The organism is Emticicia fontis, assembly GCF_054779675.1.
Genome location: NZ_BAAGXU010000037.1, coordinates 173,015 through 230,685, shown reverse-complemented (window position 1 = coordinate 230,685; position 57,671 = coordinate 173,015). Strand labels below are relative to the sequence as shown.

41 protein-coding genes, 2 tRNA genes and 1 pseudogene (2 of these 44 running past the window's edge) are annotated in these 57,671 nt (G+C 38.2%); 15 read left to right on the top strand and 29 right to left on the bottom strand.

Annotated elements, in window-relative coordinates; genetic code table 11:
* From ACYVFA_RS16760 to ACYVFA_RS16745, 4 genes are all read right to left on the bottom strand, one after another.
* Positions 1-904, bottom strand: the 5' portion of a protein-coding gene (locus ACYVFA_RS16760) for a phytase (RefSeq protein ID WP_460472996.1). Its footprint begins 194 nt before the window's first position; only the first 904 of its 1,098 coding nucleotides appear in the window; the start codon lies at positions 902-904; the stop codon falls past the left edge of the window.
* 172 nt (positions 905-1,076) lie between these two features.
* Positions 1,077-2,330, bottom strand: a complete 1,254-nt coding sequence (locus ACYVFA_RS16755; RefSeq protein ID WP_460472995.1) for a right-handed parallel beta-helix repeat-containing protein — start codon at positions 2,328-2,330, stop codon at positions 1,077-1,079.
* Positions 2,331-2,354: 24 nt separating this feature from the next.
* Positions 2,355-5,093, bottom strand: a complete 2,739-nt coding sequence (locus ACYVFA_RS16750) for a TonB-dependent receptor (protein ID WP_460472994.1) — start codon at positions 5,091-5,093, stop codon at positions 2,355-2,357.
* A 229-nt stretch (positions 5,094-5,322) separates the two neighbouring features.
* Positions 5,323-5,850: a YMGG-like glycine zipper-containing protein gene (locus ACYVFA_RS16745; protein WP_460472993.1), complete on the bottom strand. Its 528-nt coding sequence runs from the start codon at positions 5,848-5,850 to the stop codon at positions 5,323-5,325.
* Positions 5,851-6,323: 473 nt separating this feature from the next.
* On the opposite strand from ACYVFA_RS16745, the gene ACYVFA_RS16740 reads away from it, so the two are divergent.
* Both ACYVFA_RS16740 and ACYVFA_RS16735 read left to right on the top strand, forming a co-directional pair.
* Entirely contained in the window at positions 6,324-7,064 is a 741-nt protein-coding gene (locus ACYVFA_RS16740) for an HAD family hydrolase (RefSeq protein WP_460472992.1), read from the top strand.
* Positions 7,065-8,207, top strand: a complete 1,143-nt coding sequence (locus ACYVFA_RS16735) for a TIGR03364 family FAD-dependent oxidoreductase (RefSeq protein ID WP_460472991.1) — start codon at positions 7,065-7,067, stop codon at positions 8,205-8,207.
* Positions 8,208-8,235: 28 nt separating this feature from the next.
* Here ACYVFA_RS16735 and ACYVFA_RS16730 read toward each other — a convergent pair whose 3' ends face one another.
* On the bottom strand, positions 8,236-8,973 hold the full coding sequence (locus ACYVFA_RS16730) for a nucleoside-specific channel-forming Tsx family protein (protein ID WP_460472990.1): 738 nt from the start codon (positions 8,971-8,973) through the stop codon (positions 8,236-8,238).
* Between the two features lie 117 nt (positions 8,974-9,090).
* Between ACYVFA_RS16730 and ACYVFA_RS16725 the strand changes: the two genes are divergently transcribed.
* On the top strand, positions 9,091-10,272 hold the full coding sequence (locus ACYVFA_RS16725) for a hypothetical protein (RefSeq protein ID WP_460472989.1): 1,182 nt from the start codon (positions 9,091-9,093) through the stop codon (positions 10,270-10,272).
* A gap of 103 nt (positions 10,273-10,375) precedes the next feature.
* Positions 10,376-10,858 carry a DUF4494 domain-containing protein gene (locus ACYVFA_RS16720; RefSeq protein ID WP_460472988.1) on the top strand — a complete coding sequence of 161 codons (483 nt, stop codon included), beginning with the start codon at positions 10,376-10,378 and terminating at the stop codon, positions 10,856-10,858.
* A gap of 119 nt (positions 10,859-10,977) precedes the next feature.
* Here the strand turns inward: ACYVFA_RS16720 and ACYVFA_RS16715 are convergent, their stop codons facing one another.
* Positions 10,978-12,276: a DUF5690 family protein gene (locus ACYVFA_RS16715; RefSeq protein WP_460472987.1), complete on the bottom strand. Its 1,299-nt coding sequence runs from the start codon at positions 12,274-12,276 to the stop codon at positions 10,978-10,980.
* A 254-nt stretch (positions 12,277-12,530) separates the two neighbouring features.
* On the opposite strand from ACYVFA_RS16715, the gene ACYVFA_RS16710 reads away from it, so the two are divergent.
* A complete protein-coding gene (locus tag ACYVFA_RS16710; protein ID WP_460472986.1) occupies positions 12,531-13,652 on the top strand; it encodes an AI-2E family transporter in 1,122 nt (373 codons plus the stop codon).
* A gap of 171 nt (positions 13,653-13,823) precedes the next feature.
* On the opposite strand, the gene ACYVFA_RS16705 is transcribed toward ACYVFA_RS16710, so the two are convergent.
* The 3 genes from ACYVFA_RS16705 to ACYVFA_RS16695 all read right to left on the bottom strand — a co-directional run bounded on the left by ACYVFA_RS16705 (position 13,824) and on the right by ACYVFA_RS16695 (position 19,160).
* Positions 13,824-14,372 (bottom strand): hypothetical protein, encoded by a 549-nt coding sequence (locus tag ACYVFA_RS16705; RefSeq protein ID WP_460472985.1) that lies wholly within the window; start codon positions 14,370-14,372, stop codon positions 13,824-13,826.
* Positions 14,373-14,505: 133 nt separating this feature from the next.
* A complete protein-coding gene (locus tag ACYVFA_RS16700) occupies positions 14,506-16,269 on the bottom strand; it encodes an Ig-like domain repeat protein (RefSeq protein WP_460472984.1) in 1,764 nt (587 codons plus the stop codon).
* 77 nt (positions 16,270-16,346) lie between these two features.
* Entirely contained in the window at positions 16,347-19,160 is a 2,814-nt protein-coding gene (locus ACYVFA_RS16695) for a TonB-dependent receptor (RefSeq protein ID WP_460472983.1), read from the bottom strand.
* Positions 19,161-19,391: 231 nt separating this feature from the next.
* On the opposite strand from ACYVFA_RS16695, the gene ACYVFA_RS16690 reads away from it, so the two are divergent.
* On the top strand, positions 19,392-20,099 hold the full coding sequence (locus ACYVFA_RS16690) for a thioredoxin domain-containing protein (protein WP_460472982.1): 708 nt from the start codon (positions 19,392-19,394) through the stop codon (positions 20,097-20,099).
* A gap of 21 nt (positions 20,100-20,120) precedes the next feature.
* Here the strand turns inward: ACYVFA_RS16690 and ACYVFA_RS16685 are convergent, their stop codons facing one another.
* The 9 genes from ACYVFA_RS16685 to ACYVFA_RS16645 form a co-directional block, all read right to left on the bottom strand.
* On the bottom strand, positions 20,121-21,119 hold the full coding sequence (locus ACYVFA_RS16685; protein WP_460472981.1) for a sterol desaturase family protein: 999 nt from the start codon (positions 21,117-21,119) through the stop codon (positions 20,121-20,123).
* 226 nt (positions 21,120-21,345) lie between these two features.
* A complete protein-coding gene (locus tag ACYVFA_RS16680) occupies positions 21,346-23,742 on the bottom strand; it encodes a PA14 domain-containing protein (protein ID WP_460472980.1) in 2,397 nt (798 codons plus the stop codon).
* 15 nt (positions 23,743-23,757) lie between these two features.
* Complete coding sequence (locus tag ACYVFA_RS16675; protein WP_460472979.1) at positions 23,758-25,272, bottom strand: DUF1501 domain-containing protein; 1,515 nt, start codon at positions 25,270-25,272, stop codon at positions 23,758-23,760.
* A 7-nt stretch (positions 25,273-25,279) separates the two neighbouring features.
* Complete coding sequence (locus ACYVFA_RS16670) at positions 25,280-27,211, bottom strand: DUF1800 domain-containing protein (protein WP_460472978.1); 1,932 nt, start codon at positions 27,209-27,211, stop codon at positions 25,280-25,282.
* 595 nt (positions 27,212-27,806) lie between these two features.
* On the bottom strand, positions 27,807-30,203 hold the full coding sequence (locus tag ACYVFA_RS16665) for a PA14 domain-containing protein (RefSeq protein ID WP_460472977.1): 2,397 nt from the start codon (positions 30,201-30,203) through the stop codon (positions 27,807-27,809).
* A 13-nt stretch (positions 30,204-30,216) separates the two neighbouring features.
* Complete coding sequence (locus ACYVFA_RS16660) at positions 30,217-31,737, bottom strand: DUF1501 domain-containing protein (RefSeq protein ID WP_460472976.1); 1,521 nt, start codon at positions 31,735-31,737, stop codon at positions 30,217-30,219.
* Between the two features lie 9 nt (positions 31,738-31,746).
* Complete coding sequence (locus tag ACYVFA_RS16655) at positions 31,747-33,669, bottom strand: DUF1800 domain-containing protein (protein ID WP_460472975.1); 1,923 nt, start codon at positions 33,667-33,669, stop codon at positions 31,747-31,749.
* Positions 33,670-34,075: 406 nt separating this feature from the next.
* Positions 34,076-35,164: a M48 family metallopeptidase gene (locus tag ACYVFA_RS16650; protein ID WP_460472974.1), complete on the bottom strand. Its 1,089-nt coding sequence runs from the start codon at positions 35,162-35,164 to the stop codon at positions 34,076-34,078.
* A gap of 54 nt (positions 35,165-35,218) precedes the next feature.
* Entirely contained in the window at positions 35,219-36,193 is a 975-nt protein-coding gene (locus ACYVFA_RS16645) for a KpsF/GutQ family sugar-phosphate isomerase (protein ID WP_460472973.1), read from the bottom strand.
* Positions 36,194-36,677: 484 nt separating this feature from the next.
* Here ACYVFA_RS16645 and ACYVFA_RS16640 point away from each other — a divergent pair, with 484 nt between their 5' ends.
* Complete coding sequence (locus ACYVFA_RS16640; RefSeq protein ID WP_460472972.1) at positions 36,678-39,056, top strand: RecQ family ATP-dependent DNA helicase; 2,379 nt, start codon at positions 36,678-36,680, stop codon at positions 39,054-39,056.
* A gap of 295 nt (positions 39,057-39,351) precedes the next feature.
* Positions 39,352-39,720: an RNA recognition motif domain-containing protein gene (locus tag ACYVFA_RS16635; RefSeq protein ID WP_460472971.1), complete on the top strand. Its 369-nt coding sequence runs from the start codon at positions 39,352-39,354 to the stop codon at positions 39,718-39,720.
* 158 nt (positions 39,721-39,878) lie between these two features.
* On the opposite strand, the gene ACYVFA_RS16630 is transcribed toward ACYVFA_RS16635, so the two are convergent.
* Both ACYVFA_RS16630 and ACYVFA_RS16625 read right to left on the bottom strand, forming a co-directional pair.
* Positions 39,879-40,508, bottom strand: a complete 630-nt coding sequence (locus ACYVFA_RS16630; RefSeq protein ID WP_460472970.1) for a 3-keto-disaccharide hydrolase — start codon at positions 40,506-40,508, stop codon at positions 39,879-39,881.
* A 162-nt stretch (positions 40,509-40,670) separates the two neighbouring features.
* Positions 40,671-41,741, bottom strand: a complete 1,071-nt coding sequence (locus tag ACYVFA_RS16625) for a M43 family zinc metalloprotease (protein WP_460472969.1) — start codon at positions 41,739-41,741, stop codon at positions 40,671-40,673.
* Positions 41,742-42,327: 586 nt separating this feature from the next.
* On the opposite strand from ACYVFA_RS16625, the pseudogene ACYVFA_RS16620 reads away from it, so the two are divergent.
* A pseudogene (locus tag ACYVFA_RS16620) lies at positions 42,328-42,693 on the top strand (PKD domain-containing protein); the annotation flags it as partial.
* A 325-nt stretch (positions 42,694-43,018) separates the two neighbouring features.
* Here ACYVFA_RS16620 and ACYVFA_RS16615 read toward each other — a convergent pair.
* From ACYVFA_RS16615 to ACYVFA_RS16585, 7 genes are all read right to left on the bottom strand, one after another.
* Entirely contained in the window at positions 43,019-46,051 is a 3,033-nt protein-coding gene (locus tag ACYVFA_RS16615) for a sensor histidine kinase (RefSeq protein ID WP_460472968.1), read from the bottom strand.
* Positions 46,052-46,172: 121 nt separating this feature from the next.
* Positions 46,173-47,546, bottom strand: a complete 1,374-nt coding sequence (locus tag ACYVFA_RS16610) for a serine dehydratase alpha family protein (protein WP_460472967.1) — start codon at positions 47,544-47,546, stop codon at positions 46,173-46,175.
* A 72-nt stretch (positions 47,547-47,618) separates the two neighbouring features.
* Positions 47,619-48,011: a hypothetical protein gene (locus ACYVFA_RS16605; protein WP_460472966.1), complete on the bottom strand. Its 393-nt coding sequence runs from the start codon at positions 48,009-48,011 to the stop codon at positions 47,619-47,621.
* 6 nt (positions 48,012-48,017) lie between these two features.
* The gene (locus ACYVFA_RS16600) at positions 48,018-48,428 is read right to left on the bottom strand and encodes a VOC family protein (RefSeq protein WP_460472965.1); all 411 of its coding nucleotides are present in this window, start codon (positions 48,426-48,428) and stop codon (positions 48,018-48,020) included.
* Positions 48,429-48,471: 43 nt separating this feature from the next.
* Complete coding sequence (locus ACYVFA_RS16595) at positions 48,472-48,921, bottom strand: AraC family transcriptional regulator (protein WP_460472964.1); 450 nt, start codon at positions 48,919-48,921, stop codon at positions 48,472-48,474.
* A 19-nt stretch (positions 48,922-48,940) separates the two neighbouring features.
* Positions 48,941-49,366, bottom strand: a complete 426-nt coding sequence (locus ACYVFA_RS16590) for a DsrE family protein (protein ID WP_460472963.1) — start codon at positions 49,364-49,366, stop codon at positions 48,941-48,943.
* 43 nt (positions 49,367-49,409) lie between these two features.
* A complete protein-coding gene (locus ACYVFA_RS16585) occupies positions 49,410-50,471 on the bottom strand; it encodes a c-type cytochrome (protein ID WP_460472962.1) in 1,062 nt (353 codons plus the stop codon).
* Between the two features lie 67 nt (positions 50,472-50,538).
* Between ACYVFA_RS16585 and ACYVFA_RS16580 the strand changes: the two genes are divergently transcribed.
* Together ACYVFA_RS16580 and ACYVFA_RS16575 are read left to right on the top strand one after the other, a co-directional pair.
* Positions 50,539-53,004 carry a glycoside hydrolase family 9 protein gene (locus ACYVFA_RS16580; RefSeq protein WP_460472961.1) on the top strand — a complete coding sequence of 822 codons (2,466 nt, stop codon included), beginning with the start codon at positions 50,539-50,541 and terminating at the stop codon, positions 53,002-53,004.
* 75 nt (positions 53,005-53,079) lie between these two features.
* A complete protein-coding gene (locus ACYVFA_RS16575; protein ID WP_460472960.1) occupies positions 53,080-53,547 on the top strand; it encodes a thioredoxin domain-containing protein in 468 nt (155 codons plus the stop codon).
* A gap of 62 nt (positions 53,548-53,609) precedes the next feature.
* Here the strand turns inward: ACYVFA_RS16575 and ACYVFA_RS16570 are convergent, their stop codons facing one another.
* A complete protein-coding gene (locus ACYVFA_RS16570) occupies positions 53,610-54,002 on the bottom strand; it encodes a phage holin family protein (protein ID WP_460472959.1) in 393 nt (130 codons plus the stop codon).
* Positions 54,003-54,020: 18 nt separating this feature from the next.
* Entirely contained in the window at positions 54,021-54,641 is a 621-nt protein-coding gene (hisIE, locus tag ACYVFA_RS16565; RefSeq protein ID WP_460473546.1) for a bifunctional phosphoribosyl-AMP cyclohydrolase/phosphoribosyl-ATP diphosphatase HisIE, read from the bottom strand.
* A 266-nt stretch (positions 54,642-54,907) separates the two neighbouring features.
* Between hisIE and ACYVFA_RS16560 the strand changes: the two genes are divergently transcribed.
* The 4 genes from ACYVFA_RS16560 to ACYVFA_RS16545 form a co-directional block, all read left to right on the top strand.
* A tRNA-Gly gene (locus ACYVFA_RS16560) sits at positions 54,908-54,980 on the top strand.
* Between the two features lie 55 nt (positions 54,981-55,035).
* A tRNA-Leu gene (locus ACYVFA_RS16555) sits at positions 55,036-55,121 on the top strand.
* A 438-nt stretch (positions 55,122-55,559) separates the two neighbouring features.
* Positions 55,560-57,284 (top strand): ATP-dependent nuclease, encoded by a 1,725-nt coding sequence (locus ACYVFA_RS16550; RefSeq protein ID WP_460472958.1) that lies wholly within the window; start codon positions 55,560-55,562, stop codon positions 57,282-57,284.
* Positions 57,277-57,671, top strand: the 5' portion of a protein-coding gene (locus ACYVFA_RS16545) for a DEAD/DEAH box helicase family protein (protein WP_460472957.1). It continues 1,024 nt past the right edge of the window; the window shows 395 of its 1,419 coding nt (coding positions 1-395); the start codon lies at positions 57,277-57,279; its stop codon lies beyond the right edge, outside the window. Before ACYVFA_RS16550 ends, ACYVFA_RS16545 begins: the two co-directional genes overlap by 8 nt.

Here is a 57,671-nt window from a genome sequence, read left to right as displayed (position 1 = left end):
CTTTGGTGCCTTGGCGGCTGAAAATATGGAACTTATCTGCGCCCTGATCTGAAACCAAAATGTACCCTTCGGTTGGAGATAAACGATATAATGAAATACCCTCGTGGTCTTCTGAGAATCCGGTTGTAGCAAACAAACTCAACTCCTGATTACCCTTATCAGGGTCGGCAAAATATTGTCTTACACCTACACCTTCGTCAGAATAATATACATAACCTAATTCATCGTCTACGAGAATAGACTCAATTTCTTTTTTTCCACTATACAAACCAAATTTCCTGACAAGTCTAGCTTTTACCTGACCTGTGCCATCATCTTGTAATAGATATTGCCACAAGTATCCTCCCGTAGTTGGACCTGTTTTACGACCTACAATGGCATAAATATCCCCCTTCTTATTTTTGTATAAAGAGATACCCATTAAATCTCTGAAACCATCACCTGTTTCATTTTCAAATACGGCTATCCCGCCCTTATCTACGGGCTTCATATCAGGCAATGAGAAAATACGGAGTTTATGGGTCAACCTTTCTGTAGTGACAGCTATATCTGTCGAAACGCCTTTCAGTTTCAAGCCATACTCAATATCCACATTATTAGGTCTTTTCAACCCTCGCACTACTTTATCTTCCTGTACCTTACCTTCCAGGTTAAATACATACAAAGCGCCATCTTGGTCTTTATCCGTACCTACAATCAGGCTTTTGCCTGGGTCAGTTGGGTTAACCCAAACGGCTGGGTCGTCAGAGTCCTTTTTAACACTATCAGTTACAAACACAGGGCTGATAGCCGGACTAACAACAGCGGCAGTTTGCGTTGAGTTTTTGGTAGAAGAAGTTTCTTTATTTGTACAAGAAAAAGCCAGCGGAAGTAGGCTCAGGCAAGACACTAATCGGATATTCATAAGTAGGTAATAGTAAATTAAAGAGGAGAATATAAGAACCCCATCCTGATCCTCCTCAAAATGAGGAGGAGACTTGAGTTCCTCTCACAAATATAGAAGAGAGAAACTTTAACCCATTCCCACTCCTGGGAAATACTGGGCGAACGTCGCGCGGATGGGGTTTCTTTAAATATTATTTAGTACCAAAAGCACCTGCATAGTTGGCAGGCTCAGGTGACTTATAAGTTACACCGTTTAAAGAAATACCATCAGCAAAATTCCTTTTGAATGTAGTAATGCCTTTACCTAATGCTGGAGAACCTGCTTGTAAATGGAAATCCCATGAGTCAACAAATGCTCCATCTTTCGCTGTACTTACAGGGAAGTTTACGAATTTGGGATCGTTATCTCCGGCAGTTTTACCGATTATGTCGTTAGTACCTGCAATGATTTCTGCACTTGGTTGGAATTGGTTTACACCGTCCTGATAGTTACCAAAGTAGTAGTTATTGCTAAATACCGAACGTTTGTCTTCTGGTTTCTTTGGATCTCTTTTAATACCGAAACGGCAGTTTGCCAAAAGATTGTTATACAATTCAGCATCAGCACTTTCTTCAACCCAGATAGAACCACCTTTTACTGATGGTCTTCTCCAACCGTTGTTTACTAAAGTGTTGTTATAACCAACAATATATAATTGTGGAGTTCTTTCACCTGCGTTCGATAACTTCATGCCGTTGGTATTTACGTTATAAATCAAGTTGAAGGCTATATCTGCTTTTACACCTGATTTCAGGTTGATAGCCTCGCCACCACTTACACCAGTTGTATTGAAAACGTTGTTAGCAAAAATAACGCTACCACCCTCGATATATGTAGCATCTTCGCCAAAGTGACGGATAGTTGAGTTTTGGACTACCAATTTACCAGCCACATTTGAGAACCAAAGCGCAGGTACTCGCTCCCCACTGGCAGCTTTATATAAACCTTGTTTTACAGAAGTTGATGCTTCTGTAGTAGTAGCGCCACCGTATTCAAGAATTGTATTATCTAACAATACTTCAGTAGAAGTTTTAGCGGCCAAGATACCACCCCACAATTGACCGAAATTATATTTAGCAGTTCTTGCTGCTTCCGGTACTGTAAATTTCACTGGTTTTTCTTTAGTACCTATCGAATACAAGTTACCTAATACGATAAACTCAGGCTTAGCAGTGGTATCCATCAATATCGTAACACCCGACTCAATCATCAGGCTTTTGCCTGCAGGCACAATCACATCACCTTTTACAGTAATAATTGCATCTTTTTTCCATATTCCTGATACTTCACCCGATACACTTAGTTCATCTGGTTTAGTAACTGGCGTGTCAGTTCCTGCATCATCTTTGCTACAGCTAACCATTAAAGTTGCGGCAAGCATCATTAAAGAAAGTACTCTTTTCATTTTTCTTTTTGTATTAGTAAAAAATTATATTTTCAATCGTAAACCTATCAAGTAGCTTCTCTGATAATAATCCTCACGAATCAGGGTCTTATTCTTGTTGTTGATATCCTGATAGATGTCTGCATTCTGAGGATTGGTGTTTTTGATGAACACACGCATAGGCGTATCCAGCAAGTTGTTAGCTTTGGCATAAATCACCCATTTTGCTCCAATGGTCTTTTCTACAGAAGCATCCATCTGAATAAAGGCTTCCTGCCATAAATCGTTATTCAGGAATTGAGAGACCGTATTGATACGTTCTCCGGTGTAAGAAGCCGCTAGCTGCGCATCCCAGCCTTTTTTGGTATCTTTAAATAGCAAGGAAATATTGGCCACATGTGCCGCCTGACCGTACAATGGACGTGTCTGCTCTACGTTTTTCGATTGCAGGTTGCCATTCTGGTCTCTTACTCTGATGATTTTCTGGGTGGTAATAGATGATTTGGTGTAAGTGTAGTTTGCCTTGATACCAAATTTATTGAAGTACTTGATTAAATCCAGCTCTAAACCATAGTTGGTGGCATTTCCATAATTACCCGGTGAATAAAATACATCCTGTCCGCGGGTGGCGTCTACACTCAGTGCGTATTCAATAGGATCTTTAATATATTTATAGAATAAGCCTAACATCACCTGGTCTGAGGGGTTAGGGAAAAGCTCGTAGCGAATATCAAAGTTATCGGCAATGGCACGTTTCAAATCCGGGTTTCCTCTTTCCTGAAACTCTTCGTTTACCACTTTGCCCGGCACAATCTCAAAGAAGCCCGGACGGTTGATGGAACGAAAATACGAAGCTCTCACAAATTGCTTAGGCTTTACCTCATATTTCAGGTTCAGACTTGGTAAGAGATCGGTGTAAATCTGTGCGCCTGATGGTCTTAACTCACCCAAAGGGAAAAGCATATCATAGCTCTGATTGGTATGTTCTACACGAAGTCCACCTATTAATTGCAGGCATTGCAATTGCCATTTTGCCATTGCATACTCGGCAATCGTTTGTTCTGATGCTTTGTAAGAAAGCGCATTGGCTACTGCCCCTCTTGGATTCTGGATACTCCACGTAATCTGATCATAGTTGGTATAATCTTTTCCGTAAAGTGCAAAAGGATTTGTAGGCTTGAAAACGTAGTTATTATAGAAATTTTCACGATGTTTATTTCTATACAAACCTCCGGTCGATAATTCCAAACCATTGATTTTATAAATCAGATTCAAATAACCAGTAAGGTCATTATCTGAATTATGCTCCCAACGACGGGTATATTCTTCCGGATAAGTACGCGTATCTACAAAATTCTGTCGGGTACCTAGTAAACCGATATTAGTATTATCCGGCACCTGATTAGTAGCCAATGAATATACCGCCGACCAGTTTAATCTCAGGTCTTTCAACAATTCATGATTTCCTTGTAGTGTACTGTTAAAAATTTGCTGAACCGTGAGGCGAGAACGCGTTGAATAAGACAATCCGGCGTTTCCTGCCACAGGGTCATATCCACCCGAAGAATAACTGGTTTGTTTGGTATCTCTTACTTGTTGGTTTGATAGATACAAATAGGCATTATACCACTGAAACTTATTGCGGCTATTAGCTTTGAAATCTAATTTGGTATGTATTCCATAGCGCCCTTGTTGCTCTGAATACTTTCTTTCTGACAAACTCGTCAAACGAGAGGTAAGTTCGGTATCATAAACTGTTGAAGAATAAAAGAGGCTATTGCTACCGCGATAAGTATTCTGAAAACTCCCTGCTACCATAACGCCGAAACGCTTATTAAAGAAACGATTTCCTAAAGAAAAGCCACCTATCAGATTAGGTAATGGTTTGGAAGATTTATATTGTACAGGTGATTTAGAAAAATCATTAGGCGTGGCATTATAATCTTTTCCTTTTTGCTCGTAAGGAGATTTAAAATTGATGCCTCCTCTGTCGTAAGAGGTAAAATCTCGGTTCAGGAACAATTCATTATAACCCATTGCCAGATTCACTCTTAACTCAGGGTTATCAGGTGCATCTTTCATCACCATATTTACTACCCCTCCTACTGCGTCGCCCTCCAAATCAGGTGTCAAGGTCTTGGTTACTTCCAGACGTCCTAATAATTCAGACGGAAAAATATCTAAAGGCACGTAACGATACTTATTATCAGGGCTGGGGATTTTTACGCCATTTACCAAGGTATAATTATAGCGTTTATCCATTCCTCTCAAAATGGCATATTGCCCATCGCCATTGCTGTTTCTTTCGATTGATACGCCAGATACACGTTGGATAAGGTTCGCCACAGTTAAATCAGGAGAAATCTCAATGGCTTTTCCCGAAACAATATTCATTAACTGATTAGAGTTTCGTTCAATTTGCCTTGCAACCTGTTCGGTCGATTTATCTGCATTAGCAGTTACTACTACTTCACTTAGGGTCTGTTTACTATCTTCTTCTAAAGCAATATTGATAGTAGCCTCTTTTTGCTCAACTTTAATTTTTACAACAGAAGTCTGGTAAGATATATAGCTGATTTGCAGTTGATATTCACCTGCGGGTATGTTTTTTACAAGGAATGAACCGTCTAAGCCTGTAATGGCATAATACGGTTGGTTTAATACTTTCACAGAAGCACCAATCAAAGGTTCACCTGTTGATTTATCAGTAATAATCCCCTTAAGGTTAAGGGCAAATAACTTTGAAGAAAGAAGAAGAAAAATAATTGTAAATATCCTGTTCATTTGACACTTATATGAGAGGGCGGTGTAATAAAAATGCAAAAGTCGACAGGAAGAAAAAACTAAAGATTAAGTCTGTATGAAGTGATTATTAACAATCGAATAAAATATTAAGTAAATATAAACTTTGTTGGCTTTTATAGTTTTATTGAAAATTGCGCATAAGAAAACCCTCCTGAGAAGGGTTGAATAAACTCTTTCAGGAGGGCTAATTTATAGTCAGGCTGTGAAATTAATAATAAATCTGGGGTTGTTGCTGTGCTTTCTTCTTCTGTTGCTTATCGATAATCACCCCACCCAAAGCACCGGCTGCGGCACCGGCTGCGGCACCAATCAAGGCACCTTTACCTTTTTTATCCTTGGCAATAGCTACCCCGGCCAATGCACCTACACCTGTACCAATCAAGGCACCTTTCACAGCAGGATTCATTTTCTTTTTAGCAGGTGCTGTTGAGTTATAAGATACTGGCGTATATCCACTACCATTGGCATTAGAGTATCCACCATCTCTATAAATCACAGTCTCTTTAGTCTTAGTAGACGTATTAGCTGTTTTCGCCTCTGCAATTTGTTGTTCCTGCTCTCTTATAAGATTCATCGAGTCGATAGTTGCTTGTTTCATGCGCTCAATTTCTACTACTCTGTTTACTGAATCAACGGCAGCTTTTTTGGCTGCTTGTATCTGTTTATTAGAATTTGTTCCATTATTACATCCCATCGCAGCTGCTGCAAGTGAGACGAAAATTATTACATTTTTCATAATCTTATCGTGTTTATTTGTGGTTTTGACAATAGCATGTCATATAAAGTTTAAAATTTAAAAAATCAGCCAAAATCAATCAGCTGTTATATAAGTTAAAAAATTAGTTCCTCCATAATGAAAAGATCTTTAAAAACCAAAAGAAAATAAATTAAACAACTTATAATCAACCATTTATAAGCAAACCAATTGATTATTTATTACATTTTAGGTATGTGCTGAAAAGTAGATTTTTATCCTTTTATGGGCAATATTTTCCCCAAATATGTTTTTTTGGTAATAAAAATGTCTTTTAAACACTTCTATGAACCTGCTGAATGGGAAGACGTACTTCTTGAGAATGTAGATGTAAAAACAGCACTTTTCTAAGTGTAATTTTAACACATTTCTGGCCTTTTGGTGGCCAGGCTTAACAAAAATATAATGTGTTTAATCAAAGCTCTTGACTTATTTTTGTCAAAAAACAATATCTTATGTATCCAATCAGATTAGTTGTTTTCGATATGGCCGGAACGACCGTTCAGGACAAAAAGGAAGTTGAAACCTGCTTTGTCAATGCTTGTGATTATGTAGGTTTGAATGTATCGGAAGAACGGATTCTGGCCCTGCAAGGCTATTCTAAAGTAGAGGTTTTCAAGATGCTTTGGGAAGAAAAAATAGGAAGAGAGCATCCTGAATATAATGAAAACGTAGTCTATTCTTATGATTATTTTCGTATGATTCTGGAAGACCACTATCGCAAAAACGAGGTCCGAACTACCGAGGGTTGCCTTGAAATATTTGATTTCCTACGTAAGAATAATATCAAAATTGCATTAACTACGGGTTTCTATCGCACAGTAACCAATATTATTCTTGATAAATTAGGATGGCTAGATGGCCTGGAATATAATTATGTGAATACTTCTGGCAAATCAGTTATTGATGTGTCCATCGCCAGTGATGAAGTACAGAAAGGTCGCCCTGAACCCTACATGATTCAGAAAGCAATGAAATTGATGGGTGTTGCCGATCCTTTTGAAGTAATCAATATTGGCGATACGCCTTCTGATTTGAAATCGGGAGTAAGAGCTGGCTGTCGTATGTCCCTTGGCGTTGTAAATGGTACACATACCCGTCAACAATTAACAATCTTGCGTAATGATGGTTTATTAAATTCTTTGAAGGATTTAAAAGACATTATTATTAACTTAGGGGTTCTTAGCGAAGCATAAATGAAACACTACGATCTTATTATAGTTGGCAGCGGTATTATGGGAGCTTTTCATGCTTTCCATGCTGCAAAAAAAGGCAAAAAGGTATTAATTATCGAAAAAGATAATTTCCCTGTCAGTTCAACTGTCCGAAATTTCGGACAAGCCGTCCCTTCGGGCTCATCCGGCAAATGGTTTGATTTCGGCAGACGAAGCCTTGAAATTTATAAAGATATTCAGCAACAGTTCGATATTTCTGTCAGAAAAAATGGCACTATCTACATTGCTTCTGATGAAACCGAATGGCAACTGGCCAATGAATTGTATGATATTCACCAAAGCAAAGGCTATGAGTGTATTCTCCTCTCAAAAAGACAGTGTCTGGATTTATATCCTGAATTGAAAGAAGATTACGTTCGCGGAGCAATCTACTATCCGAATGAAGTAAGTGTAGAACCAAATTTATTGATTTATAAAGTACTTCGGTATCTGCAAGAGCAATTGCAGGTAACTTATCTCACGAATACCACTGTGATTGATTGCACAGAGGCATCAGGCTTTGTGACGCTTCTGACAGGTGGCATGCAACAATATACTGCTGATAAGGCTATTATTTGTAGCGGCTATGTATTTAATCTGCTTTTCCCGGAAGTATATGCACAAAGCGGTATGATTGTGAGCAAATTGCAGATGTTGCAGACTGTGCCTATGACGAATGTTTCTATTAAAGGAAATATCCTGACAGGGTTATCCATCCGTCGTTATGAATCATTCGAGCAATGCCCTTCTTTCAAAAATATTACCACACCTGACCACTATTCCGAATTAAAGAAATGGGGTATTCATATCCTGTTCAAACAGGCAATTGATGGCTCTATCATTATCGGTGATTCTCATGAATATGCACCGGTAGGCCGCACAGATGAATTAGGTTTCGATACAAAAACCTATATCAACGACCTGATGCTGAAAGAAGCAGAACGCATCATGAGTTTCCCGGTCAGAAAAATTGCCCGTTCATGGGCAGGTTTCTATGCCCAACACCCAGACGAGATTTTCGAACATGATATTAGCCCGAATATCCACATCCGTACTGGAATTGGTGGCAAGGGTATGACTACCAGTGCAGGGTATGCAGAGAGTGTGATTGCGGGGTTGTTGTGAAATATAACAATTAAAAAATGACCATAATCTAGAATTTATACCTAGTCCCAACCGTAGGATATGCCTGCATGACATTCCTATCCGTCAATAGATGATAATACAAACTCACTCTTGAGCCGACAGAAAAACCCTTTTTAATGTTGAACCAGATTTGTGGATCTCCGAAAAAGGCGAATTTCTTTCCTGTTAATCCTTTCGTATATTCAATGCCCTGGTCACGGTTTTCTGTCCATGAGACGATACTGCCTTCTACGAAGATTTTATAGTTCAGAAAACCTCTGCCGAAATAGAAAGTAAACTGTGGGTCGTGGCTACCTTTTGCGAAGGCGTTGTAGCGATACAAGACTGCGGCACTCAACCATGCGCCTTTCCATTGAAAGGGATACGATACTCCTGCCCCAAAAGAATTTCTGATATAATAGCCAAAGGATGGGTCTGCAATGCCTAAGCCACCGCTATAATTCAATGAGAGATAGACTTTTGGCTTCCAGAAGCGCAAAGATTGTGAAACTTGTAAGAATGCCTGATTGGTGTTGTTTTTTTCGCCATCCAGAAAGGTCTGCACTTTAAATAGAAACGAGCCTGTACCAACAGTATCAATTTCTTTAAAATACTGAAAGCTAATCATCGGAAAATTTCTCAGATTCAACTTTGGGTCAACTGTATGACGGAAATCGTAATGTAATTGTAAGTCTTGTGCCTGTACAAGAATTGATGTAAATAAAAGGCTTATAAAAATCAGGCTTGTCTTGATACATGAGTTCATTTGAATCTTTAATTTTGTTTTTTGGTGATTCAAATCTCATCCGAAAAAAAAATATGCTCCGTAATTCAAGCATAAACCTTGCGTAAACGTTAATAACGCATACCAGTAAGCCACTGCATGAGCAATATAGACGAAAAAGCTTTTTTCAGATTATTCCACGAAGCCCACGAAAAGTGCTTCTGGAAGAATTTAACGAACCCTCTTTCAGAGACAGAAAGCAAGCATTTTTCGAATGAGATTCTGGAGCGCACAGGTTTGGTGGTAGGCTGGAAAAGCATCAAAAATTATTCTCTTCATATTCTCAATCCCGGTACCAATAAACAGGAGAATCCAAGCACGGCTACTTTAGATACGCTTGCCCGATATGTTACCAACGCTGCCAAAACTGATGAAGCCACGCGAAAGAAGAATGAAGCGCATTTCAGCTATTGGTACAACTATCGTGATACTTTTGCCAAAGCTAAAAGTACCAAACGCAAGCGTCGCAAACCTATCTTTGTGTTTAACTTCAAATTCTGGGATTTAATAGCCGTGGTAATATTATTGACAACCATAGCTATTTATCTATACCGAAAGAATACAAAACCTATTGATTTCATTGATGATTTTGCCACCGTGAGTGAGAATTCTCTAGCAAAAAATGGCTGGATACTTAAAGAGGAAGACCCTATATATTGGGACAAGCGAGATGAAAAAGTAGGACATTTAACCCTTTATACCTTAGATGGTGATAACTATCCTGATACAGCAGGCAGAATCGGCATTAAGAATTTGCTTTTGAAAGAAATACCAAGCTCCTGTTTTTCAGCTGAGGTTCAATTGAATAATTTCATTCCTCGACAAAACTGGCAACAGGTCGGGCTTTTATTGATGGAGGATACTACTTTTAATAGCAAGAGTGTCAGGTTAACACTTTCGTTCAACAATTTTTTTGGAGGATTCACCAAGCCCGGCGAAATCTTGTTACAAGCCATTAGTGCAACCGATGGCAATTATAGTAAACCTGAAGAAATAGCACATACAGTCATTTTCAGTGCCGATTCTTTGCAATCGGCTATTGTCCACAAAAACCTGAAAAAATCGGCCTTGCGGATTGAGAAACAGAACCATACTTATCGTTTCTTATATGCCACCGGAGAAAGTGATTTATTTGCTTTTAAGGAAATCAAGACCCGAGACTTATTAATTGAGCCGAAATATATAGGCATATTTGCCCTGAAAGGCTTTATGCCCAATACACCAGTTATACCTGCGCACATAGATTTCTTTAGCCTGAAAGCGCAGGATTGTGGAGATTAAGTCCGAATTTTAATTTAATTGATGCGTATATACCTTTAGTTTAGATTAGCCTCTGTATTTTTGCATATAATTGTTTTCCAATCATAAATAATCCATTTACACTATGTCAGCTTGGTATCAAGGGAAAATTCGTTACAATAAGGTAGACGAAAAAGACAGAACTATTAAAATCACCGAAGTATATTTAGTAGACGCCGTATCTTATACTGATGCCGAAGCGAGAATCTACTCAACGGTTGCTTCAAACACACCAGAATTCCACCTATTCGGACTATCACGCATGAAATTGCAGGAAGTATATTTTGTTGAAGATGGCGCAGAAACGTGGTTTAAAGTAAAAGTAAACTTCATAAGTTTCGATGAGAAATCTCAGAAAGAAAAACGCACTCCTTTCAATATGTTAATCAATGCCGAAAATCCTCTGGAGGCATACCAGCTTATTTCGGAAAGATTAGGTACAGTAGAAGACTATCAGATTACAGATATTAATATCACCAATATTCTGGAAGTAATCCCTTATGATGCCGTAGAAGAAAAGCTAAAGAGTGGTAATTTTAAGCCATTGGCAGAGTTGCAGGAGAATTGATTATATCTTGAACTTTGATTTAACTGATTTAATGATTTCTCTGAAATACCTATTTATGCGAAATAAGTTTCATCTAATCATTTTAATCACATAAATCAGTTAAATCAAAGTTCAGACAATTACTCACTCACCAATGATTTCGGAGCTACCTTCCACCATCCTCTTCCTTTTAAATGCTTATTTGTAAAGTAAGCAAGTTGTGTAACCATCAAAACAATACAAACAGCAGAAAGAATATAGCCGAATGTGATCATTACATTAACAAAAGAAATCTTTTTCAAGAAAAACTCACGATAGATTAAAAGCGACACACTGCCCAGATATCCAATTGAATCGCAGATATACACCAGAAACCCTACATTACCATTTGCTTTGAATAAGGCAATCAGGCGTTCAAATACAACGGTTTGTATCAACATATAAGGCAAGAACAAGCCAATACCCAAGCTTACCATCCATAGTTTTGGTGAAATTATCTGATACTGATAAGCCCATGTACTACCCCCGCAAGCTAATACTGCAATGAGCATCATACCCGAAAAGGTAAGGTAAGAGTAAAAATTATTTCTGATAAATGCGATTAAAGCAATCAGGCTTACTACTACCAGACCAATAGTTGTTTCTATTTCAGAAAAAATCGTTTTACTGACTTTTGGGTCAAGTTCTCTCCATAACTCAATACCAAAATTGTCTCTGAAATCCCGTACGGTGGCCATCAACAGATACATACCTATAAAGCAGAAAAGGCCAATACCAAATTCTTTGACAATCTTGCTCCTATCTGCTTTTGTCATAGCAATCCGCTTGTTTCTTAAACGTAAATCTTCTTCATTTGGTGGTGGAATCTGGGCTAGCATCCAGACGAAACAAAAGAAGAAAGGCAGACAGATAAGGCCTATGATATAAGGCATATGAAACTCCTGAATGTGATAGGTTTCTTGCAGATAAAGGTAAATAGTTTTCAATATACCAGACGCTGTTATCAGATTTAAACTTAATCCTAATGACAGAAATTCGGTCAGCTTACGGCCTTCCAAAAAACTAAAGATAACACCCCAAACCATACCTAAAGGTAAACCGTTGAGGAATAAGAACCCGAAATTGTAGGGAAAAGGAACAAATCCAAAGGCAATGAGCGAAAGTTCGGCAAAAGCAATTAAGCCAATAATTAATAAAATACGACTTTTGGCTTTCAATTCAGCAATTACCTTAATACCAATAATTTTAGAAAGCATATAGCCAAACACCTGCGAGATAATCAGAATACTCTTGTAGCCCATGCCCCATAGTTCGTAATTTTCGTACAATCCTGTGGTAAAAGGCTTACGAAAGGCATACATACAAAAGTAAGTACCAAACGCTGCAATGATACACCAGATTATTAATAAGACTTCAGACTTTTCAAGGATTCTCTTCACAGGTTACCAATATTAAATGAAACTGAAAGTTCGCTAAGAAATATAAATTCAATGTTAAGCCAGTATTAAATAAAAGACAGTAAGCTTGTGGAATTAATTCTACAATCTATATACGTATTATTCTACAAAAGCCCTTCCTTGTACGTATAAACACCCTTGTGTTGTTAAAAATCGGTAATAAAACAGGCTGGATAGAGTTTTTAGACTCTTTGGTAAATGCTGATAAATTAAATACCTATTAATTAGACACTCTGATGGATTCAACAACTTTTAAAGTACCTGTTTATCTCAAGCTTGCACAAATCACTATGGGTCTGGTGGGCTTCTTCTTTGTACTTTATATCGGGCAAAATATTATTATTCCGTTTATATTAGCTACTATTGTTGCCATGCTGCTCAATCCAATAGTTAATTTTCTGATGAGCAAAAACGTTAACAAGATATTAGCAATTGTTCTGGCTATTCTGGCAGCAGCTATTCTTATTGGTGGAGTTCTGTTTTTTATTGGTTCACAATTAATGCTGTTTAGTGATTCTGCTCCTCAATTTAAACAAAAATTCGACGAATTCGCACAAAACGCAATTAATTGGATTTCACAGACTTTTAATCTTAGTAAACCAAAGATTCAGGAAGGAATAGAGAAACTCAAGGCTGAAGGTTTGAAAAACGGTACAGCCGTAATCGCTACGACACTAGGTGCTTTAGGCAATTTCTTTACTCTATTTATCTTAATGCCTGTATATATATTCCTCATTCTTTTCTACAAACCTTTGCTATTAGAGTTTATTGCGATGCTTTTTCAGGGACCTAAGAAAAAACTGGTAGAAGAAATATTATACGAAACTAAGGCGCTGATTCAAAGCTATCTGATAGGTTTACTCATAGAGGCAGTTATTGTATCTACCATGATTTCAGCTGGATTATTAATTATGGGTATCCAATATGCCGTATTGATGGGCATCATCGCCGCCTTGTTGAATTTGATTCCTTATATTGGTAATCTGATAGCTATGGTTTTTCCGATTACTATGGCACTTACTACCAAAGAACCAAGTTACGTGCTGTGGGTAATTGCTCTGTTCTCGGTAGTTCAGTTTGTAGATAACAATTTAATTGTACCTAAAATTGTAGCCAGTAAAGTCAATTTAAATGCATTGATTTCTATTGTGGTTGTGCTTATTGGCGGTGCTTTATGTGGTGTAGCTGGCATGTTTCTTTCTATACCGCTTACAGCCATACTTAAGGTGATTTTCGATAGAATAGATGACCTAAAACCATTTGGCTTTCTGATAGGAGATAACCAGCCCAGAGTTGGTAAAGTGGCGTTCAATTTTAAAGGAATGGAGAAAAGATTGAAGAAAAAGGAGGAAAAGTAAGTTGAATCTTTACGAAAAAAATATTGTCAGAGTTAAATTTGCCAGGATATACACAAAAGAAAAAGTCAGAAGCAAGGCTTCTGACTTTTCTGATTTAACACCAATATGAATCTGCTGATTCAATTCTCAACCAAAGGGCTGATAGTCTTCTAGTTGTTAAACTAATATCTTTTATTGTATAGATTCAGGTGTGGGACCTACCCACTCGTTGAGTTTTTTATCGTAAATCAGGTTTGCATCAGGCCATTCTATATAATCTTTCATTGGCAGATATTTATCCAGATTTCCGTTTTTGATGAGTTCAGTAAACAAGAACTTCCCTCTTTCTTTTACCGTTTTCTCGTCTAAATGTGGTGTATTTACTACTTCTTCAAAATCAACCGGCATCAGGTTTTTACCCATTTTATACCGACCTATAACTCCCCTTTTATAAGGCATATTTCCTACCGGACGAATCACAAAAAAATAATGCGTACTATCAGGAGCGATGTAATAATTCTCAAAACTGAATTTTGGTAGAACAGCAACATAGAATTTCCGGAACTGTGGCTGGAATCTCGTTTGATTGCTTGACTGAGGGGCCTTACTATAAATGTAAGTTATGACATTGGTCAGTAAAGAATCTTGTTGTGTTTTATCAAAATAGGCACTCACACTGTATTTGTCTGGCTGACACGATAAGGTAATCAGACAAATACTCATTAAAAAAAACTGTTTCATATTGGTGTTGAGAAAAACAAAAAAGGTCTTTTAAAACCCCACTCCCTAAATCTCTCTCCCCAACAATGGGGAGAGAGACTTTTTTGTCCCCTCCCCATTGTTGGGGAGGGTTAGGGTGGGGTTTCAGAAAATATTATTTAATATAAACTACTGAACTTGGGTTGAACTCTGTCCAAGTTGCAGTCCAGTCTGTATCTTTAAATGCACCTACATAATCAGTAGCTGTAAAGAATGCTGGTAAAGTAACCGCAGTTGTACCTTTAGTTAAAGCATCTGCAGCTGTACCAGTGATAGTAAATGTTGGGCGACCAGTACCAAATACTGAAGTGCTGATTCCTGAAGTTGTCCAAGAAGCAAGAGTTTTGTTACCTGAAAGACCAGCAAACCAAACTGAAGGCTTTGCAGTACCAATCATTAAATCAGCTGGAGGAGTTGCTGTATTTACATCACGTACAGGGAAACCTTGTGGTTGCGTAGCTGCACCTTGTCCCCAACCGTTTGTACCCCAACCAGTTACACCGGCTAATACTACGTTGTTCAATACTAATTGACCAGAGTTAGCGTTGGCAGCTGTAGTAGAACCATCGATATAAACACCATTTGGATAACCTGTTACGAAAGTGTTATATACTTTGATTTTGTTGTTACGACGTAAGTGCATACCATTCTGGAACAAAGTACTGATGAAAGTCTCCTGGCTTTGTTTAGCACCAATCAAAGAAACGTTAGCCAAAGTTGGCGAAGTGAAAGGCTCATTTGAAGTTCCTTGACCATCGTTGTCAACTTCAAATCCGTTTGAGCCTGATTGGTCAGCACTAGTCGCACCACGAAGACCAACTGCGAATTGGATATTTCCTCTAAAACCATTATCCATATCAAAATCATCATCAAGACCTCTGTAAGCAACCAAATATTTAGCATTTACAGTACCACCGAACCACTCGTATGAGTCGTCTCCACCATAAGAAGCTTGTAGGTTTTCAAGAACTGTTCCGCTACCTACTGAACCGAAAGTGAAAGAGTTAATTTCCTGGTTCGGATTGATAGGTACACCAGCGTACTCAACACGTACATATTTCAAACTACCAGAGTTGTCAGCATCATCAGCACCACCGTGCCATGCTTTGTAGCTACCTTCTAATTGTGCAGAACCACCAGGTAAGTTATTTTTTGCTTTACCGCAAATTACTAAACCACCCCAGTCACCAGCTTCACGCTCACCTACACCTCTTTCTGATGTAAATACGATAGGCTCAGCAGCAGTACCGTTAGCGATGATTTTGCTACCACGTTGGATGATCAAAGTACCTTTAGTAGCTCTCTCACCAATGATAACTGTACCTGGCTCGATAGTTAAAGTACCTGTAGCAACACCAGCAGCTGTAGTCTCAGTAGTATCACCACCTACACGTACAAAACCTGAGATTTTATAGATTTTGTCTTTTGTCCAGGTAATGTTACCAGTCAACAAACCTTTAACTACTGTGATAGTTTTTGGAGGGACGGCTGTTACAGTTACAGTAAATGTAGCAGGGTTTGATGAAAGACCTTTGCTATCTGTAGCGATTACAGTAAAGTTTACAGTTGTACCGGCAGCTACATTATCAATAGTATATTCTTTAGTGTAGTTATCTGAAGTTTCAGTACCAGCATAAGTTTTTGTATCAAATGCAGCACCATTTTTCAAAACTGTCAAAGTTTTCAAGCCAGCTGGGGCACTTACAGAAGCGGTAACGTTAACTTTCGCACCTGGTACACCTGATGCTGCAGCGCCTGCTGATACAGTTGGAGCCGGGAAAACTGTTTCCTCATCGTCTTTACATGCATTCAGTACAAATACAGCAGAAACTGCCATTGTACATACTGCAAACAATCTAGAGAATTTAGAAAATTGCATAATTTTTGGGGTTTATAATTTAAACTCAGATAATGATTAATTGATAACTAGATATAAACACGGTCGAACGATTCGATTTATTTACCACTTAAAGTGTACGTCACGCCTAATGAGACTAATCTGCCTGGTTTGTACTGTTGTATGATTTCATCTTTGTTACGGTCAAACTTACCGTCCTGATTACCATCCTGTAAAATCAAAGCTGCCTGATTGAAAATATCATTGATTCCACCTTTGATCGCAAACTGTTTGCCTATGCCTTTCGAGAAAGTAAGGTCAAGTACATTTCTAGGCATTTCGTATAGGTCTGGATACCCCTGAAAACCTACTGCAAAGATTCTTTTGCCAATTACGTTGTAGAGAATATTTACCTGGAAGTCTCTCTCCTGGTTGTTGTAGTTGATACCTGTATTAACAATGTATGGTGATTGACCTTGTAGCGGACGGTTGTCTGACTGGCCTACCGAACCATCTCTTAGCTTTACTTTACTAACCAATAAAGTAGCATTGAATAATACGCTTACCCTTTCAATGAATTTTGAACCACCAGCAATACTAGCCAGACCTTTTTTGATTTCTAGTTCAACACCTGTACTTCTGGCACTTTTCGCATTGTTATAGATAAAAGTTTTCGCACCTAATGAACCACTACCCTGTTCTACTTCAATCTCAATCGGATTTCTGAAATCTTTGTGGAACAAAGCAACGCTTACTACTTCAGCTGGTGTTGGATAAAGTTCCCAACGCGCATCGAAGTTATTAACAGTAGCTACTTTCAAACCTGTGTAACCTTCGTATACTACATTGAAATCGAAGTCATAGAATGAGAATGGAGCTAACTCTCTGAACTCAGGACGGTTAATTGTTTGTCCGTAAGCTGCTCTGATCAACATTTTCTCAGAGAAGTTATAAGAAAGGTTAGCAGAAGGAAGGACACTTAGTACAGGGTTTTTCACCGATACTTTTGCACCACCAATGAAGGCAGATTGTAAACTTTGAGTATTATCTTCAACACGTGCACCAGCAATAATATTCAGCTTTTTGCTAAGTGGAATATTTGCCATAGCATAATAAGCTAACAATTTATTACCTGCAGTATAGGAGTCATTAGGGTTTGTTTGCTCATCAATTCTGATACCGTTCGTATTATTGATATTATTGAAGATAACGTTGATTGGTGCTGTGAAAAGCTCACCGTTGAAATTACCACCACGAACATAACCTAAGTTTCTGCCATCAAAACTACGGTCTTTTTTCTCATAGAAAACACCCGCTTTCAACTCCATTTCAGTTTCTTTCTCTTTTGAAAGCGTAATTTTTTGCGTCAGGTTAACTGCTCCTGTATAACCATCTTCTTTCATTTTAGAGAACCATCTCCCTAAGAAGAAAGCCTGAGCAGTACCTACCGGAATATATACTGATTTTGTACCGCTGTTAGGGTCAACATCTGAACGATAACGACGGTAGTCTGGTTGGTCACGATATGAATTGTTATAACCAATTACCCAATCAATGGTTGTTTTACCTTTGGTTAGTGTATGTTTACCAGTCAATTGTCCGGTATAGATACCACGATACACTTGGTTAAATGAATGGTTATCAGGATCATAGTTAGCTTCAATCGCACGACCAGTACGGTGTGTATAGTTTGAATTGCTTAACTGGTTGAATAAGTTTTTCCATTCAATTGAGTTATTGTCATTCAAACGGAATGCCCAGTTATGCATAATACCTACACGGATATTACGACTATATTGTTGGTCGTTGAAATTATATATCGGTGACTGCGTGTTATTGATATTAGCATTGAAGTCATTCCGATCTACTACAAAATTGGTGCGGGTATCTGAGTAGTTTACTGCGGTTACGTTACCAATTCTTACGTTACCAACATTAAATCTATAATTACCTGTAATACCGATTCTTTGGTCTGGCGTAGCATTACCTTTATTCGCAATCCACTCGTTTTTCAACGATCTACCGGCAGTTTCTAAAGCAGCAGGATTGTTTGAAATGTCGTTGATACTTGCCGGGAAGAATTTAGGCAAATCATAATAACCATTATTGAAACCTGTCCAATAATTTTTACCTTGATTTGGTTGATAGAAATCTGCGAAAGTTGTATTGCTACGGTAAGAAGTACTGTAATCAATTACTAAAGAATTTTTATCAGGGATATTTTTTGTAAAGATTTTCACGATACCACCAGCGAATTCGCCAGGCAATTCAGCCGAAGGGCTTTTGAAAATCAACATTCTATCGATTTGCGAACTTGGAATAATATCAAATGAGAATGACTTTACGTCAGTTTCCATACTTGGCGTAAAAGCATTATGCAGCATTACGTTGTTATAACGTGAGTTCAGTCCTCTGATATTGATAAATCTATCACCTACAATTGTGATACCCGGTACACGTTTCACCACTTGTGCAGCGTCACGGTCAAGGGATTTGGCAATCTGTTGTGCCGAAATACCGTTAACCACCATTTGCGCTGCTTTAATTTCCGAAATGATTGATACTTCAGTATTTGTTAATCGGCTGGCTGTCACCTTTACCTCAGCCAGAAGTGCGCCCTCTTCTTCAAGAGCTGTATTGATTTCTGTTATATTATCTGCAACAACTGCTACCTCCGAAAGTACCTTGTCTTTATAAGAAACATAAGTAATCACCACTTTCGCTTTACCTGCAGGAACTTTAGCAATCGAGAAGAAACCGTTAATATCAGTTACAGAACCTAAAGAAGTTCCATCGATTTTAACAGTAGCCCCAATTAGATCTTCATTGGTTTTAGCATCTTTGATTGTTCCGCGAATGGTGCCCGTCTGGGCAAAAGTGATAACAGTAGCAAATAATAAAAAAAGAGTAGTAGAAATTGCTCGCTTGGTCATATTGGTTTTTGTGTCGTTTTTAACGGTGCAAAACTACTGCTCCAATATTAAGCTAATGTTAAGTCAATATTATGGGTTAATTATGTTTGGACAATAGAAAAACAAGCCTCACAGCAGTGTTAAATTTTTAGATTTAAGATTTTATCGGATTAAGATCCACTTATGTAACAATAATCACATACAAACTAAAAAGTATAATTTACCTTTGTCTTTTATTAATATCATAAAAGAATGAAGAAATACTTGTTTAATGGCCTGATTGGTCTGATAATTCTAATGTCGGCTTGTTCGCAAAGTCAAAGTCAATCGAATACGCTCTCAGCTAATAACTTCGCTGAAAAAATTAAAGAATTGCCCAATGAAACGGTTCTGGATGTAAGAACACCGGAAGAATTTTCGAAAGGACACTTAATAGATTCTAAAAATATTAACTGGAAGGATGCTGATTTTGCCAGCAGAGTTGAACAAATGGATAAATCGAAACCTGTTTTTGTCTATTGCCTGAGCGGTATGCGCAGTGCCGCTGCTGCTACAAAAATGCGTGAGATGGGTTTCAAAGAGGTATATGAACTGGATGGAGGAATCATGAAATGGCGCGCTGCCAATCTGCCGGAAACTACCGTTGGTATTACAAAATCAGAAGGCATGAGTAAACAACAATTCAGCCAGTTGCTTGATACTGACAAACTAGTTTTGATAGATTTCTATGCTGATTGGTGTGAACCCTGTAAAAGAATGGAGCCTTATCTAAAAGAAATTGCTACTGATATGAAAAACCAAGTACAGGTAGTACGCATCAACGCTGATGACAATCAAGCCTTATGCAAAGAATTAGGAGTAGATGCCCTGCCTGTGCTACAAGTCTATAAAAACAAAACCCTCCGTTGGGCGAATGTAGGGTTTATTGAGAAAGTGGATGTGGTTAAGAAACTCCAGTAAGTATCAGATAAAAAACGAGGTTTATGAAGCCTCGTTTTTTAATGTCTTTATAAAATTATCTCTTAGCGTCTTAGCGGTTAAATCCTCTCCTTCTGGATTCCAACCCGGAGGCATGAAAACGTAAAGTAGTTTATTTTTCAGACCCGAAGCATTCTTAATATCATGCCATAGTTCACCAAATTCACCGAAGTAAACGTCTACTATTTTCTTCGAATTTACTTCTCTGGTAATTCCGTATTCTACAGGCACGCTCTCTTCTTCTTCCTGATAAGTCTGAAATAATCTATCCCATATATTAATGATCGAACAAAAGTTGGTATCCATATAAAGGAAGTTCCGTCCATGGTGTACTCTATGATGCGAAGGTGTCAGGATAATCTTTTCAAGGAATCCTAATCTGGCATTTTTTAAAGAGTTTTCGCTGATATGTGCAAATGCCCCCCATACACTATCAATGATCATGATAGTAAAAAGCATAACTGGGTTTAATCCTAATATAGTACAAAAAGTAGCCGTGAAAATTTCGGTATAGATATTCTCAAAATAAGAGGTATTGAGCGTAATAGAGGCATTGAGGCTTTCGGGAGCATGATGTACGGAATGAAAACACCAGAGCAATCGTACTTTATGCGACAGATAATGACGGATAAAGGTATTTAGCTCATAAACCAGATAGCCGTAGATAAACCAGTACCATTTAAGTGGTGCATGAAAAATGGCATATTTACTAAAGATTTTGATACAAAGTAGAATAACCGAAACCCCGATTAAGCGTGACAGGACACGGTTAATCACGATAATCATGAAAGGAACCCGATAAGTTTCTTTGTTAAAGCGGCTGGAAACGAGTAACCACACTATTTCGAAGATGATTAACAAAGGGGCAATCGGTGATAGAAAACTCAGAAAACCCTCCAATGTTAATAATACTTCGTAATGACCAGTGTGAATGATCGTCAATAATCCGCCAATCCTGAAAAAATCAATGATTTCGTTCAGAACTTTAATAAAAAATTCCATAAATTTCAGTTATAGCCTTGGGAGTGTTTAGTTTGTATTATCATATATCACTATTTTAAGCAAATATGTAATTTTCCTTTCATTGGTAGATATAAGAAAAATACAAAAAACAGGGCACTAAGGTATAGTTATTTTAGAGCTTAAGTGTAAGGCATTAAATTAAAAAGTGATTAAAGTTGCCTTTAATCACTTCAATTCAAAACAATATGAAGTAGTAAGAGTTACACTACTTGGTTAAATCCAGTTGTTCCCTCAGCACTTTCCCGGCATAGTTTAATTCTATCCAATAGATACCTTTAGGAAGTTTATTTGTAGGCAATAATTTTATCTGTGTTCCGAGATTCTCAAAATAATTATCTATCAATGTTACTATCGTATTGTCACCTTTGTCTTTCAATTTGAGTTTTATATACCCCGGCTTATTAATCCTGAAGATAATCTTCTTGAGCTTATTGGTGTCGGTAGTATCGGTTGAAAACTCTGTTACAGATTTATCATCAGTAGCATTGCTCATTCTTTGATTATTGGTAAAGGCTTTCTGCACACAATCGCCAATATTGGCTTCAAATACGGCATTGGCGTTCACTTCAAAACCAGGGAGTAGTACAATGCTATTACCAGCAGTGAATGAAATATCTTTGGTACTGGGAACAAGACTTTGAGCGGCAATTCCTTTAATGGCTTTAATTTCACCATTAGTTAAAGGAGAGCGGTCTAGTTTAATAGAATCACTTGCACAATTGATTTTAATACCTCTACAATTACAGCTATTATCAAATTTATCGTATTCTGTGAGCGGGTCTCCATCATCACAGGCAGTACCTTCGTTTTCACAGAGCGATGCGCTGAAATTTATTTTCCCAAACCCTGAACAGGTCGCATCTCCCCAATTATTAATTGCTGAAATAAGAATGTAACGAGCTCTTACATCATTGAAATTAGGGCCGACAAAACCCGAGTAATCAGCACTTCCAGGAGCCTGAGGCCATGAATAGGTAGCTCCTAAGGGTTGCCAAGTAATGCCATCCAATGAATAATCAACATAGACACTTTTCAAGCCCTTATTGGTTTCTCCGGTTACATTGTAATTCCACACTCGCGAATCCTGAAATTTATATGGGCTTGTAAAATCATACATAATCCAGTTTTTATTGGCTGCCCGTGCGGAATTTGGATTGGCTCTAAGCGTGGTATTGTTACAAGAAATCCAGGAAACCTCTGAAAAAGTAGTCAGGTTATCTGTTGGGCTACATGAATCATACACCTGATATCTCGCTGATTCGTCATTACAATCAGGGCCAGAACAAGGAGTTCCTACACATTGACAGTTCCCGTTAATTTTATCATCATTGGTAAAAGGGTTATCATCATTACAAGGAGTGCCTTGTGCTATACATGAGATTTCGCATTTATAATCGAAGAGATAAAAAGCCGGAACTCTTTTCCATACCTTGTTTTCATGAAACGGAGTTTTCCAGTAAAGATTAAAGTGGTCTCGCCAGGTATTTTCTTTATGCCTGAACTCAAAATAATAATACTTGCCCTTTTCCATATAGGATGGCCCTATCGTCTGAAAAACCGAATTCGAATGATCTGTTTCTGCTGTACCATACATAACCAAAGCCTGACGCGCCTGTTTATTTTCAAGAGAATCATTACTACTTAAGAAAAAGAAGGTTTGCCCGTCGCCTGTCAGATTAAATTCATAATTGCCAGAAACCGGAACCGTGATGTATCCTTGCACAAGTGTTCCGTAATTATCAACAGAATATAAAGGAGTAGCAGGTAGAGGCCCATAGGCTCCTTTTAGTTTCTCTCTCCTATCTGGCGATAATGGAAATTTCGGTGCATTAATCAAGTCATTTTCAACATAAGTTCCTACGATATTATCATAGTAATACGCTTCAATCAATCCTCTTTCACCTACACAAGCATTGGCAGTCGGGTAGGTTCCTACGCAATTACAGAAACCATCCTGCTGATCGTTGGTAGTTGCGGCATTTCCATCGTTGCAAGGCGTTCCTCTTTCTGCGCATACTTGTCCACAGGCATATTCGAAAATATAGTTAAAATCAACTACAGCCCAGGGAGCATCAGGCGTTGAAGCCTTTTTCCAGGATAAAGTCAGGTGATCTCCACCACCACCTTCGAAGTTATATAATTCAAAATAATAATACTGCCCACCTACCAGTTGTATACTGGCAGAAGTTTGTCCGGGTTCTTTATCATGTTCGTTTTCACCTGTATAAGAGGTAACCTCCGCTCTTTTTACTTTATTGGCAGGCAACTGATTGGTACTCAGGTAAAAGAAGCCTTTATCGTCGCTGGTCAGGTTAAAAATATAATTAGCGGTTTGGGGGACTTTGATAAACCCCCTGATCATTCCGGCATAATAATCGGTATAATTAACAGGTCCTTTTAATGAGCCTATCATTTCAGAGCCATCTGGTCTACTAGGGAAATTTTCTAAAACCGATAAATCATTCATACTCGGGTATGAAACAAAATTATTCCAGTAGCTCCATTTTACTTGTCCGGCAGGTCCTATGCAATTTTGTGCTTTAACAACACTCACTGAACAGGCAGTCAGAATAAATAATAGTATGTAAAAAGTTTTTTTCATCTGCTCTTATTTAGCTTAGTAAGTTAAGCACGACTGCGGTCTATCTTCAGTCGAAATTGTAGTACCATTAAAATTCATGAACCCTATCGGGTAATTTCCGGACGTATAACTATAGAAATTCCCAAGATTTGGCAGAACGTAACATAAATCAGCCGGGCTGACACCATACCACAATGCCATTTCTGCGTATAATTCGTCAGTCGAAACGGCCGGAATGAAACTTCCTCTGAATGAAATATTTTGCGGGTTATTACTCAAATCCATTCTCGGGAAAGCGCCATAAATCTTTCCGCCTTTTACACTTCCACCCATTATCATTGAGTTTCCACCCCAGGCATGATCTGAGCCCAGCCCATTAGAGGTTATTGTACGTGCAAAGTCTGAAATAGTAAAAGTTGTTACATTTTCAGCAATGCCCAATTCAACAGTAGCATCATAAAAGGCTTTGAGGGCACCACTTACCACTGGCAAACGTTGGTTCAATCCGGTAGCCAGGCCATCGTGCATATCCCAGCCGCCGTAGGTCACAAAGAAAATCTGTCTTTTTGCACCAAGGCTATTTCTTACACTCATTACTTTAGCAACAGCTGCCAGATCACTTGCCAGGCTATTATTCGGGAATTGGGTAGTTATACTTGGTACGCGTTTCAGTGCTTGTTTAAATAGATCATAAGAAGCAATAGAACCTTTCGCTGTACCTGAATAAGTTTCACGAAGTAGATTAGAATAATTTTGGCCAACCATGCTATCAACTGCCGCATTTCTCAGGTCATTTATCAAACCCGAGTTACTCCACCACGAAGGCAGAATATCAAGCCCTACGTTATTAGGATTTACATTATTGCTAATCGAATATTCCGAGACGTTTTCACCTGTCTGAAAAATATTTTTTCCTCCTAAAGAGATATTCATCGAAACTTGGCTGTTCGCATTTCCGGCGTTTAATAAGTCGGCAATTCTACCTCCGACACCCAAAGCACTTCGACTTTGAGGAACTGAAGTTTGCCATTGCATAATCTGGTCAGAATGAGAATAAATGCCGTCCGGGATTTTTTTCAATCCATTATTAAACTCATTAACATTCATAATCGGCTCTACCAGGGTGCCGACATTAGCCATAAATGCTAGTTTCCCTGAATTGAACAGGTCACGCATTCCTGTCATAGTCGGATGGATTCCAAAAGCCCCATAGCTACATGGTATGCCTCTGAAACTAGTACATTGTGGATTATTCAGTGCTAATAGTGAAGCACTTGCGATTGAAAGATCTGACCTCGTTGTGGCATATTCGTTATATCCATCATCTCCACTAGTTGTTCCATTTGGAATTAATACATTATAAGAATCAATACCTCCAGCCAGTAATACACATACTAATGCTTTATAATCTTCAGCCACTGTCTCTTTCTGAGCAAATTTTTTATTACTCATGGCTCCGTTTACTGCACCAAGGCTTGTTAAAGTACTCAGCAAGGTGGTGGTTCCCATGGCAGCACAACCTGACTGTTTTAAGAAATCACGTCTATTCATTTCTGTGTTAATTATTGATGAGGTAATCAGGAGAAGACATAATCAGATATATAGCAATACGCACTCTTCTGAAAGCATCATCACTATTAGGTACGCCATTGCTTATATTCAGAGGCATAGCCGATATTGTCTTTTTTATAATGTCCAGGTTTTTCTTTGATATTCTTCCATGTGCTAAAATAAGATTATACTTATCCAGCAATTGGGTAAGCCTGTCATTTTTGACCAAAGCATAGTCTGCTGTCAGATCAAATCTGGGTTCTTGTTCGGGCTTATAGGTTTCATTTCCGAAATAACCATAATATTCGATTGGATCATCATTGATAAGCCAGGTATTAAGGGCATTCATATAACCTGTAAGCGTCTGGGAGTTTAATGTCTGAAACTCAGGGCCAAATTTACCTGTCCCTTTTAAAGCGCCATCCGGCATGTAATCAGGAGAGAAAAAGTTAAATACACTTGGTGAATACAAAGGAATCTGCCCTGTTTTCTCATATGATCTCCTCATTGAGTTCCGATATACATTAGTCGGAGAAGTTAAGTTTAAACCCTTTAGCAGATTCATATATCTTAAAAAAGGCTCTTTCAAAGATCCTGAAAACTGGGTATTTCCATTATTACAACAATCCCGGGCTTCGGGGTCTAACAGAACAGCTTTTATAACAGCCTTTAAATCGCCTCTTACACCGCTCCCATTATTATTAAATATAGTAGCTACTCTCTGAATATATGCCGGGCTTGGATTTGAAGTAACCAGGCGTTGTATTAAACGTCTTGAAATGAAAGGGCCAACATTCGGATGATTAAATATGATATCTAAAGCATCCTTAATATCCAATTCGCCCTGGTCTACCGATCGAACGGGGATAGTTTTACCTAAAAAAGTTTTAGGGCCTACCTCATGCGCATTTACAATTCTCCAATTGTTCGGATTAGTCACCCACCATCTTATATACACATCACTAGAGTCAATAGCATAAAACTTCAGCTTCTTCGTATAGCTCCAATAGTCTTTGCTTCTATCACCTATATACTTGCTATCACCCCATGATAAGCCGGTAAACACTTTAGCCAGATTGGCTATATCAGTATTGTTATAAGTCGGAATCGGCTTTCCATTGCCATCTTTCTTTTCTGTACCATCCAGATTCAGTTGCAATAGCCCAATAGAAAATAATTGCATCACTTCACGGGCATAGTTTTCATCCGGGTATGTCTGCTTTCCGTTATTAAAATCGGTTGCATGATTATTCATATAGGTCAGATAAACCGCCATTGAAGGATGATAGGTAATTTTCTCAAGCAGTGTGCGATAGTTTGCAAATGAATTATCTAATAATACATCATAGTAACTGGCCAAGGCATAGGGGTTATCGGCAAATGTCGAAACGCGAGAGGTAACGAATATTTCGCTTAGTCCTAAGGCTACCCTCCAACGCAAAATATCAGTGGCAGTCATACTGCCCTGAAACCAGGAAATATCAAAATGCCAATCGCTTAAAAATGTATTAGACAATTCTCTGGTTGGATCAGTCCGTTTCATTGAGTCTACAATAGACTGATGAAGATTTTGCAGATAATTTGTAATCTTAAATGAGTTGGGCATAGCTAATTGCTGCTGAACCCATTGTTCAATGCCGGTTGTGGCTACATTTTCAATATCAGCGTAAGCTGTACCTAAAGTTGCCTGAGAAAGCAATCTGGCAGCTGCATTTTTATTAGGCAGGTAACCAGAACTCATCAGTGTTTTAGGAGCCGTCTGATTACTCCCACTGGAAGAAGATGAAACTGTTACATTGGGTGCGTTACCTTTCCCAAAGATGACTTTCTGCTGGGCATGGGTAAGCACACTTATGCCAGTAAAGCCAACTAGGAAAGTAAAAGTTATTGCCTGACGAATTCTTAAAAACCCTTGAAACACTAACAAAGGAAAGCTCATTTCAAATTAATAGAAATTTAAGTAAATAATTTAATCCTTAATAATAGCATGATTTATAATGTAGCAGCAAACCTCACCATACAAAAAATTATCTTTCAGAATAGAAAGGGCACAATAATCCCATTTTTATTATTTTTTACTCTTGGTGATTCTAAAATTTAGATGTTGTATTTATATTACAGACTAGTAGTTCAATCTGTTTTTAAGCACTTTAAAGGTAATCTGTAATAATAAAAATTATACAAATTTTAAGATGATTTATCAGTAGGATCAGGTGGTATGTTTTGTTATTAACACAAATATATAGAAAATATTATTAAGGTAAGATTAAAATTTTTAAATCTAAGAGTGTAAAAAAAGATAAAAAAACCACTGCCAGGCGATGCAAATCAGTAAAAGACAATATTTATTATTAAGCGGCAACAAATGATAACTATATGGTCTTATTACACTTATATAAAGCATTCAGACATAGCATTAAAATAATTTAAGGTATAGGACATAAAAGACCCTCTGATAAAAATTTATGCTTTTATTGAGCCGTAAATTCAACCAGAGGGTTCTTTTTTGATACTTAAGAAATGAGCCAAATACGCTATTTACTTTCGACAAAATCCTTGATTTCTATTTGCTCTTTCAACACTTTTCCAGCGTAGTCTAATTCTATCCAGTATATGCCATTGGGCAGTTTATTGGTAGGCAACAATTTGACTTGAGTTCCAAGGTTTTCGTAATAACTATCGATGAGTGTTACAATCGTATTCTCACTTTTATCTTTCAATTGAAGTTTTACATAACCCGGCTTATTAAGTCTGAAAATAATCTTTTTCAGTTTATTAATTTCAGTAGTATCCGTTGAAAACTCTGTTACTGATTTATCGTCAGTTGCATTAGCCAATCTTTCGTTATTAGCAAAAGCCTGTTGAACGCAATTGGCAATATCAGCTTTGAAAGTAGCAGTATTATTTACCTGAAAGCCAGGAAGCAAGACGATACTATTACCAGCAGTGAACGTAATATCTTTTGTAGCAGGCACAAGACTTTCGGCAGCAATTGCTTTCTTGGCTTTGTAATCACCATCACTCAAAGGCGAGCGATCCAGCTTAATTGTATCACTGGCACAATTGATATTAATCCCTCTACAATTACAACTATTATCAAATTTATCATTGATCGTTAGTGGGTCACCATCGTCACAGGCAGTACCTTCAGTATCACATTGAGACGCATTAAAAGTTATTTTACTAAAACCCGAGCAAGAAGCATCTCCCCAGTTGTTAATGGCTGAAATGAGTACATAACGGGCTCTGACATCATTAAAATTAGGGCCAACAAACCCTGCATAATCTGCATTTCCGGGTGCTTGCGGCCACGAATAAGTACCTCCCAATTGTTGCCAGGTAGTACCATTTAATGAATAATCAACATAAACACTTTTAAAACCTTTATTTGTTTCGCCAGTCACATTATAGTTCCAGACTCTGGTATCCTCAAATTTATAAGAACTTCCAAAATCATACATAATCCAGTTTTTATTGGCCGACCGCGCAGCATTAGGATTAGGCTTAAGTGTACCACAAGAAACCCAGGAAGCCTCCGACAAAGTAGTCAGGTTATCTGTTGGGCTACATGAATCATACACCTTATATCTGGCCGATTCATCGTCACAATCAGGCCCGGAGCAAGGCGTTCCTACGCACTTACAATTCACTATTTTATCATCATTCGTAAAAGGATTTCCATCATTACAGGCTGTTCCGGCAGGAATACATTGCACATCGCATTTATAATCATATAAATAAAAAGATGGTACTCTTTTCCATTCCTTATCTTCATGAAACGATGTTTTCCAGAACAAATTAAAGTGATCTCTCCAGGTATTTTCTTTATGCCTGAACTCAAAATAATAGTACTTATTTTTCTCCATGAAAAATGGTGCTATTGTTTGAGAAACATTATTGGTATGATCGGTTTCATCTGTCTGGTAAACACTTGCCTGATGAGCCGTTTTATTATCGATATTATCATCACTACTTAAGTAAAATAGCACATTCCCATCACCAGTTATATTAAACTCATAATTACCTGAGACTGGTACTGTTAAATAGCCCTGTACGAGGGTTCCATAATTATCAGCAGAATAAGTTGGGGTAGCCGGTAAAGGGCCATAGGCACCTAAAAGCTTTTCTTTTCTATCTGGTGATAAGGGAAATTTTGGGGCATTAACCAGATCATTGAATACATAATTACCCACTATATTATCATAATAATACGCTTCAGTAAGTCCCTTTTCACCTATACAGGTATTAGCCGTAGCAGGAGTGCCTACACAATTACAGAATCCATCCTGCTGATCGTTGGTCGTTGCCGAATTACCATCATTACAAGGTGTTCCTCTTTCAGGGCATACTTGTCCGCAGGTATATTCATAAATATAATTGAAATCTACTATAGCCCAGGGAGCCGCAGGAGTAGAAGCTTTTTTCCATGATAAAGTCAAATGGTCATTACCTGTCCAATCGAAATTATACATCTCAAAATAATAATACTGTCCTCCTACCAATTGTATACTTACTGAAGTCTGAGCAGGGTCTTTATCATGCTGATCTAAGGTAGTAGAAACTACCACTTCTGCTCTTTTTACCTTATTTGCTGGTAGTTGATTAGTACTTAAATAAAAAACGGCTTTGTCGTCGGCAGTCAGATTAAAAATATAGTTATCAGTCTGAGGTACTTTAATAAAGCCTCTGATCATACCTGCGTAGAAATCGCTATAATTGATTGGTGCTCTTAAAGAGTTGATTATCTGAGTGCCATCAGGTCTGCTCGGAAAGTTTTCTAGGGCCCATACATCGGTTACATCCGGAAACAAAGGGAAATTTCCCCAATACCCCCATTTAACCTGTCCTGCCGGGCCGATACAACTCTGGGCTTTAATATCCGCTATCGGGATAAGTAAAAACAATAAAAATATTCTATAGATTTTTTTCATGTACTATATCATCTCAATATGTCAGGCATGATTGAGGTTTATTATCGGTTGAAATAGTAGTACCATTAAAATTCATAAATCCTATCGGATAATTACCTGGTGTATAACTGTAAAAATTACCGATATTAGGCAGAACATAACATAAATCGGCAGGGCTTACACCATACCATAGAGCCATTTCGGCATATAGTTCATCAGTAGAAACAGCAGGGATAAAGTTTCCTCTAAACGAAATAGTCTGCGTATTGTCTGTAAGATTCATTCTCGGGAAAGCCCCATAAATCTTACCTCCTTTCACACTTCCGCCTATCACCATAGAGTTTCCACCCCAGCCATGGTCAGAACCCAAGCCATTAGAAGTAACTGTACGACCAAAATCTGAAATGGTAAATGTTGTTATTTTATCAGCAAGGCCCATTTCTACAGTAGAATCATAAAATGCTTTAAGGGCATTATTTACTACTGGCAAACGTTGGTTTAGCCCCCCGGCAAGGTTATCGTGCATATCCCAGCCACCATAGTTTACAAAGAAAATCTGTCTTTTAGCACCAAGGTAGCTCCTTACACTAATAACTTTTGCCACTGCGGCCAGATCTGCCCCCAAGCTTGTAGTTGGAAACTGGGTGGTCATGGCTGGTACTTTTTTAATAGCCTCTTTAAAGAAGGTATACGCATCAATCGCACTTCTGGCTGAGCCCGCAAAGGTTTGTTGAAGTAAATTAGCGTATGTTTGCCCAACTAAACTATCAATTGCTGCATTTCTCAAATCAGTCATCAAGCCTGAGCTACTCCACCAGGCAGGTAATGTTTCCAGTCCTACTGTACTTGGGCTAACATTATTACCGATAGAATATTCAGTAACACTTTCTCCGGTCTGAAAGATATTTTTACCTCCTAAAGAGATATTCATAGAGACCTGCGAATTCGAATTACCAGAGTTCAATAAATCGGCAATTCTACCGCCTACTCCCAACGCACGTCTACTTTGCGGAACCGAAGTCTGCCACTGCATGATCTGGTCAGAATGAGAATAGATACCATCAGGAATTTTCTTTAAACCACTCTGATATTCTGATAAATTCATAATCGGCTCCACTAAGGTACCCACATTAGCCATAAATGCCAGTTTACCTGTATTGAACAAGTCTCTCATACTAGGCATCAGAGGGTGAATACCAAAGGCACCATAATTGCAAGGCAAATTTCTGAAACCTGTACACTGAGGATTAGTCAAGGGTAAAAGCGAGCCGTTAGTTAAAGCAAGGTCTCCTCTTGTATGTAAATACTCATTATAGCCGTTATCACCACCTGAATTTGTTCCTGTAGGAACCAACAGATTATAAGAATCAAGTCCACCTGAGAATAACACACATACTAATGCTTTATAATCTTCAGCAGCAGCGGCCTCTTTTGAAGGAAAGTTTTTATGCCCAAGAGCTCCATTTACCGCTCCTAAACTGGTCAGGGTGCTCAGTAGGGTTGTTGTTCCCATAGCGGCACAACCAGACTGTTTTATGAAATCGCGTCTATTCATTTTAGTATTTTACTTATTAATAAGATAATCTGGAGTTGCCATAATTAAATAAATTGCCAGACGAACTCTTCTCGAAGCGTCGTCAGCGTTCGGAACTCCGTTGGTTACGCTAATAGGCATTTGAAGTAATGCTCCCTTGATGATGTCAAGCGTTTTTTGAGAAAGCCTGCCATGAGCCAGAATCAGGTTATATTTATCTAATAACTGTGGCAACCTGTCGTTTCTTGTCAATGGATAGTCGGCTGTTAAAATAAACCCAGGTTCTTGTTGTGGCTTATAAGTCTCCCCGACAAAATAGGTGGTGTACTCTATCACATCATCTACAATAATCCAGCTATTCAATGCATTCAGATAGCCTGTTAAAGTCTGAGAATTTAAAGTCTGAAATTCGGGACCATATTTACCTGTACCTTTCATTGCGCCATCAGGCATATAATCAGGCGCAAAGAAGTTAAACACACTAGGCGAATACATTGGTATTTGTCCCATTTTCTCATAAGCCCTTCTCATAACATTACGGAACACACCGCCTGTGGCAGTTAAATTAAGGCCTTTTACTAAATTCGTATATCTGATAAATGGCTCTTTAAATGCCCCGGCAAACTGTGTATCGCCATTGTTACAGCAGTCTCTGGCTTCGGGGTCCAGCAAGACTGCTCTTACCACTGCCTTCAGGTCTCCTCTGACCCCACTTCCATTATTATTAAATACAGTTGCTACCCGCTGTATATAAGCAGGACTAGGATTTGAAGTAACCAATCGCTGAATCAGGCGGCGGCCAATAAACGGCCCTACGTTTGGGTGATTGAATATAATATCCAATGCATCTTTAATATCTAACTCTCCTTGCTGAACAGAACGGTTTGGAATGGTACTTCCTAAGAATGTTTTAGACCCAACTTCATGACCATTCACAATTTTCGGATGTGTAACTGTTGGGTTTAAATAAGCATCACTTGAGTCAATCGGATAATATTTAAGTTTTTTTGTATAACTCCAGTAGTCTTTAACAAAATCTCCTAAAAACTTGCTATCACCCCATGATAATCCTGTGAATACTTTTGCCAGATTAGCTATATCATTATTATTATAAGTAGGGATAGATTTTCCGGCGCCATCCTTTTTTTCTGTGCCATCTAAATTCAACTGAAACAAGCCTATCGAAAATAACTGCATTATTTCTCTGGCGTAATTTTCATCTGGGAAGGTCTGCTTATCTAGATTGGTGGCACGATTATTCATGTAGGTGAGATAAACTGCCATTGATGGATGGTACGTTATTTTTTCTATAAGTGTCCGGTAGTTAGTAAATGAATTTTCTAACAAAACGTCATAATAACTAGACAAAGCATAGGGGTTATTATCAAAAGCAGAAATACGAGAAGTAACAAAAACCTCACTTAGTCCTAAAGCAACTCTCCACCGTAGCAAATCCGGGACTGTCATGTTACCCTGAAACCATGCCACGTCAAAGAAATAATCTCCGGGCGCAGTATTGGATATGGTTTTAGGAGGGCTTGGATTAGAGCGATTTAATGAGTCGGCTAAAGCCTGATGCAGACCCTGAAGATAATTAGTAATGTTGAAAGAATTAGGCATGGCCAATTGTTGGTCAACCCATTTTTCTATTCCGTTTGTTGCAACGTTTTCAATGTCAGCGAAGGTGGTGCCTAAGGTTGCCTGAGAGAGCAATCTGGCGGCGGCATTTTTATTTGGCAAATAACCCGAACTCGTCAGAGTTGTAATGCCTGTCTGGTTACTGGCATTAGACGAAGAGGTAACTGTGACGTTTGTGGTTTTTCCTTTCCCAAAAGTTATATTTTGTTGTGCTATCGAAAAAGTGTGTACTCCGCAAAAAATGGCCAATAAAACAAACGATATTCGCTGACAAATTTTAAATCGCCTTTGAAACACAAATAGAGATAAGCTCATTTCAAATTATTAGAAATTAGATTAAACAATTTAATATTTTTACAACAATAGTAAATTCAGAATGTAGCTATATACATCAAAACACAAAATCAAACCGTTATCAAATACAATACAGGCGCAAGGACCAAGATTATACTATTTTTACTTTTGGTGATTTTAAAATTAAGATGCTGAATTTAATTATAGAGATTAGTAGTGCTATGTGCTAAAAAACTTAATATGAATCTGTTATACTCTTCAAATCAGATTCGGGACAATTATAAACAGGGTACTTTGGTGGTATTCAATAGTTATAAACCCAAAACTATTGAAAATGTTATACAGTAAAGGTAATTTTTTTCACTTTTTATTGAGTGGAAATTACAGTATCAATACAAGCAAAATTTGTTCCTATGATATTGTTTTACTAATATTTATTATCTGAGGAGTTTTGTAACTGTTTCCAGACCATGTCTAGCTCCTTATTTTTCTCACCTGTTTTACCTTTGGTAGCTTCAATTATATAGGTAATTCTCTCTTCTGTCATCGGGTGTGAGTTCAAATAGGCAAGCATTTTACTACTTCCTTGTTTATTTTCTTCTTCTTGTAATCGTTCCATCAGGTGTACCATTCCCTGAGGATCTAGCTGATTGTGGTATATAATTTGCAAGCCCTTTAGGTCTGCTTCTTTTTCCATATTTCTCGAAAAGCCTAGCTGATAGAGATTATCAGCCTGATTGGCCAATATACTACTTATTGAGCCTGCATCGCCGAAAATTGTTGTGATTAGCACCCAACCTGTCAGGTTTCGTGCTAATCCTTTTAAAGAATGTCTTTCTTTTACGTGTGTCACTTCGTGCGATAGTAAAGCGGCTAATTCTTCCGGAGATTTTATCTTTTCTAAAATGCCACTAAACACTACCACATTTCCACCCGGCAAGGCAAAAGCATTCACCTGTTTATCTTTAACTATAGTAAACCTTAAAGGGTATCTGGTTTCAAAGTCTATTTTTCTGGCAAAATCATTCAGTAATTTTGTCCTTTCTATGTCAATTTCAGAATTACCGATAAAACCTTCATAGAACTTGTCACCTAAAGCTATTTCTGTTGATACCGGAATTTTGCCGGCAATATAAGATGCCAGATTAGGTAATAGAACAAAATAAATAAGCGCCGCAATAGCTGAGAGAATAGCAATGCCAATCAAGGCTCCTTTTATGAGGGCATTATACTGTTTTGGCATCACACCAAAACTGCTATCGGTCTTAGGCAAATATCCTTGTAAAGTTTGTGCTAAAGAGCCCCCATTGGTATACTCTAAATATTGGTGAGGAAATGCGCCATATTGCAGCATAGTCTTGCCTTTGCCTGAAAATTCGGCATAGTCAATTTCATTAATAGCCCAGACTACCTTCTTTTCGTCATAATAAATACTCAGCGAATTGCCAAATACCTCAATCTGTGCGGCATGGGGCTGGCTCGTCTGTCCATCATAATAGATAGCAGTATTTTGCATAAAAGTTTGTGTTGCAGGTTTGTTTCAAAGATAGGCAATCTTTTAGAGTTTTTTTTATACGAGTCCTTCCTTTAATAAATCATGCAAATGCACAAAGCCCATAAGTATACCATCTTCCACAACTACTAGTTGTGTAATGTTTTTTTCCTGCATCAATGAGAGTGCAGTTACAGCATAATCATCAGGTGCAACAACTTTAGGGCTAATAGTCATAATATCTTTTGCCGTTAACGTTGAAAAATCCTGTTGTTTATTCAACATTCTTCTAAGGTCACCGTCGGTAATAATACCCAACAATTCATTCTGCTCGTTAGTTACCGCTGTGGCACCTAATAATTTTGAAGTCATTTCCAGAATTACTGTATGAATATCAGCCTCAGGAGCGACTTTAGGTAGGGCATTATTAGGATATACATCTCTTACTTTCAGATACATTTTTTTACCTAAACTACCACCCGGATGATATTTGGCAAAGTCTGTACTCGTAAAGCCTCTCATTTCTAATAAGCACATGGCCAGTGCATCTCCAAGAGCCAAAGCTGCCGTAGTAGAGGTAGTGGGTGCCAGATTCAATGGGCAGGCTTCTCTTTCTACATGAGCATTCAATACGTAGTTTGCATGCGTGGCCAGATACGATTTTTCGTTACTTACCATGGCAATCATCAGGTTGCCATGCATCTTCAAAAGAGGTACCAGAACCTTTATTTCGGGGGTATCTCCGCTCTTTGAGATACATAAAACAATGTCTTCTTTCTGTATCATGCCTAGGTCTCCGTGTATGGCATCTGCTGCGTGCATAAAGAGCGCCGGAGTGCCCGTAGAGTTCATTGTTGCTACAATTTTCTGCCCGATAATTGCACTTTTTCCGATTCCGGTTACCACAAGTCTGCCTTTAGAAGCCAGAATCGCCTCCACACACAATTCAAAATCTTCATTAATATAATTTTTCAAAGAAAGAATTGCTTCCGCTTCATCTTGCAAAACTTTTTTCGCAACGCTTTGTAAATTTTTTTCTAACTTCGTCTTCACTTTTTCTAACGGGGTGTTTTGTGCACAAAAATACTATTTGTTTAGCAAGCCTCAAAAGAAAGTAAGCGAAGGGTAGCAAAACCATTGGAGACAAGAAAACCGATTAACAACAAAACAATTTATTAAACCACTGAATGTATCTATTAAAAAAAAACCGCAATAAAAATTTGTAAAACTCAAGCAAAAAAATAGTATCTTAGCAAAGGCTTAAGTAATTACCTTAAATTAATTCAAACTTTTGTAGTATCTATCAGTCAGACTATACACCATTCTGGCTTTATAAATATCCGAATTATCTGACTGTTGTTCATACGATTATCTCAACCAACTATTATAATCTATCAACACGGTAACATTACTACAGCGACATATTATTTATAGGTTAATCTGATGATTGCTTCATCAGAGATGTCAACATGAAATTGCTCAGATACTAACCTATTTTTAACATATTGTAAATTTTCCGTACAGCAATTTTGCGTTTATGGTAGAACCAGTAATTAAACAATCATTAAAAGAAAAACTCAAAGAAATTTTTGGTTTTGATGCTTTTCGTGGCGAGCAGGAAGTGATTATTCATAACATCGTGTCAGGAAAAAACACTTTTGTTATTATGCCCACAGGAGCCGGGAAATCTCTTTGCTATCAGTTGCCAGCTATGGTTCTTGATGGTACAGCTATTGTTATTTCTCCGCTCATTGCCTTGATGAAAAATCAGGTTGACCAGATGACAGCCTTTGGTATTAACGCTCAGTTTTTGAATTCAACCCTGAATAAAGCTGAGATGACCAAAGTGAAGAACGATGTATTAAGTGGAGAGTGTCGCCTACTTTATATTGCACCTGAGTCTCTTACAAAAGAGGATAATCTATCGTTTTTACAAAAAGCCAAGCTATCTTTTGTTGCGGTAGACGAAGCCCACTGTATTTCGGAATGGGGTCATGATTTCAGACCTGAATACCGTCGTATCAGAGGTATTATTGATGATATCAACCCAAATTTACCTGTTATTGCGCTTACTGCCACTGCTACACCAAAAGTACAGCAGGACATTAAGAAAAACCTGAATATGGATGAAGCGATGATTTTCAAATCGTCGTTCAATCGTAAGAACCTCTATTATGAGATTCGTCCGAAAGTTGATTCTAAAAAACAGCTTATTCGTTATATTCTGAACAATAAAGGTAAATCAGGTATTGTTTACTGTCTGAGCCGTAAAAAAGTTGAGGAGATAGCCAGTTTGCTGAGTGTGAATGGTGTGAAAGCATTACATTATCATGCAGGTCTAGATGCTGATACTCGTATGAGAAATCAGGATGCATTCCTGAACGAAGAAGCGGATGTAATTGTAGCAACGATTGCTTTCGGAATGGGTATTGATAAACCGGATGTTCGTTTTGTGATTCACTACGATGCGCCGAAATCACTTGAAGGTTATTATCAGGAAACAGGAAGAGCAGGCCGTGACGGACTGGAAGGAAACTGTCTGATGTTTTATAGCTTTGACGATATTCTGAAACTGGAGAAATTCAATAAAGACAAGACCGTAACCGAGAGAGACAATGCAAAGGCTTTGTTGATGGAAATGGTGGCTTACTCAAACCTGGGTATCTGCCGTCGCCGTCAGTTATTGAGTTACTTTGGTGAATATGCCGAGAAAGATTGCGGTTTTTGTGATAACTGTCTGAAACCTACCAAGAAATTCAAGATAGAAGACGAAGCCGTGCTGGCTTTGAAGGCTATTCAACAGGTAGGCGAAAGATTTGATATTCAACATATTGCCGACGTGCTGACTGCTAATACAGCTAATGCTTATATAAGAAGTTATGAGCACGATAAACTGGAAGTGTATGGCAAAGGTAAGGGCATGTTTGTGGAAGTAGACGAAGACGATGAGGATGATGAGGAAGAAGAAGAATTGGATGTAGTAAATGATGACGATTCTGACGAAGAGGAAGATGATGCACCAGTAGCTACCAAAAGCCCGTCACAATCGCCAAAGAAAGCCGAAAAAACTAAAAAGGCTGATAATAAGAGAACACCAAATGATTATTGGGTGTCTATTCTCCGCCAGATGATGGCTTTTGGTTATCTTGAGAAAGATATTGAGAATGCCTACGGGGTTGTAAAGATTTCTGAGAAAGGCAAAAAGTTCATTCAGGATTCTTATCCGATTACCATTTCAGAAGATCATAATTACGAAAATACTGAAAGCAGCGACGACGATGATGTGCCAATGAACGGAGGCCCATCTGGTGGTGGTGCAGCATTTGATTCTGCCTTATTCGAACTACTGAAAGCGCTCCGTAAAAAGATTGCCAAAGAGAAAAATGTTCCGCCTTATGTTGTTTTCCAGGATCCATCACTGGAAGAAATGGCAACTACCTACCCTACTACCGCACAGGATCTGGCGCAGATTAACGGGGTGGGTCTAGGAAAAGTACAGAAATTCGGCAAGCCATTCCTGGAACTGATTTCGAAATACGTTGAAGAAAACGAAATTGAAACAACACAGGATTTAGTAGTAAAATCGGCTGTCAATAAGTCAAAAATCAAGATCTACATTATTCAGCAGATTGACCGTAAGATAGATCTGGATGAAATTGCAGAATCGAAAGATCTGACCATGGCTGAGCTGATTGAAGAAATCGAACATATCTGTTATTCGGGTACACGTCTGAATCTTGATTACTATATCAATCAGGTAGTTGATGAAGAGCATCAGGAAGAAATATATGATTACTTTATGAGCGCTGAAACCGATAATATCCGTGCCGCACAGAAAATTTTTGACGGAGACGATTTCCCGGAAGAAGAGCTACGATTAATGCGTATAAAATTCTTGTCGGAAATGGCAAATTAATTGCTATATTTGAAATAGAGAAATAGAATATGCCTTTCGGGGCATCATAATATACAACAAAATCATAAAAAAGTGTGAGTCACAGGTTCTGTGCTTCGCACTTTTTTATTTTTTACAGGTTTAGAAAAGTAAAAATAGGAGAATAATCAGGGATTTAAGGACGTTTAAGACCGAAAACAGGCACTCAAACTATTATTTTTCATTATTTAACATCAAAAAAATCATTATTAATAGTTATTCAATAAAATAAATATACTTTTGTATAAATTTATCAATTAAATCATCTCAAGTTATCATGAACATTTTTGTTGGAAGTCTACCTTTTAGAATTGAAGAAAGTGAATTAAAGCAATATTTTGAAGAATATGGTGAAGTTAGTTCTGTGAAAATTATCATCGACAAAGTTACCGGAAGAAGCAAAGGATTCGCTTTTGTTGAAATGCCAGACGATGCAGCAGCATTGAAAGCTATCGCTCAATTGAACGGTGCTGAAATCGGTGGTCGTACTGCCGTTGTAAATCAAGCTGAAGAAAGAAGAGAAAGACCATCAGGTGGTGGTGGTGGATTCAACCGTGGTGGTGGCGATTTTAACCGCGGTGGCGGTGGTGGTGGCTACAACCGTGGTGGTGACCGTGGCGGCAATGGCGGCGGACGTAGATACTAATATCCTTCAAGATAAATCATATATTTTAAGGAAACTGGGCTTCCATTTAATGGTGTGCCTGGTTTCCTTTTTATATGCCCTCAAAGCGCCATAAGGCAAATAAAAAGCCCCTTACCAAATTGGCAAGAGGCTCCTCTATGATATATAGCTTTAAATTCTTAAGGTAATGGTTTTACCATTATGTCTTTGAAATACACTTTGCTTTTAGGGTCGTGGCCTTGTAGAGCAAAAGTACCACTGCTTATTCTTCTGCCTTTTCTGCTGGCTGGCAATTCGGCAGGCTCGTCATATTCCACGGCTACTTTATCGTTGATTTTGATAGTTACGTGCTTGTCTTTTACAATTATAGACTCTGTATACCATACATTGTCTTTTACTAAGGTATCTTTTACATCCTGAATACCGTATAAACTTCCGGTACGTCTCCAATCGGTATGAGAGTTGTTTACCTGTACTTCATAGCCCTTATCAGGCCAGCTACCTTGTTGATACTCTGTATGGAAGTAAATACCGGAGTTTGAGCCCGGCGTGGTCATTACCTGAGCTTTGAATTCAAAGTTTTTAAAATCGTGGTTATTAACCGGCCCTACATAAAATAAGTGAGCTACCGGGCCATTCACGGCAATCGTACCATTTTCGATGCTGAAAGTACTGGCATTATCTCCTACTTTCCAGCCATCAAATGATTTACCGTCAAATAGAGAATACCAACCTTTTTTTGCCTTTTGCGCAAAGCTCACATTAGTTAGTAAAAACAATGCCAAAGCATAATAACAAATTCGTTTCATAAGGTATTTTGTTAGTTTAATAAGGCGAATACGCCGAGTTGAATAATTTCAACAAGTTTACGAAACTAATTTTAAATCTCAATCAGAAAGCCAATATATAAGTCATTAGGCACAAGGTCATTTTTACATAAATCCGGTACTGAATACAATTACTTGGTAATCTTATTGACAATAAGGATTTGCCTTTATCTGTATTCTTCCTGAGCCTGGGTGCAACCTTGTTCCAGGTTTAAGATAAACTTTCCCGGCTATAATGGTCTGCGTTGCAGAACCTGATATATCGTAAACATTATTAGTGAAAGAGCTAAGCCATATAGCATCTCTGGCTGTAAAAGTCTGATTACCTAAATTATAATAAATACTAGCATTAGAGCTGCCTGGCAAATATACCACATCCTGAACTACAAAGTTTTTTAATGAGGGGTCATTCAATAGAAAATACTGCATACGTTCTCTCTGTTGTGTAGTAAAGATATTCCTGCATGCTCTATTTCCATAGGTCATTATATTGTTAGTCATTGGCGTATATACTACCCCACAGTTGTCCATCCCTCCTCCTATATAATTACAGGAACTACTTACTCCACTGTTATCATCTGCCGGGGTATCGCATAAAACATCTCCGTTAGTTTCGCAATTCTTACATTCTCCATTTCTATCTACATTCTCTTGTTTAGTATTACCCCAAGTCTCAAAAGTATGATAAAGCCCAAAACCATGACCCATTTCGTGAGCTAAAGTCGTTAGATTGGATGTGCTGGCAATGGCACTCCCTATAATACTTAGGTAAGTGTTCGGGATACGATAGGCCGTACCATTTAGCCCCGGCAATTCTTTATGAACAAATATATTAAAAAGGCCGCTTTTCATAAATGGAGCCAGTTCCCCTTCTTCAGTAGAGTCTACCTGGGTATTGAGGTCTGTATTATTTACCTGGCTGATCCCAAACAAAAGAAAACAAATATTATGAGGCTGATACTGATTAACCATATTCTGCACTTGCCTTAAAATATCTGTGTCGTTTGCGGCTCTGTTAGAGCCGTCATCGTCAGCAAAGACGGTTACGTGTATTTTTACGGTATAGGGTACATTAATTGCTGCTATTGACCTCATTCGCTCCTTTTCTTTCTCAGATATAAAAATGGGTGTTTTTGCTTTCGTGCCGCAATCATTGCGCTGTGCATACAAATTACTACAGCCAATTATTATAAGAAAAAATAAGATTTTTTGCATTGGATTTGTGTTTAGCGATGATTAATTCAATTAAGGTCAGTCATTTTTGATGATGCCAGAAAATATCGAAATAGAGTGTTTTGGCAGCCAATTAAACAGGCTTCAAAATTTTCATCAAATTTTGATTTTTTCCGATTGCTGCACAATAGCACCTTTTACACATACAAAAAAAATATAACTCATTGGCTATTAGCCTATTACCTGACAATCAGAAGTATCGTCTTCTGAAAAAGAGACAATTACTAACACTTTTGTGGTAGAAGTAAATTTATTTTTCCACTCTGAATCAATTCTTATTTAAGGGCTATCAACTGTGGCCTAAAAAACAGAACGGCACTCAACAAATTAAACTTTCCTAAAAATCACTTATTATTGTGATTAGTTGTGACAGTATCAATAAATCTATTCTACCCAATGCTTCAAAAAATAAAAACCTTTGGTTGCTGTTGACATTTATTATCTGTACTGCTGAAACCTGTACTAAACAGAAAGAGCCTACTGCAAATTTCACCTATAGTTTCGGCAAAAACGGAGAGGTGAAGTTTACAAATACCTTTGAAAACGCACTTAGCTAAGCTGGAATTTTGGAGATGGCCAAAACTCAATAGAACAAAATCCGGTACATATATATACTGATGAGAAAGTTTATAGGGTAAAGCTTACGGTAGAATCGAAAGATAAACAAAAAATGGATTTACAACAGACTCTTACCGTTGAAAACTTTGATCCAGTTGCCAGTTTTACGTACGCTATTTTAAGTAATGGCAAGGTAAAGTTTAATAATTTATCAAAATATGCTTCTGTTTTTGAATGGACTATTGAAGGACAAAAACAGAAAAAAGAGGCTGTAACATTTGAGTATCAATTCAGGAAAAATGGCAATCATAGGGTAAGTCTGAATGTTGAAAAGAAGAATCGGCTAAAAGCCAATTTTCAAAGGAATTATCAATAAAGGATATACCGACAGCGGCTGATAATACGGCAGGAAAGTATATTGGTGAATTTAGTATACAATCGGGGACTGGTACAAAAGTCTATAAGAACTTTGAAATCAGCTTCGAGAAACTAACTGATTCGACTGTTTTTATCAAGAAAATAGCTGTGCCAGAATTTTCAGATGAGAATGTTGTCTTTCAGATTAAAGGCTCTTCTCTTTCTCGTTTAGGGCCTTCGTTTTGTGAAGGCTACCTGAGCAAAGCAGAGAATTTTATCAGTTTTTGCGTGATATACACCCCTATATGGGTTGGTTTTAAAGGCAATAAGGTCAAGTAGATTAATCAAATCCCTATCAGTTTTTTCTGTACCATAGGCACACTTAAGGTGATTTCTGAACCCTTGCCGATTTCTGATTTAATTTCGAAAGTCCCCCCTACTTCGGCAGCACGACTGGTCATATTTCGCAGGCCATTGCGTGATGATGGTTTTTGTGGGTCAAAACCTTTGCCATCGTCTTTCATTTCAATGATGAGCATACCTTTACTTACATGCAGTTTCATGGTCACGTGTTTGGCTTGTGCGTGTTTCGTGATATTATGCAAGGCTTCTTTCACGACTAAAAAGATATTTCTTCGTACCTCCATCGATAAATTACCAGACTGATTGGTAAAAGAAAAGTCAATATCCACGTCTATATCCTGTGCTTGTAAGGTTTGAACGGTATGGTCTCGCAGGCGGATGAAGAAATTCTCAAAATCATCATTCTCCGGTTTGATATTCCATATCATATCGTCTATGGCACTGCTCAGTCGGCTTACTTCTTCCGGTATCTGTTTTAAAAGTTGATTGGATGGGTTCTGCGGATCTATTTTCTTGCTTGCCATTACACTCAACAAACTGATACTACTTAAGGATGAGCCGATATCATCGTGTAAATCTCTCGAAATACGGTTACGAACTTCCTGTAATTTTAAGAGTTGATTGATACGGAAACGATAAAAGAGATAAGCCAAACCGATAATCAAGGCTAATATCAAGGTCTTGAACCACCAGGTCTCATAATAATAAGGCTGAATCAAAAAATGAACAGCTACTTCTTTCAATTGTTTATTGCCTTTTTCGTCCAATAATCTTACATGAAAGGTGTAGTTTCCTGGTGATAAATTATTGTAAGTAAAAGCGGCATTATCATGAGCATCTATCCATTTATCTTCAAGACCTTCGAGAAAATAACTATAATGATTCTGGTTATCTTTCAGGAAGTTCAGTGCTGATACATAAAAGGTAATGGCATTTTCGGTGCGTTTCAGTTCAAAAGGTTTTGTCCAATCATAAAATCGTTGTTCGTTATTGACTGTCACCGAACTAATAGCGATATTGTTTAAAGCCCTGCTTTGCAGGATATTCTCTGTATTAACAATATTGAGACCATTTTTTTGTCCAATCAGCAATTCTTTTCCTTCATTCATATAAAAACTGAATGTGGTATTATCACTTATCAAACCATCATTCTGGGTGAATCTCAAGAAGCGGTTTTGTGAGGGGATGAATAGTTGCAGACCACCCAGCGTGCCTATCCAGATATTACTGTGGTTATCTTCGGCCAATTGGCGGCATTCCACATCATAAATCCCATCTTTTGCGCTTAAATCTATTTTCACCTTATAATTCCGGCTGATTTTTGCCAGAATATCCCAGCCGGTTACCCACACATCGCCCTGCTTATCTAATAGTAGTTTAATGACTGATACTTCTCTGTCGTCATCAGAAAACCTCACCTGCTGAAATTTCTTTTTCTTTTCATCAAAATAAAAAACACCTGCTGTGGTAGCCAGCCAGAAACGTCCCTGTTTATCTTCCAGAATATCCATTAACCACCGGTCTCTCATCAGGTTGGTATGGTCTTTTTTATCCCAAAGTGTCAATTCTTCGCCTGTCTTTTTATTTACCACGTGCATACTCAGGTAATGGTTGATAATCCAGAGGCGCTTCTTTGAGTCTTCCATGCCTATAGAATAAAATGGCACAGTGAAAAAACCATGATGGGTTTTGAAAGGTACGGGCAGGAATTTCTGTTTTCCGGGGTCAAAGACAAAGATACCTTCAAACGCATTATCTTCAGGATTTTCTTTGCCATCAGCCCAGGTTTGCCATTGATTCGTAAAAATCCAGATTTTACCTTCTTCATCCTGCAACATTTGTCGGGTTTCGGCATTAGCCGGATAATGAGGGTACTCAAAAAACTGTTTGGTATTATCTGCCTTATTCCATTTCGCCATACCCCACCGGGAGAAACCCAGATAGAAAGTCTGTCCACTCGCATCTGTACTATCTTTCAAAATGGTATTGATAGTCAGGTTTTTCTGCGGAATTATATTGGCAAAGCTAATACTCTTGATTAACTGATTGTGAGGATTATAGACAAAAATCCCATCCTGCTGGGTGCAAAACCAGATTACACCGGTTGAAGGGCTTTTGCAGATATTAAAGACCTGAATCTCATCTGTATATACATCTTCATAGAAATAGAATTTCTCTTGTTCAGGTCTGAAAATACCAACGGTTTTGCTATTACTTACCCATAAAATATCCTTGCCATTTTCATCTTTATCGGCGCAAACAGACATGATATGGTCATCATAAAATTTTATTTCTTCGGTTTGCGGATTAAAGCGTATCAAGCCTTTCTGATAGGCGGCAATCCAGATAATGCCGTGCTCATCTATGATAGCTCTGCTGGATTCAAAGAAAAAACGCTTCTTGGGATCGGCAATATTCGGGCCTATTACACAACGTAATTCTTCTTTCTCAGGATTATATTTATAGATGCCTACATCTAAGCCTATCACCCAGAGGTTTTTCTGTTTGTCTTCTATGAAATCTCCTTTGATGTCTTTATAAGTCGTATTGGGCAGAGGAAAATACTTAAACTTGAAAGTGTTGGGGTCAAACCTGTACACACCATGAAAATCGCTTATCCAGCCCTGTTTTCGATGGTCGAAATAGATATTACCATAATTACCATCGCTTAGGGGAGGCAGTTTACTGGTGAAGTCGTTGATTTTGAAAGTGTTGTTATCGATTCTTCCGAATGGAATACTGGTTGAAGAAAACCAGATATTATTCAGCCAGTCAGAGCTTACACCATGATTATAGATGCCTTCTACCTTTGTAAAATTCTGGAACCGGTAGCCGTCGTAGCGCGTCAGATATTTACGCGTACCAACCCAGATAAATCCGCCTTTATCCTGAATGATATTCAGAATATTGTTGCTAGGTAAACCATCTTTAGATGTCAGGTGCTCAAATCTGACCTGTGGTAATTGCGCATAGGTATTGAGTGGAATAAATAATAGGAGAACGAGGTACTTCATGGATTAATAAAAGACTACCCGCATTTGCGTTTTTATGACCGAAACTAGGCAAATTCTATCAAAAAACAAGGGAGAACCGTCTGATTCTCCCAATAATCTATCAAAGAATTTACTGTGCGGCTTAACATTCAGTAGCACTGAGCGCCAGACCTGCCTGTGAAGTCTCTTTATATTTTTTTGACATGTCTTTTCCGGTAGCACGCATTACTTTAATTACACTATCTAAGGAGATTTTCTGATAGCCTGTATTACCAGATGAGGCCAGCAAATAGGCATTATATGCCTTGATGGCCCCCATGGCGTTGCGCTCGATACATGGTATCTGCACGTAGCCGCCGATAGGGTCGCAAGTCATGCCTAAATGGTGTTCAATGGCAATCTCGGCAGCGGCTTCTACGGTTTCTATTGAGCGTCCGGCACAATAGGTGAGCATAGCCGCAGCCATTGCAGAAGCAGAGCCAATTTCACCCATGCAACCCATTTCGGCACCTGAGATACTGGCGTTATGCTTTATGAGGAAACCAACAGCCGCAGCAGCCAGCATTCCCTCTCTTAACTTCTGCTTGTCATAATGGTAATGATTACGAAGCAGATAAGTTATTCCGGGAATTACTCCTGAGGCACCCGAAGTAGGGGCCGTGACTACAATATTCCCCGCAGCGTTTTCTTCTGAGGCAGCCATGCAGTAGGCATTCAGAAAGACCATAAAACTGTCGGTAGCAGACGCGTGGCTTTTGGCCTGCTCAAACAAAACCGGAGCCTTTCTTCTGAGTTTGATAGTCCCTGGTAGAACGCCTTTATGACGCAAACCCCTTTTAACTGCTTTGTGCATGGTTTCGAGAATATCATCTATTTTCTGATAGATTTCTTTACGACTCAGGCTTGTTAAAGCGATTTCGTTAGCAATCATTAAGTCGGTTAAAGAGAGTTTATGTTTTACCATTTGCTCCATTAATTCGTCCATTGTAGAAAAAGGATAGGCAGGCACCTTAGTGATCGCTTGTGCATCTTCTCCTTTCCGTTGGATGAATCCCCCTCCTACTGAATAATATTCTTCTTCAAGAATGATTGTTCCATTGCTAATTAGCTGAAAAACTAAAGTATTGGGATGTGGAGAATCATAGCGCCCTCTTTCAAATAAAATGCTTTTGGCTCTTAAAGTAATGGGCCTGCCATGAATGGCTATGGGATAGGCATCTTCAGGATTTTTCAGAAGAGCCGTGAAGGCATTGGGTTCGCAGGTATCTGGCAACCAGCCCAATAATCCTGCAATTACCGCTCTATCAGTACCATGACCTTTTCCGGTGGCACTTAATGAACCATATAAATGAATCTTTATTTGAAGAGGTTCTGTCAGTAACGAATCAGGCACGGCATGGGCTCGTTGCAGGAAATCATAAGCAGCCTTCATAGGCCCGATAGTATGCGAACTTGACGGACCGGGGCCAATTTTGAATAAATCAAAAATGGAAGTCGTAATGGGTGCTTTAAGCATTGTCGTAGATGAAGTTAATTCTTTCACGAATTAATACCATTTCCCACAAATCACCAAAATCAGTTCATTCTTTTATTTCCCAATCATATCGGTCGGACGCCCGCGTAGTGCACTCCAGGTATCGTCAATTGCAATTTGCGTTACTGCCTGTAATCCGGCCAGTTCCAGTGCTTTCCAGACCGTTTCTCTTTTTATATAGCTTTTGATTTTTCCGGTTCCTTTCGGGTAACAAGCCCAGAACAGGCAATCGTATTTGCCTGCGTCTTTTACCTGTGCGCACAGGGTTTCGAGTTCATCTTGTTTCGAGGCAAACACCTGTACGAAATCATACTTTTTACCTGCTTCCGCGCTGGTATCGTACGCTATATCTTTCAGGATTGTGGTATATTCAGCAGGAGCATTTACGATGAGTAAAGCCCCTGTATCGTTCAATCTGAGTTTTTTAAAAATAGCGACTGCGTCCATTGTATCTTACGGTTTTTGACCTAAACTAAACCAATTGCCTGAATCATCTTTAAAAAGGGCTTCAATTCCATAGAATTCTTCTTTAGGTGCTTTGGTAAATTCCACACCTTTGGCTTTCAGTTCTTCGTAAGTAGCATAAATATCATTGCATTGAAAAACGGCATAGCCGAAAGTCCCCCTTTTTACCAGTTTTTTCATTTGTTCAGCCGATTCATCGTCGAACATCATTCCTGAGATAATGGGCATGAGTGTAATTTCTATATCAGGCTGCTCTGGAGTGGTTACTGTCAGCCAGCGCGCACCCGGCCCCATTGGTGCATCGGTAGCTACCTGAAAGCCCAGTTTGTTTACATAGAAATCGTAGGCACTATCCTGATCCAGAACATAGATACTTACGTGAGAAATTTTTGAAATCATTGTCGTGTTGGTTTAAAATGTTTCTACAAACTTCGACATTCCATCAGGAAACGACTTCTTCAAAATTGCTATTTTGCTTCCAGCCTTTGGCTTCTGCAAAACAACCGGGTATATACCTTAAAGGGTTTACTAAAATCTCAGATTGCCTCTGTAGCTGCTCTTGTTGATAGATTGATGGCGTTTTGCCGACACTTCTCTTGAATAATCCTGTAAATGAACTCACACTGTCAAACCCAACGCCATAGCAAACATCTGCTACCGGAATAGCTGTTTTTAACAATCCTTTGGCTTTCTCAATCCTGACATAAGTTAAGTATTGATGGGGAGTTTTGCCATACGTATTCTTGAAAAGCCGGATAAAATGGAATTTCGAGAAAAAAGCTTCATCGGCAATATCATTCAAATCGAGGTTTTCCTGATAATGCTTATCAATAAAGAGCTTCGCCTGTACAATTCTGCGATAGAGATATACTTTGGGGTATTGGGTTGGCATGGGGCTAGCTTTAAAATGCTCAATTCCCTGCCTTTTGATAACTCCAACCTTCTTCCTGTTTCAGCACAGTTTCAGCAATGGCTGAGGGCACAAAAGAGCCACTTGGTAATATATCTGAATCTACCAGTTTGTAGCGTTTCATAGTATTGCGGCACACGGCAAACACTACACCATCTTTTTGTAGTTTTTCAATTTGTGCCGCATAAGGCGATGAATCTTTTTTGATGAAACCAATGGCTGGGCCATGAATCAATACTTCTACCTGCGTACCTGGTAATTCTTTCCATAAATTTCTTATCTGACGCATCATGGTACTTTGGGCTGTTGTATCAGCAGTATTTATGTCTATTAATAGCTTATGCGCTTTACCTTGTGCATAGCTGTTTGAAAAGGTTAAAAGCATCATTCCTAATGCTAAGGCAAAAATCTGAATGAGAGTTTTCATACTGTATTTGGTTTAATTTGGTTTAATTTGTTCTGACTTGTGTTTACTTCCCTTTCTCATACCACTCCTTAATTGGTTTGAATGGGCCGTATTTATGCTGTTGTTCGCTGAATGAATCACTGTAAGGGCCAAAAGGATGATCTATTGGCTTTTTAGCTATATCAGGCCAGTCGGCGCTTAAATCTTTTGCCGGGCGAGGCATTGAATTGACAAATGCTGCTACATCCCAGGCCTCTTCATCACTTAGCTTAGGTTTTTCGTAGGTTGTGCCCAGCGGCATATTATATTTCACATATCCGGCAAACATCGATAATCGGAATAAACCTGCGCCCGAATTATAACTATGCTCACCCCACAATGGCGGATAGGTATAAGTTTTGCCATCTGCTGCCAGAATTCCTTGTCCACCGGATTGATGACAGGATTGGCAGTTTTTCTCGTAAACTAGCCTCCCTTTCTCTGGGTCTGCGGCTCTAGCCAGATATTTTACTTTAAAAATACCTGTTCCTTTAGGAGATACCTTTTTCGGCACATCAGTACCCAGCCATTTGATATAAGACTTTATCGACTGCATTTCATAGCTTGTCGAATCTAATGCTTTGCCATTCAGGCTTCTTTCCAGACAATCATTTACGCGCTTTACGATACTTTCTTTTGAACCCGACCTTGCCCGGAATCTTGGGTAAGTAGAATACACAGCAAAGTAATTGTTTCCCCAGGGTTGTGTACCTGCCTGCAAATGACAGTTCTGGCAGTTCATGCCATTCGATATTTGTCTGACACTTCCGTTTGGACCAAGGTATTGGGCAGTATGCGCAATCAGGTTGCGGCCATATAGTATCTTTTCCTTTTCTTCTTTTGTTAGTCTATCCATTCGCCAGTCAGAGGGGGCTGTCCAGAGGCTTACAAAATTTGTATCAATTTTAATAAATTTATTCTCATTTGCAGATAAATTTGAAGTAGATTCAGAACCGGGGAAAAAGCTTATGAGCAATAGTCCAAGAATCAGAAAAGCCAGTATTGAAACTATCAGGACAATCCATTTCAGACTTCCAAGGATTGTTTCAATAGTTTTGTCTGTTGGCTTTTGTTCTGATGAAGACATTCGCTATAGGGTTTGTTTTCTTTATGCAAAGTACACAATTTCCTTTAATCAATTTCAACACCAAATAATGAAATTTCTCAAAACAATCATCTTCACACTGCTTATCCCTTGTATTGGCTTTGCACAACAATATATCAGAGTCAATCAATTAGGATATTTACCCAAGAGCATCAAAGTGGCAGTTCTATTATCGAAAGAAAATACGCCCATCCATTCTTTTGAAATCAGAGACGCCTTGACAGACAAGACTGTTTTTACTTCTAATAAAGTACAATCCCAAGGCGCATTTGGCAATTTCTTGGCTTCTTATCGACTGGATTTCTCAGCTTTTCAGAAAGTCGGAGCTTATTATATCTATCTGCCCAAAGCTGAATCTGTTAAATTCAGAATAGCGAATGATGTATATGCCGGAACGGCCGATTTCCTGCTGAAATATATGCGTCAGCAAAGGTGTGGGTATAATCCTTTTCTGAAAGACTCCTGTCATACCCAGGATGGTTTTATCGTCTATCATCCTGATGCCAAGAAAGATTCAACACATATCAATGTTGTAGGTGGCTGGCACGATGCCTCTGATTATCTGCAATATACTACTACCACTGCCAATGCTATCTACCAGATGTTATTAGCATATCAGCATAACCCTGCGGCCTTTAAAGATGCCTATAATGCCAACGGGCAGGATGGTGCTAATGGCATACCAGATATTCTGGATGAAGTCAAATGGGGCATTGACTGGCTTTTACGGATGAATCCGGCGTATGGAGAAATGTATAACCAGATTGCCGATGACCGTGACCACTCAGGATTACGATTGCCTACGCAGGACGTAGCCAATTATGGTAAAGGCAAAATGCGACCTGTTTACTTTTGCACAGGCAAGCCACAAGGCGCTTTTCAGTATAAAAGCAGGGCGACAGGTATCGCCTCTACGGCCGGAAAATATGCTTCAACCTTTGCGCTAGGCTCAAAAATCTTACAGAAATATTATCCTGATTATGCCAGTAACCTGAAAACTAAGGCGATTGAGGCTTATGATTGGGGAAAGAAAAATCCGGGCGCTTGTCAGACAGCGCCATGCAAAGCACCTTATTTCTATGAAGAAGATAACTGGACGGATGATATGGAACTGGCTGGGGCAGAATTAGCCAAACTCACCGCCGACAAAGCTTATCTAAAAGATGCAGTAGATTTCAGCAAAGAAGAAACTATTACACCTTGGATGGTTAATGACACTGCCCGACATTACCAATGGTATCCGTTTATGAACGCGGGGCATTATCAGGTGGCCAATCAGTCTGCAGATAAGCAGACCTATAAAAACTATTATGAGAAAGGCTTACAGGCGATACTGGACAGAGGGAAAAAGAATCCTTTTCTGAATGGGATTCCGTTTATCTGGTGTTCTAATAATCTGGTAACTGCCACACTTACGCAAATTAATCTCTACAGAAAAATAGGTGGACAAGGCTTTGAAGACATGGAAGCCGCCTTGCGGGATTGGTTATTTGGCTGTAATCCGTGGGGAACAACCATGATTGTGGGTTTGCCATTGACAGGAGATTCACCGGAAGACCCGCATTCTTCTTTGAGTATTAAGTATAATTATAAAATTGATGGGGGTTTGGTTGATGGTCCTGTAAGAAATTCTATTTTCTCGGGTCTGAAATATGTCAATCTTCGGTTTCCTGACGAATATGCCGATTTCCAATCGACTATGGCCGTGTATCATGATGATTTTGGAGATTATTCCACGAATGAACCTACCATGGATGGCACAGCTTCTTTGACTTATTATTTTTCGACTTTAGAAACGGCTGTTGCTGCAAACCCTAATGCTCCGAAATTAAACATGACTAAAGGAGCTATTACCCGTTTCAATCCGCAACAAAAAGTTATTCGTCTGGCTTTTACCGGGCATGATACATATGAAGGCGGACAGACGATTAGAAATACACTTAAGAAAAATGCCATAAAGGCTTCTTTCTTCTTCACAGGAGACTTTTACAGAAATCCTGAAACCAAATCATTAATTAAAAACCTACAAGCCGATGGGCATTATTTAGGTGGACATTCAGACAAACATCTGCTATATAATGACTGGACTAAGCGTGATTCTTTATTGGTAAGCCGAGAAGAATTTGAAAACGATTTGAAAGCCAATTATGAAGCAATGGCAGAATTTGGAATTAGCAAAGATAAAGCACCATATTTTATGCCGCCTTATGAATGGTATAATGAGGCTATAGCTGAATGGACAAAAGCATCAGGTTTACAATTGATTAATTTCACTTCCGGAACAGGTTCTAACCGTGATTATACTTACCCTGAAATGGGGGCAAGATATGCCAGCAATCAAACTATTATGAACGATATTCTGAAATACGAAGCCAATGCCAAAGATAAACTGAATGGCTTTGTATTACTCCTGCACCTAGGCACTGACCCACGAAGGAAAGAGAAGTTTTATAATAGATTAGGTGAATTGATTAAAGTATTGAAAAAGAAAGGTTATAAATTTGAGCGCTTATAATATTAATTTTATTAAGAACTGTTTCAGTATTTAGACTGTTCTGAATTCATTATATACACCTAAAACTCTTTGATTATGGCTTTACAAGTTGGCGACCATGCACCGGATTTCAAATTATATGATAGTGATAAAAAGGAAGTAAACCTTTCTGATTATAGAGGTAAAAATTTAGTGGTATTATTCTTCCCACTGGCATTTACGAGTGTATGTACGGCAGAACTTTGCCAGATACGCGACGATATAGCTACGTATTCTAGATTGAATACTGATGTAGTTGGCATTTCGGTAGATTCGCTTTATACTTTGGCCAAATTTAAAGAAGACCAAAAACTACCTTTCATCTTGCTATCAGATTTCAATAAAGAGGTTTCTCAGGCTTTTGATTCACTCTATGAAACTTTTGCTTATGGTATGCGTGGAGTATCTAAACGCTCGGCATTTGTACTCGATAAAGAGGGGATTATCCGTTATGCAGAAGTTTTGGAGAAAGCGAGTGAGGTACCTGATTTTGTAGCAATTAAAAGTACTTTGGAGAGTTTATAAATACTACTGTACTTTTTGATATAGTATCCCCCTTTTGCATAGGCAAGAGGGGGATTTTATTTTTAGTCCTGAAAACCACCTACGATACCATTGACAATGGAAACGATAAATCCGAAAATCAAAGGTTGCAAGAACCCATCTACACGGAAGCCCGGTACTAAATAGGCACAGATGTAAACAACGAATACGTTTACAACCAGGTAGAAGAATCCTAGAGTCAAGATAGTAATCGGCAAAGAGAGTAGTTGAAGGATGGGTTTAACGAAAGTATTAAGGATACTCATTACAAAGGCTACAATCACTGCGGTTGTAAAAGTATCAACATAGATTTTACTTAAAATAGCAGGCATAAAATATACTGCGGCACCGCAGCATATCAAACGAATGATATAATTGAGCATAGTAAAAAGTCCTCCTTCCCCACAGGAGATCAGGTTTAGAGTTAGCACTGGCATTCCCTCCTGGGGCAGCCTTTACGGGCGAGGGGTATGCCTTTTGATCAAAACATCGAGTACTTCATCGAACTCGTAGTTTTTCTGTTCTAAAAGTACTAAATAATGGTAGAATAAATCAGCAGCCTCGCCTAAAAATAATTCTTTATTATCATCTTTAGCCTCTATCACCAGTTCTACTGCCTCCTCACCTACTTTTTGTGCTACTTTATTGATGCCTTTTCTGAACAAATGGCTAGTATACGACTCATCCGTAGGGTTTTGTTTTCTACCCTTGATTACCTCACGCAGATGATTGACAAACAAAATCTTTTTATAATCAGCGCTATTGACCTCGTTAAAGCAGGTATCAGCTCCTGTATGGCAAGTAGGGCCATCAGGTGAAGCATGAATCAGAATCGTGTCTCCGTCGCAATCGATAAGAATTTCTTTTACGTGCAAAAAATTATTTGAAGTCTCTCCTTTGGTCCAGAGTCTTTGCTTACTTCTGCTGAAAAACGTTACAATATTTTCCTGTTGGGTTTTTTCGTAGGCTTCGGCATTCATATAGCCTAGCATTAATACTTTGCCAGTCTGATAATCCTGTATAATGGCAGGTACGAGCCCGTCAGGTGATTTTTCAAAATCAATTTTCATATCTATTCCATCCGTAATTTTCCACAAAAGTACAGATGTTCAAAAACTATTAACTATAAAAACCTGAAAAATTGCATACAAACATCATTGTTTCTAGAATTCGTTTCATTCATGAAAAAAAATCAAAAAAATATTATCTGCCAAAAAACTTATAATCAATCACTTATACAAATACGCAAAAAAAATATTGATTTTTTTTCGGTTAGGGCTTGACATATATAAAAACTCCTGCTACCTTTGCAGTCCCATTCAACACCAAATGAATAGGACAAGCGGAAGTAGCTCAGTTGGTAGAGCGTAACCTTGCCAAGGTTAAGGTCGCGAGTTCGAGACTCGTCTTCCGCTCTGAAAAGTTCAGCACCCTTCAAAAGGTGCTTTTTTTTTCAAAAATGCACCATCCGCCGGGGTGGTGGAACTGGTAGACACGCAGGACTTAAAATCCTGTGAGCCGAAACGCTCGTACGGGTTCGATTCCCGTCCCCGGTACCTCTAATTAGTTGATAATCAGCGAGTTATGCAGAAATTGTGTAACTCGCTTTTTTGTTTATTTTATATTGGTACAACATAGGTACAACAATTTTAGATAGAATTTCGGCCTTAAAATTCCTATTTCTCTTTATCCTTGTTTTAAGATATGAAGCTTCTCCGGTCACATTTAATATATCTCTCTTTTATTATAACAACTTATAATGCTAAACTATATCCATTTTTTATCGACAAGATAAGTTATTGCAACATGAAAGAGTCCTCACTGATTTGAGAAAGTTCAACACTCCAAATCCTTCTCTATTAATCCATTAATTCAAAGACTTTAATTTATTTCAAGTATAGCTTCACATTTTCTTCAAATTATAATTCCAAGAAATAAATAAACTAAATTATTTTTCTAACTTTAGCCTCATTATCCAACCTACTAGAATATCAATGGCTGTAATTAGAATCCTTTCCATTAAAAACTTCAGATGTATAAAAGAATTAAGATGGTTTCCTCAAATGGGCATAAATTGTTTAATTGGTCCTGGTGATACAGGAAAATCAACTATTCTTGATGCAATTGATTACTGCATAGGCGCAAAAAGAAATCTGATTATTTCAGATACTGATTTCTATAATTCAAATATCCACGAGCCAATTCAAATAACAATTACTTTAGGCTTGCTTGAAGATAATTTAATGGAATTGGATTTATATGGTTTATATTTAAGAGGGTATGATGCGTCTCAGAAAAAGATAATTGATGAACCGGGCAAAGGAGTAGAAACTGTTCTCACATTACGATTAGTTATTGAATCAGACCTTGAGCCGCAATGGTCGTTAATTTCCAAGAGAGCGATAGAACTTGACCAAAGTAGAAATTTGAATTGGAAAGACAGACTAGACATCTCGCCAGCAAGATTAGGTGTTTATACTGACAATCATCTTGGTTGGAAAAGAGGCTCAATACTTCATAAGCTATCTGAAGATAAAATTGACACTTCAACTGCATTAACAGATATATCCAGAGAACTTAGGGAGAAATTTGGTAGTCAAGCAAACGAACAGCTTGAAAATACCTTGTCAATTGTTAATTCAATCGCAAACGAATTAGGGATAAGTATAGGGAGCAGCGTACAAGCTCAAATTGATTCAAATTCACTCTCATTAAATAACGGGACTATTTCCCTACATGATGAAAATAACATACCACTAAATAAATTAGGACTTGGTTCTATCCGAATGCTAATTACAAAATTGCAAAGGATGATTTCTAAAAGTTCATCAATTATTCTAATTGATGAACTTGAATATGGCCTTGAACCACATAGAATCTTAATGTTACTAAAAACCCTTAGACCTAAGGAAAATTCCAACATTCAAGTTTTTATTACAACACACTCTCCTGTTGTTGTACGCGAATTATCAGGTAATGAACTCATGATTACACGACGAACTAAATCCTCGCATACAATAATAAAGGCAGGCAATGAAGATTTAATTCAGGGTACTATTAGAATATACGCAGAGGCACTACTTTCACCTAAAATTTTGGTTTGTGAGGGCGCAAGTGAAGTTGGGTTGATTAAGGGAGTTGATGCCTATTATTATCAAACCAATGAAGAATCTATTTTATCCTACGGAACAACTCTAATTGATGGTGGAGGGGATTCTGCTCTTAAAAGGGCTTTAGCCCTTCAATCTTTAGGATATAAAGTTGCTTTATTTAGAGATTGTGATGTTAAGATTGATGAGGAAAAAGAAGAAGAATTTAAGGGAAATAACGGGACCATAATTACTTGGAGAGATGGAAACTGTTTAGAAGATGAGTTATTTCTTGGGTTGCAACCTAAAGATGTTATAGAAATAATAGATCTCGCAATAGAGAAATTTGAAGAATCCACTATAAATGAAAATATAAAATCTACTTCAGGGAATAAATTAGATTTAGAAAAAGTACGCAAAGAATACTCTCAAACAGGAAAACTTTCAGAAGAAACTAGAAAGTTGCTTAGTAAATCGTCAAGAAATAAAAATAGCAAAAAAAGCTGGTATAAATCAATTAGTATGATGGTAAATGTAGGATTAGTAATCATTGGACCTAATTTAAAAGAGTCAGAGCCATCATTATCGAATGTCATTGATAATCTTATTAATTGGGCAAAAAATGGCTGATTCTGAATTAAATATCTCCCATATAAAAAGAGGATTAATTGTTGCACCAGCAGGATGCGGTAAGACTCAATTTATTACTGATACACTTAGCAAATATGATGAAAAAAAACCAATCCTTATTTTGACTCATACTAATGCAGGTGTTGCAGCATTAAGAAACAGAATGAATAAAGCCGGTGTATGTAATAAAAAGTATAGAATCGCAACAATAGACGGATGGGCGATAAAACTCATAACTACATTTCCAAAGACTTCCAAACTTGATTTAAATGAGCTTAAAAAAGAAAAACCGAACTATACTCTAATTCGAAGATCTGCCCATTCAATGTTAAAAGAAGGGCATTTTTATGATATTTTAGGTGCAAATTATTCAAAATTAATTGTTGA

What these genes read in the sequence shown, in the direction of transcription:
- ACYVFA_RS16630 (WP_460472970.1), bottom strand. Translation starts at nt 40,508, where the DNA reads ATGAAACGAATTTGTTATTATGCTTTGGCATTGTTTTTACTAACTAAT.
- ACYVFA_RS16650 (WP_460472974.1), bottom strand. Translation starts at nt 35,164, where the DNA reads ATGCAAAATACTGCTATCTATTATGATGGACAGACGAGCCAGCCCCAT.
- ACYVFA_RS16590 (WP_460472963.1), bottom strand. Translation starts at nt 49,366, where the DNA reads ATGAAAACTCTCATTCAGATTTTTGCCTTAGCATTAGGAATGATGCTT.
- ACYVFA_RS16570 (WP_460472959.1), bottom strand. Translation starts at nt 54,002, where the DNA reads ATGCCAGTGCTAACTCTAAACCTGATCTCCTGTGGGGAAGGAGGACTT.
- ACYVFA_RS16695 (WP_460472983.1), bottom strand. Translation starts at nt 19,160, where the DNA reads ATGACCAAGCGAGCAATTTCTACTACTCTTTTTTTATTATTTGCTACT.
- ACYVFA_RS16690 (WP_460472982.1), top strand. Translation starts at nt 19,392, where the DNA reads ATGAAGAAATACTTGTTTAATGGCCTGATTGGTCTGATAATTCTAATG.
- ACYVFA_RS16550 (WP_460472958.1), top strand. Translation starts at nt 55,560, where the DNA reads ATGGCTGTAATTAGAATCCTTTCCATTAAAAACTTCAGATGTATAAAA.
- ACYVFA_RS16720 (WP_460472988.1), top strand. Translation starts at nt 10,376, where the DNA reads ATGTCAGCTTGGTATCAAGGGAAAATTCGTTACAATAAGGTAGACGAA.
- ACYVFA_RS16755 (WP_460472995.1), bottom strand. Translation starts at nt 2,330, where the DNA reads ATGAAAAGAGTACTTTCTTTAATGATGCTTGCCGCAACTTTAATGGTT.
- ACYVFA_RS16665 (WP_460472977.1), bottom strand. Translation starts at nt 30,203, where the DNA reads ATGAAAAAAATCTATAGAATATTTTTATTGTTTTTACTTATCCCGATA.
- ACYVFA_RS16700 (WP_460472984.1), bottom strand. Translation starts at nt 16,269, where the DNA reads ATGCAATTTTCTAAATTCTCTAGATTGTTTGCAGTATGTACAATGGCA.
- ACYVFA_RS16600 (WP_460472965.1), bottom strand. Translation starts at nt 48,428, where the DNA reads ATGATTTCAAAAATTTCTCACGTAAGTATCTATGTTCTGGATCAGGAT.
- ACYVFA_RS16730 (WP_460472990.1), bottom strand. Translation starts at nt 8,973, where the DNA reads ATGAACTCATGTATCAAGACAAGCCTGATTTTTATAAGCCTTTTATTT.
- ACYVFA_RS16595 (WP_460472964.1), bottom strand. Translation starts at nt 48,921, where the DNA reads ATGCCAACCCAATACCCCAAAGTATATCTCTATCGCAGAATTGTACAG.
- ACYVFA_RS16725 (WP_460472989.1), top strand. Translation starts at nt 9,091, where the DNA reads ATGAGCAATATAGACGAAAAAGCTTTTTTCAGATTATTCCACGAAGCC.
- ACYVFA_RS16680 (WP_460472980.1), bottom strand. Translation starts at nt 23,742, where the DNA reads ATGAAAAAAACTTTTTACATACTATTATTTATTCTGACTGCCTGTTCA.
- ACYVFA_RS16705 (WP_460472985.1), bottom strand. Translation starts at nt 14,372, where the DNA reads ATGAAACAGTTTTTTTTAATGAGTATTTGTCTGATTACCTTATCGTGT.
- ACYVFA_RS16655 (WP_460472975.1), bottom strand. Translation starts at nt 33,669, where the DNA reads ATGAGCTTATCTCTATTTGTGTTTCAAAGGCGATTTAAAATTTGTCAG.
- ACYVFA_RS16575 (WP_460472960.1), top strand. Translation starts at nt 53,080, where the DNA reads ATGGCTTTACAAGTTGGCGACCATGCACCGGATTTCAAATTATATGAT.
- ACYVFA_RS16580 (WP_460472961.1), top strand. Translation starts at nt 50,539, where the DNA reads ATGAAATTTCTCAAAACAATCATCTTCACACTGCTTATCCCTTGTATT.
- ACYVFA_RS16745 (WP_460472993.1), bottom strand. Translation starts at nt 5,850, where the DNA reads ATGAAAAATGTAATAATTTTCGTCTCACTTGCAGCAGCTGCGATGGGA.
- ACYVFA_RS16685 (WP_460472981.1), bottom strand. Translation starts at nt 21,119, where the DNA reads ATGGAATTTTTTATTAAAGTTCTGAACGAAATCATTGATTTTTTCAGG.
- ACYVFA_RS16585 (WP_460472962.1), bottom strand. Translation starts at nt 50,471, where the DNA reads ATGTCTTCATCAGAACAAAAGCCAACAGACAAAACTATTGAAACAATC.
- ACYVFA_RS16605 (WP_460472966.1), bottom strand. Translation starts at nt 48,011, where the DNA reads ATGGACGCAGTCGCTATTTTTAAAAAACTCAGATTGAACGATACAGGG.
- ACYVFA_RS16635 (WP_460472971.1), top strand. Translation starts at nt 39,352, where the DNA reads ATGAACATTTTTGTTGGAAGTCTACCTTTTAGAATTGAAGAAAGTGAA.
- ACYVFA_RS16735 (WP_460472991.1), top strand. Translation starts at nt 7,065, where the DNA reads ATGAAACACTACGATCTTATTATAGTTGGCAGCGGTATTATGGGAGCT.
- ACYVFA_RS16625 (WP_460472969.1), bottom strand. Translation starts at nt 41,741, where the DNA reads ATGCAAAAAATCTTATTTTTTCTTATAATAATTGGCTGTAGTAATTTG.
- ACYVFA_RS16640 (WP_460472972.1), top strand. Translation starts at nt 36,678, where the DNA reads ATGGTAGAACCAGTAATTAAACAATCATTAAAAGAAAAACTCAAAGAA.
- ACYVFA_RS16660 (WP_460472976.1), bottom strand. Translation starts at nt 31,737, where the DNA reads ATGAATAGACGCGATTTCATAAAACAGTCTGGTTGTGCCGCTATGGGA.
- ACYVFA_RS16710 (WP_460472986.1), top strand. Translation starts at nt 12,531, where the DNA reads ATGGATTCAACAACTTTTAAAGTACCTGTTTATCTCAAGCTTGCACAA.
- ACYVFA_RS16610 (WP_460472967.1), bottom strand. Translation starts at nt 47,546, where the DNA reads ATGCTTAAAGCACCCATTACGACTTCCATTTTTGATTTATTCAAAATT.
- ACYVFA_RS16750 (WP_460472994.1), bottom strand. Translation starts at nt 5,093, where the DNA reads ATGAACAGGATATTTACAATTATTTTTCTTCTTCTTTCTTCAAAGTTA.
- ACYVFA_RS16670 (WP_460472978.1), bottom strand. Translation starts at nt 27,211, where the DNA reads ATGAGCTTTCCTTTGTTAGTGTTTCAAGGGTTTTTAAGAATTCGTCAG.
- ACYVFA_RS16675 (WP_460472979.1), bottom strand. Translation starts at nt 25,272, where the DNA reads ATGAATAGACGTGATTTCTTAAAACAGTCAGGTTGTGCTGCCATGGGA.
- ACYVFA_RS16740 (WP_460472992.1), top strand. Translation starts at nt 6,324, where the DNA reads ATGTATCCAATCAGATTAGTTGTTTTCGATATGGCCGGAACGACCGTT.
- ACYVFA_RS16615 (WP_460472968.1), bottom strand. Translation starts at nt 46,051, where the DNA reads ATGAAGTACCTCGTTCTCCTATTATTTATTCCACTCAATACCTATGCG.